The sequence below is a fragment of the Candidatus Hartigia pinicola genome (assembly GCA_020541205.1).
GTDB lineage: Bacteria > Pseudomonadota > Gammaproteobacteria > Enterobacterales > Enterobacteriaceae > Hartigia > Hartigia pinicola.
This window is the reverse complement of sequence record CP048208.1, coordinates 1,970,594-2,021,653: the sequence shown is the minus strand read 5'-3', so window position 1 is coordinate 2,021,653 and position 51,060 is coordinate 1,970,594. Positions and strand designations below refer to the sequence as shown.

15 protein-coding genes and 3 tRNA genes are annotated in these 51,060 nt (G+C 24.4%); 9 read left to right on the top strand and 9 right to left on the bottom strand.

Annotated elements, in window-relative coordinates; translation table 11 throughout:
- From GFV14_RS03675 to hemC, 3 genes are all read right to left on the bottom strand, one after another.
- Positions 1 to 802: outer membrane beta-barrel protein (locus GFV14_RS03675; protein WP_457914307.1), on the bottom strand; the 802-nt coding region annotated here is incomplete at its 3' end.
- A 3,794-nt stretch (positions 803 to 4,596) separates the two neighbouring features.
- Positions 4,597 to 5,349: a uroporphyrinogen-III synthase gene (locus GFV14_RS03670; protein ID WP_457914306.1), complete on the bottom strand. Its 753-nt coding sequence runs from the start codon at positions 5,347 to 5,349 to the stop codon at positions 4,597 to 4,599.
- Between the two features lie 2 nt (positions 5,350 to 5,351).
- Complete coding sequence (gene hemC, locus GFV14_RS03665; protein WP_457914305.1) at positions 5,352 to 6,290, bottom strand: hydroxymethylbilane synthase; 939 nt, start codon at positions 6,288 to 6,290, stop codon at positions 5,352 to 5,354.
- A 700-nt stretch (positions 6,291 to 6,990) separates the two neighbouring features.
- Here hemC and GFV14_RS03660 point away from each other — a divergent pair.
- The 5 genes from GFV14_RS03660 (at position 6,991) to uvrD (ending at position 17,731) form a co-directional block, all read left to right on the top strand.
- Positions 6,991 to 8,331: a class I adenylate cyclase gene (locus GFV14_RS03660; protein ID WP_457914304.1), complete on the top strand. Its 1,341-nt coding sequence runs from the start codon at positions 6,991 to 6,993 to the stop codon at positions 8,329 to 8,331.
- 776 nt (positions 8,332 to 9,107) lie between these two features.
- Positions 9,108 to 9,422, top strand: a complete 315-nt coding sequence (locus tag GFV14_RS03655) for a class I adenylate cyclase (RefSeq protein ID WP_457914303.1) — start codon at positions 9,108 to 9,110, stop codon at positions 9,420 to 9,422.
- Between the two features lie 2,986 nt (positions 9,423 to 12,408).
- A complete protein-coding gene (dapF, locus tag GFV14_RS03650; RefSeq protein ID WP_457914302.1) occupies positions 12,409 to 13,233 on the top strand; it encodes a diaminopimelate epimerase in 825 nt (274 codons plus the stop codon).
- Between the two features lie 1,430 nt (positions 13,234 to 14,663).
- On the top strand, positions 14,664 to 15,380 hold the full coding sequence (yigB, locus tag GFV14_RS03645) for a 5-amino-6-(5-phospho-D-ribitylamino)uracil phosphatase YigB (RefSeq protein ID WP_457914301.1): 717 nt from the start codon (positions 14,664 to 14,666) through the stop codon (positions 15,378 to 15,380).
- 191 nt (positions 15,381 to 15,571) lie between these two features.
- On the top strand, positions 15,572 to 17,731 hold the full coding sequence (gene uvrD / locus GFV14_RS03640) for a DNA helicase II (RefSeq protein WP_457914300.1): 2,160 nt from the start codon (positions 15,572 to 15,574) through the stop codon (positions 17,729 to 17,731).
- Between the two features lie 4,313 nt (positions 17,732 to 22,044).
- Here uvrD and GFV14_RS03635 read toward each other — a convergent pair.
- The 6 genes from GFV14_RS03635 to GFV14_RS03610 form a co-directional block, all read right to left on the bottom strand.
- A tRNA-Leu gene (locus tag GFV14_RS03635) sits at positions 22,045 to 22,128 on the bottom strand.
- Positions 22,129 to 22,141: 13 nt separating this feature from the next.
- A tRNA-His gene (locus tag GFV14_RS03630) sits at positions 22,142 to 22,217 on the bottom strand.
- 67 nt (positions 22,218 to 22,284) lie between these two features.
- Positions 22,285 to 22,361 (bottom strand) — tRNA-Arg (locus GFV14_RS03625).
- A gap of 3,058 nt (positions 22,362 to 25,419) precedes the next feature.
- A complete protein-coding gene (groL, locus tag GFV14_RS03620) occupies positions 25,420 to 27,060 on the bottom strand; it encodes a chaperonin GroEL (protein WP_457914299.1) in 1,641 nt (546 codons plus the stop codon).
- Positions 27,061 to 27,106: 46 nt separating this feature from the next.
- A complete protein-coding gene (locus tag GFV14_RS03615) occupies positions 27,107 to 27,400 on the bottom strand; it encodes a co-chaperone GroES (protein WP_457914298.1) in 294 nt (97 codons plus the stop codon).
- A 1,406-nt stretch (positions 27,401 to 28,806) separates the two neighbouring features.
- Positions 28,807 to 29,070 (bottom strand): DUF3811 domain-containing protein, encoded by a 264-nt coding sequence (locus tag GFV14_RS03610; protein WP_457914297.1) that lies wholly within the window; start codon positions 29,068 to 29,070, stop codon positions 28,807 to 28,809.
- A gap of 4,924 nt (positions 29,071 to 33,994) precedes the next feature.
- Between GFV14_RS03610 and rep the strand changes: the two genes are divergently transcribed.
- The 4 genes from rep to rffA all read left to right on the top strand — a co-directional run bounded on the left by rep (position 33,995) and on the right by rffA (position 49,608).
- Positions 33,995 to 36,010 (top strand): DNA helicase Rep, encoded by a 2,016-nt coding sequence (gene rep, locus GFV14_RS03605; protein ID WP_457914296.1) that lies wholly within the window; start codon positions 33,995 to 33,997, stop codon positions 36,008 to 36,010.
- A 2,659-nt stretch (positions 36,011 to 38,669) separates the two neighbouring features.
- Positions 38,670 to 38,996 carry a thioredoxin TrxA gene (gene trxA, locus GFV14_RS03600; RefSeq protein WP_457914295.1) on the top strand — a complete coding sequence of 109 codons (327 nt, stop codon included), beginning with the start codon at positions 38,670 to 38,672 and terminating at the stop codon, positions 38,994 to 38,996.
- A gap of 832 nt (positions 38,997 to 39,828) precedes the next feature.
- Positions 39,829 to 41,088 carry a transcription termination factor Rho gene (gene rho / locus GFV14_RS03595; protein ID WP_457914294.1) on the top strand — a complete coding sequence of 420 codons (1,260 nt, stop codon included), beginning with the start codon at positions 39,829 to 39,831 and terminating at the stop codon, positions 41,086 to 41,088.
- Positions 41,089 to 48,477: 7,389 nt separating this feature from the next.
- Positions 48,478 to 49,608: a dTDP-4-amino-4,6-dideoxygalactose transaminase gene (rffA, locus tag GFV14_RS03590; RefSeq protein ID WP_457914293.1), complete on the top strand. Its 1,131-nt coding sequence runs from the start codon at positions 48,478 to 48,480 to the stop codon at positions 49,606 to 49,608.
- Positions 49,609 to 51,060 lie beyond the last annotated feature (1,452 nt).

Genomic DNA, 51,060 nt, shown 5'->3' with positions numbered 1-51,060 from the left:
CTTGATCCGGTTCAACAGCTTGATCCGGTTCAACAGCTTGATCCGGTTCAACAGCTTGATCCGGTTCAACAGCTTGATCCGGTTCAACAGCTTGATCCGGTTCAACAGCTTGATCCGGTTCAACAGCTTGATCCGGTTCAACAGCTTGATCCGGTTCAACAGCTTGAGCAGGTTCAATAACGTGATTCATTTCTTGGTTAAAACGGTATGCAAGATTAATGCTTAGCATGTTGTTATCAGGATTTACGCCTAGTTTTTCTGTATTATCACCCATTTTTTTAACCCATTGATACTCTAAACGAGTTGCCCATCTTGGATTAATAGCATACTCTACACCTAGAGCATAAACAGGAGAAACACCTATATCGTTCTTTTTGTATTTTACTTGACCTGCTTGATTAGCTTCTACACTTGTATTCCATACCATACCGCCAAAACGAGTATAAACATCTACATTATTTATTACTGGATAACTTACTTTACCGGTTAGAGCAATACCCATAGAGGTCAGATGTCCATTATTGTTAGAACCGTTATATTTCATTTTACCAAACCAATCATAATTGAGTTCAAAACCCATATATTGATTGTATTGGTAACCTGCGTACGCACCAACGCCTACAGTATTACGTTTAGTGCTGTTACCTAAACATTGAGCGTTACGATCAAGTGGAATGAAGTGAGTGTTTTCATAATGAGCCCAACTCAACTTACCACCAGTATACCAAGTATTGTCTTTTGGAGCTGCCTGCGCAATAGCTGCGAAAGCTGTCACTACCACTGCGATAGCTGTCTTTTTCATTTTTTTTACGCCTCGTTATCATCCAATATAGGCATGGCTTCAATAAGCCTGATTATTAGCCATTGGTTTAAAATACTTGCTAGGTTTCGTTGACATTATTCTAAATAAATACATAAAAATAAAAATATGTCATTACCATAACAAGTCTAAGTCTACAACGAACTTAAAAAGATACAAGTAAAGTAAGTAAAAATCGTTATAAAAATATTTGTAGCAACAAAATTGGAAAGATAAATATAACGTATTTAGTATTCAATGATGATTTATATCATTGATATTAAATATTTTATTTATTTTTAATAACAAATATAACTGAATATAAAATTTTACAAAAAAAATAATATTCACTAATATATAGTAATTCATATTAATTAATAGATTATTTTTTGCTTGTTATTAAATTCTAAGAGTATATTTATGTTTTTTTTGAGTACTATAATCATTAAAATAATTATTTAGCAAAACTCCTCAGTGAATAAGAAATTAATAGTATCGTTGATATCTCAAAAAATAAGTAATTATCACATTGTACAAACTGATATTTACATTACAATATTATTCGTAAAGTATCAATAATATATCTTATATTAAATTTATGTAAATAAAAATATTATCATAATATGTAGTATTGTGACTAAATTTTCGGTGATTATGAAGAATTGATTTGATTAAAGGTAACAATTAGCAAATTAATTAATGATATCTTACTTAAGGTGTTTTTTTCAATGATATTATAAGTCTGGTTTTAAGTGTCCGATAATATAAAAAATCATATTTAAAATGTTGCTTCCATAATCGTTTGGTTAATTTTCTCTATTCATACCTAATAATTTTTAATTATTTTATAAAGTTTTAGTTTTAATTTTATTTTTTTAGGTTGGTTGTATTTAGTAAAATTCTAATAAAAATCTATTTATATTTTATTACGTTGTATATTATAAAATATTATAATTCAATTAGTTATTGAATAATTTAGACTTACTGATGGGATATAAAATAATGATACAGCAAGTTTCTGTGTATTATTTTACTCACTCTATTTTTGTATTTTTATAATAATTTTATTGTAAAAATAATAATTCTATTACTAAGTGGTATTTTATTTTATTTATTATGTTTTTAATTATTTATTTACGTATTAAAAATTATTGCTTATGTTATTATAAATTACTTCTATATTACTACATTTGATATATTCGCTTAATTACGAAATAGTGGTATTCAGATACTTTTATTCATCAGAATAGAAAATATTTTAGTTAAAATTTTTAGAAATTGTTTGCCGTTACAAATGAACTTAGTACTTATTTTTTTGTAAAGATCCGTATAGTTTAATCATGACACATATCGTTTATTATGATTATATATTGAACTATTTGTTCATTATCTTATTTTTATTAAGGTTGTAATGTGAGACTTAAACAATGTATGATTGTAAAAAATAAAAGTAAATGACTGAATAATATATTTTAAAATTTTATGTTAAAAATGTTAAAATAGTTTTTTTAATTTTTGAGTAGATCTGAGTTGTAAAGTATACAGAGAGGCGGTTAGATTATTTAATCTCTTGAAATATTTATTTTGATACTCAATGTTTTTTGAGTTTGGAAGCAATAATGAGATATACTGATATTTTAGTATTAAATCAAAAAATAAAATGAATTACGTGCTATGGTATTTTATTTAGAAGAAAAATATTATTATATTCTGCAGTTGTGTAGCGTAACTAGATTGATATGACTATCTATTTTTTAATTTCATATTAGCGCTTTAGTTATTGTAAAATCATTTTAAAATAAATAGTACAAATCAGTTTTCGTGATAAAATTATACACTATTTAGTTCTAAAAAAATATTTTTTCTTAATGATTCAGTGATAACAATATCTAATAGCGTTAGGATGTCACAATATATGCAATACAATTCTTAGTAGAGTTTAAGTTATTTAAAATGTTAGTAAATGCAATATTTAATGTAATATCTACTTGCATCTTGAAATGGGATTTGTGTTGTATAGAGATATTGATGTTAGAGAATAAAGTTAGTTAGTTGTATTGACTGAAATTATTTTTAATCTTGTTTGAGATTAGTATGGTATAAAGTGTTAATAAAATTATACATGTTAAATAATTAACAAATCAAGAAAAAACCTTATTAAAAATTAAAATATAAAATAATTTTAATAGCTATTAACTTTATTAAGTTTTGAAGTTAGGTAATAAAATAAATTTTTAAAAAATTTATTCAAAATACAACTGAATTATATAAACTAAAATTTTCTTTTTAAGAAAACGGCAAAATATCTTTTATAATCTAATACAAGAGAACTTGTGTTATTAGGTTATTAGAGAAAATCACTTAGTGTTGATATAAATTCATATATCACATTACTATCGTTAAACTGCTTTATTTATATTAATTAAAAATATGAATTAAAAATTGATGTTATCAGATAATACAATGTATTTAAATAAAAATAATATGATATACATTTAATGTACTTATTATCACTGAGGTTTATTAAACTATTACATGTAACTGATTTTTATAGAATTTATATCAAATGATTTAAATTGAATATATTAAGTTATTGGTAATAAAACGGAAATAATATAAGTTAATCTAGAAAGATAAACTACAATACAATAAAATACAGGGCTAATCTTTTATACTGAAAATATTATAATTATTTATTCCGAATAAAATTCTATCTTGGTTTCTGCTACTAAGCATTTTTTAAATTTTTTAATGATAACATAATGAAAACTTTAATATCATAATAAATTATATTTTTTCATACTGAAATTGATTTTAAATTTGTTTGCTTAATTCCGCTTTTTAGTTTTTTGGTTAATGAGATTTATATACATCATATAAGAACTTCAGTTATAATTAATTTTAGTAATTTATCTATAACTTTATTTAATACTAAGAGGTGGCTTACTCAAAACATTCAGAGATCTAAAAAAAGATATTTTCTGAATACATCTCTCTTAATTTGATGCAGTTAAATATAATTCAGCAGTATCAGAAGGATAGATAATGATTACAGTCCAGAATTGATGTTTTTAAATTCCACAATGAGCATTTCAAACAGAAGTACTCATTGTATAATTTATTATTGCAATTTTATGAGTATGATGATTAAGCATGAAATAGGTAATGATAACTTAATTGTTTATTTTATTGAAATAAATAACGATACTTAAATAGTTGATTTAATTAATATAAGATAAATTCTTTCTATTATTCTTAATAAATTTATAGATATTGAGTTAATTAAAGAGTTATTTATTCATAATAATAAAGAATATTTTTATGAAAATTATTATGCAGTAACTTAATTATAATCATTCAAATGTTTTCTTGTTACTTTCACCATACAGTGTGCTTATATTTAGCAGATTACTACTTAAGTAGAGCAATGATATAGAGTACACTGTCTTATTATTTTATATCTTAAATTTATTAAATGTGATATTAGTCATATATAATATAATTTATATTAATAGATTATTAATGTAAATGAATTTTGTTATTATGTTTTTCTATTGCATAAGTTAACTAGTTTATTTATAAACTCGCTATATTTATTTGATAAATATGTATTAAGTTTTTATATTAAATAGTAGATGTTATCAATTATAATAGTAATAATAGCAATTATGATGATATTTTTAATTTATAATAAAATTTTGTTTTGAAAATTATTGAGTTTGTAAATATTTAAGATATTATACCTATTTTTTATTATCACAATATTTTATAAGATAACTTTGGTGTATCATAAATTACTATTTCATTTCAGTAGACAGTAGCGCTTCTAATAAAGAATGATTATCTGCACTATTTGATACATAAACTCTTTGCCAGCCATTTTTGTAGGCTTGATTTGCAATTCTTTTACTAACAACAAGTAAGCGATGGTTAAACCACCATTCTTTTATGTTATCGTCGATCAGTTCGTTTAGTAAAGTTAATAGTTGACTGCTACTAATAACAATATCTGTAATATTACTATGCATCCACTGTTGGTTAAATGTTATTTTTTCATGGAAAACTGGATGTCTTGTATAACATTCACAATACTCAACGTATGCACCGCGTGACCTTAAAGTTGAAGCGAGTAACTCTCTTCCACCATTACCTCGTAACAAAAGTGCACGTTTACCTTTAACAAACTGTAGTTCAGGAAGGTTTAATAAGGTTTCGCTAGTTTCGCCATGCTCAGACCAACGCGCTACTTTTCCGGTGATTTCTTGAAAATATTTACTTGTCGAGCGACCTATACCATAATAGTAGAATTTGTCTGACCAGTTTAATCCTTCTTGTTGTAAGATTAAATTCGCATACCATACGGCGTTTTTTGATAATAAAAATATTAAATCATGTTCATTAAGCTGTTTTAGTTTTGAATTTAGAACATTTAATTCATTACTTCTTTCAATACGAATGAGAGGTAAAGCAAATGCTGTAAAACCTTTTGTGTGAAGAGCGGTTATTAGCTCTGACACTGCGGGTTCAGGTCGAACAACGAGTATTTTCATATTTATGGATTTTTTGTATAAACAATATCTAAAATTTCTCGACCACCCTTATTAAGCAACTCTTCTGCAAGAGAAATTCCTGCTTGATTAGCTTTTTCAGGATCTGAGAGACGTTCTCCGCGAATAACTTGACTACCATCCGGTGAAGAGAGTAGTGCACGTAGCCATATTTGTTTTTCATGCCACGTAGCATAACTTCCAACTGGGACTTGGCAGTTGCTTTCAAGTCGAGTATTTATAGCACGTTCAGCGAGAACACAAATAGAGGTTTTTTTGTCATTGAGCTGAGTAATAAAGTTTCTAGTATATTCATCATTTAAACGGCACTCTATTCCTATTGCACCTTGCCCTACGGAAGGTAATGAATGTTCCGGTGATAATATTGTGCAAATGCGCTGTTCTAACCCTAAACGTTTTAGCCCAGCAACAGCTAAAATAATTGCATCGAACTCACCATTGTCCAGTCTTAATAAGCGTGTACCGATATTGCCACGAAGATCGCGCATAATAAGATCTGGAAGTAATTCTCTAATTTGACATTGTCGACGTAAGCTAGATGTTCCAATAACACTACCAGAAGGAAGATCATTAACACTACTAAAATGGTTAGAAATAAACGCATCACGAGGATCTTCTCGTTCACAAATTGTCACTAATCCAAGGCCTTCTGGGAATTGCACTGGTATATCTTTGATTGAGTGCACCGCTATATCTGCTTGATTTTTAAGAAGAGCAAATTCAAGTTCTTTAACAAAGAGACCTTTGCCTCCCACTTTAGTTAGCGGAATATCAATGATTGTATCGCCTTTAGTGACCATTGGTATAAGCTCAATTTGCAAATTAGTATGTATTTTTTCTAACTTTTTTTTAATAAAATTAGCTTGCCACATAGCTAAAGGACTTTTACGTGTTGCGATTCGGATGATATTTTTTGATGTCATTTCTTTATTTCTCAGGCATACATTTCTAAAGATTAATGATAAATTATTTCTTATTTTTATACTTTAGAAGTATATTTTTCTATATTAACTTGTAATTTATATTTTATTTATTATTCCTCAAAAAGAAAATTTTTCTCAATTATTGGATGAAAGAATAAGTAATAAAATTTATTGAAACTAGTTCATTCTAAAATAAAGAATATTTATAATTTATAATTCTAAAAATAAAGGCTTCTTTTATTTCAGTGAAAATTATTATTGGTATTGTATCAGTTTTAAAATAATAAGAATATAATTCGAAACAAAAGAAAACAGTATGTTGTGAGAGAATTAGTATATTTTATATATCATTAACATTAAATCTATATATTTTAAATAATAAATTTTATATAATCAAATTTATTATGAATTTATATAAAATTATATAGAAAAGCATATTTTCTTTACCATTATTTGATAAAGTGTTAAACTTACTATTGTGTTTTTTAAGATGTTTAAAAAAAAATCACAGATAGTCTTAACGACATATATACATCACAAATAATAATATAAAAATATTTTGAGAATTAAATAAAATGTTCTGAATATTTTAAAAATCGTTTGTTATTTAAGTGAGTTAAAACTTAAAACATTATAGTGTGTTTTAATTTGTTACATTCTGAGCTTCTCAGATTTTTATATTCATTCATCTAGGAGTATTTTGTATCTCTATATTGAAACTATAAAACAAAGACTTGATGCGATAAATCAACTGAGGTTAGATCGCGGTATGTCATCTATGAGTGAAGCCTTTTGTAAGGTTTATAACTTACTACCTGTATTGTTACATTATCATCATCCAATGATGCCAGGCTATATTGAAGAAAATGTCCTTCATGGTGTTTGTTTTTTTACTCCTGATTGCATTCAAAAAAGTTGGTTAGCGCAATTTGAAAAATATCTCCCATACCAACCGAAATTTAATGGTGAATTGCCTATCACAGGAATTTACTCCATGGGTAGTACTTCATCGGTAGGGCAAAGCCAATCTTCTGATCTTGATATTTGGATATGTCACCCTCCCTGGCTAGATAATGAAGAAAAGCATCTTCTGAAACGCAAATGTACATTGCTTGAAATCTGGGCTACATCTTTTGGAATTGATATGAACATTTTTTTAATTGATGAAAACCGGTTTCGTCAAAAATCTAGTGGACATGTTAGTGAAAATGACTGCGGGTCAACACAACACATTTTATTATTAGATGAGTTCTATCGTACAGCAGTACGTATGGCGGGCAAAAGATTATTATGGACAATAGTTCCCGTAGAAGAGGAGCGGAATTATGATGAGTATGTTATAATGTTATACACACAAGGCGTATTAACACCAAATGAATGGCTTGACCTTGGTGGATTAGGTGAGTTATCAGCTGCTGAGTATTTTGGTGCTAGCTTGTGGCAATTATATAAAAGTGTTGATTCCCCTTATAAATCGGTCTTAAAAAGTCTCTTATTAGAATCTTATTCATGGCGTTATCCAGTAAAAAAAACTTTAGCTTTAGAGTTTAAACATTATCTCCATGCTGGTGAGAATGTGTGTTATGGCCTTGACTCTTATTGTTTGATGTTAGAATTCATTACTCGTTATCTTATAGAAATTAATGACACTACTCGGCTTGATTTGATTCGCCGTTGTTTTTATCTAAAAATCTGCGAAAAATCATCTCAGAATCTAAAAAAAGAGTGTCTATGTTGGCGTAAAAATATTCTTTATCAGTTTGTGGAATCATGGGGATGGGATTCTGAGCGTTTAGCTATTCTGAATGCACACAATCAGTGGAAGATCGAAGAAGTGCATACAGCTCATGATGAATTTCTTGATACAATGATGAGAAGCTATCATGATTTAATTCGTTTTACTCATCGTAATAATTTAAGTGTAAGTGCGAGCTCGCAAGATATTGGGGTTCTTACTGGTAAGTTATATGAAGCTTTTGAAGTTTTTCCCGATAAAATGATATTAGTTAACCCGAAAATGTCTCCAAATATTAGTGAATAATATTTCATACTTATTTATCTGTCGTCAAAGTAAGTTGATCGTAGTGTCTGAGGTTTTTATAATCAAGTAGTTAAAATTGACATTATTATTGATTATAAAGTGTTAAATATAATTATTATTTAAATAAATTAGTATGTTAGTTTTATTTTAACGGGCTGCTAACTAAAATATACAACTATACTCGTTAGTTTCGGTGTTACGAGAAACGCTATTTAATCTGATATAAAATATATTAAGACATTTTTTTTCAACTATGCACCTTCAGAAATAGAAAAGCTTCATCTAGTTTCTATGAAATTCATTACTTCGTTATTATACTGAATACAGTATAAGACCCAACTGATGTTGATTTTAAGAAAATAGTATATTTACTTTTCAAAAATTAAATGTTTTCAGTTTTGGTAAAGCAACTTTTTTAATCAGTACTGTTAATCTTCTGTATATTCATGTATGCATAAGGTAAGAGCGCTGCATTATTAGTAATAAATACTGTGTGTTAGAATCGTTGAAAACTATTCAGGTGGAATATATTAAGACGCTTTTCCCCTAAAAGTCTAGGTTGCTTGTTTTAGCGAACATTTACAAAAAATTTCTTTGTACACAAATATAAAACTTATTTTAATATGTATTAAGCAATATGTATCTAGTAATTAGTGCGCTTTAAGTGATTTGCAAGCTCTTTGGTTGCAAGACAAAAGATAGAACTTATTTTTTGAACATTTAAATATTTTTCTTAAAAAATTAGATACAAAATTGAATTTTATGGTGTGATTACTATGTTAATGAAAGTATTATATATATTTTTTAAAAATACAGCTAATAATGTAGGCATTGATATTTATACATTAAATAAAGCGCATCGTATTGAAATTGATCTACATTGCGGAGGTTTGCAAGAAGACCTCGTAGGCGATGTGAACTGTTTTTATTCTTCCGTGCATGATTATTTTGCACGCACCACTAATTTAATACATTTTTACTTTATCAAAATTTTATTAAATTGTGACCTAAAAGGTAAAAAGAAAATGATTTTATTTTTTGGGCTGAAGTATATGATTTTGGTTTTTAAAGCAATGAATCTTACAGTATAAATTATTGGAGTGCTATAAAAGGTTTTATAATTATTACGAACCTGCTCAAGGTTTTTAGTAACATTATTCTTTCTTGTCTTACTAAAATAATAAGAACTAGCTTTGTTGTATCACTGAAAGGTTTTAAAAATAACATTACTTATTATATACATTGACTCACCTCAAGTATTATGTATACTTCTTATACTTTAAGCATGGTTATTGTAAATAATTATTAGAGTTGGTTCTTAGTAAAACTATTATCATATATAATGATATTAAATTTTGAAAAATAAAATTATTAGACATCCAGTCTACTTTATTAAAGTAAGAGTTTTTAATAGTTGATTAAATAGAATATGTTAGCATTGTTCAATATGTTAACATTATTTTGTTCTTTTTTATTAAAATCACAGATTAAAGTATTAATATAAATTCTAAATAACGCAATAATATAGTAAAATTATATTAGCATCAAAAGATATATTATGTCAATACCTTTCAAGATATATTCTATAAAATTATAGTAACAATAAAATATTATCAATACACAGATGATCTATCACTGTTAGTGTACGCATGTTATATTTATGTAAATAGAGTCTTGATAAATAAATTTTTATTGATAAATTTATTTACATTCTGTATATTTCGATTAAATATAATTAGCGCAGAATACAAAACGTCCTAATAAAATTTATATTTTAAGATGATAAAATCATTTTTTACTGTTAATTTTTATAAAATTTGTTATAGTACCTAAAATAATATTACTAAAATATAGAAAAATTGTTAAAATATGTAAATATTTTGTGTAGTGTATAATACTAGAATTTGGCGTTGTTGTATATATCACACATATTTAATAAGATTTAATTTTTCGTGTATAATCTATTAATTTTACTGAAATGAAATAAAGTAATATCATAATTTTTCTTAAATTTTTAATTCAATATAAGATAACAAAATTGTGTATGTTTTTTGTGATCTTCTTTAAATTAAAATTAAGATAGATGCTTTTGTATGTATTTTACTTTCATTTTACAATCATGCATTGTTTAATGTGATGTAAAAATTTCGGAAATATCACATCCTATTTTAGATTTTATTGCTACATCATGAAAATTATATTTTACTGCGACTGTTGATAATAAAGGATTAATAGTAAAATAATTATAAAAAATTAATTCAGTGTAATTTCATAAGTTTAGTTTGCGTAATAATTTTTAAGTATAATAACAAAATACATGGATTTTTTATTCTATTATTTAATTTAGACACTGCATATTATAATATTAAAATCAGGGTTAGTTTATCATCTAATTTTTTAAAATAAATATATAAAAATAAGAATTTTTATAAAAAATGTAATATCAGTTATGAAGGTATTCCTTGTAATCCATGACAATTACTACATTACATATTTTAAATAAAACTTATTAAAAATTTAGAACATAAGTTTGTATAGCACCATATTATCGTGATGAGTTTAATATGAATGATATAATTTTTAATTATCTACTTAGTTGAGCATGTATGCTTCACTAATTGATTTTAATGTCATTATTATTTTAAAACAGCTACGTTCGTTACGATATTTAGTTTTATAAAATTAGTAAGATTTTTAGATACCTATGTTAGAATTTTATAGATAATTAACTAAATAATAAAAAATGATGTGTGGTGAGTAGGAAGCTTTTCAAGATATTATAGCGATACTATAATATTAACGTAGAAATTGTAATATAAATATGAAATATTAATAAATTATAATAATAAACACTCAGTAGTGTATTGTGTAACTTTTATTAATATTTATTTGTAATAATTTGTTAGTATTACTACAGCGTTTTTAGTTAATTGATTTATTATCTTTTATTAATAGGACAATTTTTATATTAACTATATAAATGAATAAGAAGTAATAATATTATTAATGTAATGTTTTATCATAAATTAAAGAAAAATGTTTTCATAATCTTTAAAAAAGAATATTAAATATTAATTTTTACAAATTACGATATGTCTCTATCAGAATGACGTTAAATCATATGAGAATTTTTGGTATTTTTAAAAACTGTTGAATAGAATTAAGTAATAATTTAAAGATCTATTATAAAATATATAATTAAATTTAATTTAACAGGATATTAATAAATGATTTAGTTCCTAAAATTATTAATATATTACTTAAATTAAGTATGAAAAGATTCAGATAAAATACAAATTATTAAATATAGATTTTTATATATGTAGAACATATTAATAATAAATAATTTTTAAAACGTTTCATACATTACATGTTATTTATTTGAAAATATTTGTATTATTATAATAATTATATTAAGTTTTTAATGAAAATATAATTAATGTAGCTAATTAATTATATTTTCATTTTAGAGTAAATTAATATTTTAATATTTTCATTGAAATTATATGTTATAATATTATTCATTTTAATTTATGAAATTAACGAAACAGGTCAAACACTATTTATATGAATATATTTTTAGTAAATTCATTGGTGATAATTATACTATTTATTAATATCGAATAAGATTATAATTAAGTTAATATATAATATTGATTTTTAAAGTATATATACAGGTAACTTTTTATTGAATTCATTGTATTCATATTTATTATATTATAAGGTATTGTTATATTAATTAAGATATAATAGTTAGAGTGTTTATAGCGATACTAAATTTTTTCATATGAGTAAATTATTTTTTGATATCTGTATGTTACTTATGTGACGTTAAATGTAATATCTTTTATTATACGTGAGGTGCAATGTATGAAAAAAAAATAGTTATATTATTTTTTCTGATGTTATCGTTGTCTCTTTCTAACTGTGGGTTAAAAGGCCCTCTTTACTATATTCCTGGAGATAAAACAATATCATTTAAATGTTAAATTGAGATATTAAGCTATAAAAATATGATCAAAGATTCATGTACATCACTCTTAAACGAAAAGGTTATACGTTACTATGGAACGGAATATGCAATTTTCTAAAATGCATAGCTTAGGTAATGATTTTATGGTAGTGGACGGTGTGACACAGCATGTTTATTTTTCACCTGAATTAATTAGTCATCTTGCCGATCGACATGAAGGTGTTGGTTTTGATCAACTATTATTAGTTGAGGCACCTTATGATCCTGATGTAGACTTTCATTATCGTATTTTTAATTCAGATGGTAGTGAAGTTTCTCAATGTGGTAATGGTGCCCGATGTTTTGCACATTTTGTTCGTGTTAAAGGGCTAACAAATAAACAAAGCATTAAAGTTAGCACTCAGTCAGGGCAACTGGTATTAACAGTTAATAAAAATAATAACATATGTGTAAAAATGGGGATACCTGAATTTAATCCGAAAAAAGTTCCATTTCAGGCAGTGAAAATTGAAAAAAACTATATTATTCAATTAAAAGAACGTAAAATATTGTGCGGTGTTGTATCACTTGGTAATCCTCATTGTGTGCTACAAGTTAAAAATATACAAACAGCAGAAGTCAAAAAATTAGGTCCTATACTTGAAATGCATGAATGTTTTCCTGAACGTGCAAACATCGGTTTTATGGAAATTGTTAGTATAAACTATATCCGATTGCGTGTTTTTGAGCGTGGAGTAGGTGAGACTAAGAGTTGTGGAAGCGGGGCTTGTGCAGCAGTTGCCATTGGTATTCATCAAGGATTATTATCGAGTCGTGTTAAAGTTGACTTACCTGGTGGATCAATTGATGTTAGTTGGAATGGTCCAGGTAAATCTTTATATATGACTGGACCGACAATTCATGTTTATGACGGGGTACTTCAATTGTAATCTTTTATAATTATTAAGAGGGTAAAAATAAATAAAGTAGAGAGAAATACAGACATGATTTATACAATGAATAAAAATCAAGTAGTCAAGTGATTGAATCAATAATCTGATTTTTGTGTTTGTTATTTATATGTATTACGTTCATTTTTAGTTTTTTATATTATGCAGAGAGCTACGTGCTTCCTGAAGTTATGATGTATTGTTAATATTAGCAAATTAAAAAAATTTAAGAAGAATGTTTGTTTTATAGTAAAATAGTTGAATAAGAATATTATATTAATTGATAATTCAATTGTATTTAATAATGAGTATTTTATAGTGGATGGTTTGTAAAATATGTTATTTTATTTTGATTTTTTTTAGGAAAATAGTTTGATAAAATATTTTAATCTGTTTGTTTGAATAATTTAAATGTTTAAAGGATTCAGAAACATGCATTTTATCTTATAAAATAAATATGAGTATAATTTTTATGTGTATATTTAATTGTAATACAAAGTCTGGAATAACAATTTTATTAATTTTGTGACGGTAAACATGATTAAAAAAAGAAGAGAATAATTACAAGTTATGAGATTATGCTGTTATTTATAAATTTTATGTAGGTTTAGATCTACCTTTGTCATCAACTATAATAGATAATTTATTGTTATTAAAATTCTAAATGAAATACAATAGAGAATTATAGTCAGACTAATACTGATAAATACAGAATTTAATACTATTGTATAGTTTTGTAGAATTATAAAATGTAATTATATTTCCATTACATCAGTCTCAAGAAACGTTTTTGATAAAATAGATTAGTCAAGTTATTTTTTTTAAAATGAGTAGTATACATTGCTATAAATTGACACATTCACTTACAATAAATTTTTCAAATTGTAAATGCTAATACAATATTATAGTTAATGTTATAATTATTAAATATATCAACAATTATATTATACTAATAATATTATAAAAAAATAGTATTATAATTAATTATTATTAGATGATTGATATCATTTAGAATTTAAAATCTATGCAGTAAAGTTTATAGTAAAAATATAAATAATGAAAATATACTCAGTATAATTAAGGGAAATTTACTAAAATACCAATATCATATGTGATCACTTGAAAAGTTTACAATATATAGTTTTTATTTAATTCACTTTAATAAACAAATGCTACATTCACACTATAACATGCATAAGTAGTTTAAGAATAAACAATTCGAACAAGGTTTAATCATAATATAAAACTACATAAATAAAGTTATTTATTTGTAGTATATATTTTAAAATAAAAAAAGTGATTTTTGATATAAAAAAGACGTTTAAGTGACTAAAATTTATCGTAAACATAAATTTATACATTTTTAATTTTAGCATCTGAAAAATGTTTATAATATAGATGAGACCAGAAGTAAAAGGAAAAAAACTTTAATGCATTTTTACCGTCCTTTATCTCCCATTAAAGCTGTTACATTTGATTTAGATGATACATTATATGATAATCATTCTATTATTAATAAAACAGAAAAAGAAGTACTACGATTTATTCGTGAATATGATCCACAGTTTAGTAATTTTACTACTGAAACACTAAGCATGTTTCGAAATATTATCAAGAAAAAACAGCCTTGTATATATCATAATATTACTCTTTGGCGTTGGTTATCATCAAAAACGATGTTTGGCCATTATGGGTACAGTTCTAAAAATGCTAAAAAAGGTGCAGATGATATTATGGTGCATTTTACATATTGGCGTAATCAAATTAACATTCCTTTGTCAACGCACGAAATTCTTAAGAAACTTGTAGGTAAAGTACCTTTAGTTGCTATCACTAATGGAAATGCTCAGCCTGAAGTTTTTGGTTTGGCTCGTTATTTTCAATTCGTATTGAAAGCAGGTATTGATGGTCGTTCAAAACCTTATTGTGATATGTACCAATTAGCTGCAAAAAAGTTAGATATTGAACCTCAAGCTATTTTACACGTTGGTGATAATTTAGTAACAGATGTTAAAGGTGCAATTAATAGTGGTATGCAAGCCTGCTGGTTTAATCTTAATAATAAAACATTAATTCAAAAAACAAATACTTATTTATTACCACATGTTGAAATTTCTCAATTATCTTCTTTATTATTATTAATATAAAATAAATAATTCGTATCACCTTAAGCTGATAAGTGAATTCATTTTATATAAATTTCGGAAATCATAATCAACTATGTTATTTTAGTTCATTGTATATGTTCAATGCTTATATCATTTATAGTATGATTAAAGTATAATTATACATTTATATAAAATATAGTACTTATAATATAATAACTTTTATGGTAAAAATGAACGTCTCTGATCTAATTGAAGGACTCAATAGTAAACAGTATGAAGCAGTTTCTGCTCCATTAAGTAATTTATTAGTATTAGCAGGTGCAGGAAGTGGCAAAACTCGTGTTTTAGTTCACAGAATTGCTTGGTTGATGTCAGTTGAATATGTCTCTCCATTTTCAATTATGGCTGTTACTTTTACTAATAAAGCAGCAGAAAAAATGCGTAATCGTATCAAGAAATTGATTGGTTCGAGACAAGATGATATGTGGATCGGTACATTTCACAGTTTAGCTTATCGTTTATTACGTCAACATTATATTGATGCTAATTTGCCAAAATATTTCCAAATCCTTGATAGTGATGATCAATATCAATTAATTCGTCGTTTATTAAAAATGATGAATTTAAAAGAAAAGCAATGGTCACCTCGTCAAGGAATGTGGTACATAAATAATAAAAAAGATAAAGGTTTGCGTCCTCAGAATGTTGAGTCTAATAATCATCCTATTAATATTACATGGTTAAAATTGTATGAAGTTTATCAAGAATCCTGCGATCGATCTGGATTAGTTGATTTTTCTGAAATTTTATTGCGCGCTCATGAGTTGTGGTTAAATAAACCAGATATATTGCAACATTACCGTGAACGTTTTACTAATATTTTAGTGGATGAATTTCAAGATACTAATAGAATCCAGTATACATGGATACGAATGTTAGCAGGTGAAACAGGAAAAGTAATGATTGTGGGTGATGATGATCAGTCAATTTACAGTTGGCGTGGTGCTCAAATTGAAAATATTCAACGTTTTTTAAATGATTTCCCTGGTGCGAAAACTATTCGTCTTGAACAGAATTACCGCTCAACTAATAATATTTTAAAAGCTGCAAATGAATTAATTGCTAATAATAGTGACAGATTAGGAAAGGAGTTATGGACGGAAGACAGTGATGGTGAACTTATTTCACTTCACTGTGCTATTAATGAGTTAGATGAAGCACATTATATTGTGAGTTGCATACAAAAGTGGAAAAAAAATGGTGGAATGCTTCAAGATTGCGCTATGTTATACCGTAGTAATGCTCAATCACGTATATTAGAAGAAGTACTTATTCAAAGTGCGCTGCCATACCATATTTACGGAGGACAGAGATTTTTTGAACGTCAAGAGATTAAAGATACATTATCTTATTTAAAATTAATTATTAATCGTGATGATGACGCTTCTTTTGAACGAATTATTAATAGACCACCACGTGGAATTGGTGATCGTACTTTAGATATTGTACGTCAAACAGCCCGTGACCATGAGTTGACATTATGGGAAAGTTGCAAATATTTACTTAGAAAACACATCCTGAAAGGTCGAACGGAGGCAATTCAACATTTCTTACAGCTTATTGATAAATTATCTAGAGAAACACGGGCGATGCCATTATATATACAAACCAATGAAATTATTAATAAATCTGGTTTGCGAACTATGTATGAACAGGAAAAAAATAAAAAATCCCAGGGACGTATTGAAAATTTAGAAGAATTAGTTAATGCAACTCGTGATTTTAGTTATCCAAATAAAGATCAGAATTTTATGGCATTACAGGCGTTTTTATCTCATATAGTATTAGAAGATAATGTAAATAATATTAATATCAATCAAGATGCTGTTCAACTTATGACACTGCATTCAGCGAAAGGTCTTGAATTTCAAAGTGTATTTATCATCGGAATGGAAGAGGGTTTGTTTCCCAGTCATCTGTCGATAAATGAAAGCGGTTTTTTAGAAGAAGAGCGTCGTTTAGCTTATGTTGGAATTACTCGAGCAATACAAAAATTAACCATTACTTACACAGAAAGTCGTCGACTGTATGGTAAAGAAGTTTATAACCATCCGTCTCGTTTTATTGCTGAACTTCCAAATGAGTGCATTAAAAAAACTCACCTGCGTGAGATAGTTTTAAGTAGCTATAAGGATCGCGGAACTACAAAGACAATGAAACACAATTATCCTACTTATGTTCTAGGGCAACGTGTACGTCATTTTAAATTTGGCGAAGGTACTATTATTGATTTAGAAGGAAGCGGGGAAAAACATCGTTTAAAAATTATGTTCCAAAAGGAAGGTGTGAGATGGCTAGTAGCCTCTTATGCACGTTTACAAGATATTTAACTATGAATTTTAAAATTATTAGAACATTCATTCTATAGTAACATACCTAATTTTTATTTTATTTACAATTTAATTTTAATATTGTTATAACGTAAAATATTTATTAATAATAATTACTTTACATTGTAATTCGTAGTAGATGACTTAATCTATTCATTTATAATGATGGATTAAAGAAGATAAATTGATGTTTAATTATGTAGATTAAGCATGTAAATTTATTAATTATTTTTAATAATATTGTATAAGTGAAGAATTTATAAAATTTATTTTAATATAATGATTTTATCTGTTCTTTTTAGAATAAACACTTAATTATATTAGTGAATAAATATTTTAACACATTAACGTTAGTGACTAATGGATTAAAATAAAATATTTTAGAAAATTTAACGTATCTCAGGTATTTTATATACTATTATATAGTATAAAAATTGCTTTTCATTAAAAATGCACATCTTCTTAATTTTTACAAGAATATCGTTGTATGTTTTATGAAATACTATAATAAAACTGCGTTTTTCTGAATATTTATTCACATATGTTAAGAAAAGAAATATGTATATTTAAAGACTATGATTTGAATTAAAACTGTAATCATTACAGAATGTATCAAATTAGACATTTAAAATACGCTTATTATAGCTTTAGTAAGTATAAGAAAAAATTACTTACAAGTAATAATAGGAATTTATTAGTTTATATTAATCATTTTATATATAACAGATCTTCATTGCAATGAGTAATATTGTAAATGTTATAAATATATTAATTCATATCTCATTGTTAGATTTTTAAGGTAAAATTTTTATTTGAAAGTATTATTGATTTTTTTTATTAAGAGATAGTGGTTAGCGCATATTGTTTTTAAAATAAAAAAACAGATTGATGTTAATTTTTATATTAATATAGTATATTTATTAATTTTATTCACTAGAAATAAAAAATAAATAATATTAAATAGCATCAAAGAATACTTGACTCCATTGTATCATACTATACCTGACATTTATATAGTTAAATTTTTTATATCAGATTGCTGATCTCAAGTATCTGCTCTATTTTTTACATTTTAACAGAAAAACCATAAATATTTAAAAATTTTTATGTTAATGCATCATTTTTTTATTATATATTTTAATTATGGTTATATAAAAGTTTATTAATTATATTATCACTGATTGATTTATACATGATAATAATAAACTGATTTTGTAAAGTTTAATTTATATTTTATAATTATTTTAGAATATAATTAAAAATATTTTTTTTGATATTTATGATCTTTAGTGAAACTATTTTCTATTTTAAAAAAATTCTATCTATTAATTTAGATAGAATGTATTACTTATATAACACATCATTAAATGTATTTCTTTCTTGTGATTTGTAAATTTTTTAGTTTAAAATCTTTCAATTATTAAAAAAGTAGGAAATATTTTTTAATTTTTACTTAACTATTTTTATTAAGACAACATAGCTAAAATATAAGTGATACAAATAGATAATGATGATTATCTCATAATTTAAATAAATTTGTATTGTACTATTTCACATTTTTTAGGTAGTATATTTTATAGAAATTTTTTTCGATGAAAGTGAAAATAATAAAATATTTGTAGTTAATTTGAAGAGTAAATTTCTATTAAAATTTTTTTATTTATTAAAATAGATAAATAATTTTAAATGATTATTATTTTAATTCAATATTAAATACATAATATCTTAAATATATTTAATTACAATTCTTTTAAATATCAATTAAATTAATATATTAAAAATATTTTAAAATAATTAAAAGTAGTGAGTTAAAAATTAATATTGTAAACTATGTACTTTATACAATATATTATTATAATTGTTATGCTAAATATTTAAAATAAATTTTTAATAATATAAAAAATCATCTGTGTGCTTAGATATAATTTTTTAAAAAATTAAACTATATTATCTATAAAATATATACAAAAACCAATTACTGTATTTTATAAGTTTATACGGTTAAAAGTAAAATATAAAATTTAGATGTGTTAATTTTAGTATTTTATAATATTTATATAAACAAAAAATATTATCATAATTAAAATTAAACAAATTAATTTAGTATGAAATTTTTATATTTATAGATAAATGAAAAATAAAAGTTTTTAAATTTATAGAATACTATTCTATAATTTTACATTCTATATCAATTATATTGATGAATTGAATATTGTATATTATTATATATAATTTTTTGAATAAAAATAATTATCGGTGTTTATTTTATTTTTTATCATTACATGTTAGTGTAATATCTTAACGTCTATTATCTATCTAAGATAATGATAATATTTACATTAAAATTTTTTAATTCAATATAATATTATTGATAAATAATATAATATAAAGAACACTAAATTAGTTATATTAATAATATTATAAGAAATTTTACGAAATATCCGTTACGAAATATCCGGTAATAATATTTTCATATCGAAAAATTTTAAAAATAAATTTCTTCTATTATTATATATAGCATCTAATTATTGATAAAATATCAATAATTAGGAAATTTTTAATAAAAGTATAATAATAGATTTTTTAGTTTGTGTAAAGAGATCTTATCGTGATGAATAATTTTAATAGTTTATTTAGGTATATTTTAGCATGATATCAATCTGTACTATTAATTTTTTATTTTTAGTAAATTTCTTTCGAGAATCTAAATTACATTTTGTTTATTTATTATAATTCAATAATTAAAATAATATATATTCTATATATAAAAAATAAATTCTTACCTGATTTTTAAGAAATATTTTCTATTTAATAATATATTTATATAGTATGTATAATTATGCCTATCATTTAAAAATATTTAGAATTTTAATATAAGTTTTGTTAATACTATTTATTTTAGATTGTTTTAATAATATATATTGTAATTTTAATTATAAATTATTAAAATAATTATTTTAAATTTCATATTAATAATTTAAAGAAAATATATTAAAATTAAATTTTATATTTATATAAAAATAATTCACATACTCATTTGATATAATAATTTTATAAAATAAAAATATTAATGTTATATAGTATGTGACGTATAAATTGATAAACGCATAATTTAAAATAAAAATTTACTTGATTGAAAGATAATTTTACAGTTGTTATCATTATAAATCATTTTTTAGTATTAACTACGTTAATTTTGACTATTTTATAAATATATGTGTTTTATAAAAAAATTATAGAAGTTTGATTATATTGAATACACTTTATTATAAAGTTTAATGAAAATAGATTTTAATTATTATCATAAATAAACAGTTTTATAAAATTAAAATTTTGCAGAAAAAATCTATAATAATTTTATGTTTAAATATATAATTAACTTTATATAACAAAAAGTAATGAATTTAATATAGTATATAATCATATTAACGATTCCTTGTTTAATATTTTTTTATTTATTCAAAATAAATATATTTATAATAACATATTCTAAATTAAAATTATTTTTTAGAATTTAAATAATTTGTATATATTATTTATTAGATATTTTATCACAAAAAATAATAAAAATACTTATTTATAAATAATAAAATATTATTTAATATCAGTATTACGATAAATATAATTTTTTAAAAATATTATTTTACTTAATATTATATTAGTTTAATTTCTATTAAAACATTAATTTTTTTAGTATTATTTACTTTATAATATGATAATTTTATGAATTTATTAATAATAAAGTATATATGATTATTTTATTTCTTTAGTTAAGAAATAAAATAATACGGAATCTACAGTTAGATCTAGTTATTATAGATTTTTAGTCTATCTAGTCATTTTAAAAATAAAATATTTATTAAAATTAATTATATAAACTAAAACATACTTAAAGATTTACTAGACTCTAGTAAAAAAATATTTTATTTTTAAATATATTAAATTATAAATTAATAATTTATGAATATAAAATTTTTCTTTTATATAAAATATTTTATTAAATTTACACTGAGATCGGTTAAGATCGGTTAGTTAAAGTTATATTAAAAATTTATAAAATTAAATTAGATATTTGTAAAATATAAAATGATTATAGATCTATTTTACAATTATTGATATCATTTTAATAAAGATTCTTAAATATCTCGCTTTAATAAATAAAAAAATGAATACAAAATTAAATGATTCACTCAATAGAAAAATCAATTATTAATGTTAAAAATAAATTACTGAACAGTTGCATAACAAGAATTGAAATCTTATAAACAAGTAACTTGAATCGCTGATTTATAATATTGTAAAATTTTCTTTAATGCGAAAAGGGGGAATTGAACCCCCACATCCTTAAGGATACTAACACCTGAAGCTAGCGCGTCTACCAATTCCGCCACAATCGCGACATCACAAAACTGGGGTGGCTAATGGGGTTCGAACCCACGACAACTGGAATCACAATCCAGGACTCTACCAACTGAGCTATAGCCACCATAAAACTACTTTCAGAAGTAATTTATATTATTATATGAATTTATATAATTAAACATACCGTTTAATGGTGCGCCCGACAGGATTTGAACCTGAGACTTCTGCCTTCGGAGGGCAACGCTCTATCCGACTGAGCTACGGGCGCGTAGCGCCTGTGAGTATAGATATTACTGATTTAATTACCTTCTGTCTAGTTTTTCATTAATATATTAATTACGTATTTTTTTTAACTTTCCTGATGCAGGGAGTAGGTATTTTTTATAACTACATTATTAAAGAAAATATATATAATGTAGCTATACAGTCTTTTGTATTAAAAACAAAAAAAGAAATTTTAGATTTAAAATTAAATTGTAATGTTTAACTATTCTTCTAATTGTTTTAGATTAAGAATATTTTAACTGATTTAAAATAGTTAACCTAAAATTAGGATATTACATATAGGATATTTATGTAATTGTTTTCTAATTAAAAAATTATTGAGTATATAAGATTTTAAAACTTTTGCTTATATACAAGATTATTGTCTAATCAATTTTTAAGTATGTTAGTGATTTTTTTTGTGTAGGATACATATGATTAAAGTATTTTTATATGCAATATCGTTTTTTTATAAAATTATATCAGTGTATTTAAATATTAACTGTTAGATATTGTTGCTTAAGTTTAAAATTTTTTCCATTAAATTTATAATACTTTCTCAATCTACATGTTGAGTTGTGAGTATTTTTTGTATTAATAATTATAAAATTAGCTCTATATTTATATGACTACTTCTCACATGAGTTTTATTGATTACATTTTAATAATTTTCTAGTAAATTTTTTATTTTTGAGATTTTTTAAAATTTTAAAAGATTAATGTGAAACTCATTTTTTCTGAAATTGATAGAACCTTTGGAAGGATATATTAAATGAGATACTTTTCATACAAATAAAATAATAATACACGCAATACCTTCGATAAATAAGTGTCCGGGAGAATTATATTTTAATGCTAAATAAGAAGATTTAATTTATTAAAATCATTTCTTAATTTATTTCATATTACAATAGAAAATTGTTATTTGGATGAGATAGATTAAATGTAGTTTTAAAATTCTGAACAATCTATAAAGCTTATTCTGTGTACTTTTGATGTATGTAATTCAGCAATTATACAATAATTTTATTTTGTACAAAGAGAGGCTTGAATAGTAATATTATTTTATGAATATTAAAGTAGTGTTTACTTTGTTACTGATCTTTGCATTGTATCACTTTTATACATCGTTTAGCAATAAAGAAATACTAAATATTTGCATTATATTATAATATAAATGTTAAATTTTAGACTTTTAAAGTGGTTTAAGTAAACTTAATAGTTTTCTGTTATGAGGTTTTTTAAAATTTATATGTTAATAATGATGATAAAATATTTGTATGAATTGAATGCATGAAACTAATTTAGAAATGTTCTTTCATTTTTAATATTATTTACGTGAAATTAAAAAAAATCTCACTCGTTTGTATAAATAGGTAACATGGTATAAAATGTTGATGCATTTATTTTTTTTTGATTTGTCATGACTAAAGTTTAATTGTAATACAATTAAACTTTAGTCAATCTTATCAAGATTAGTTTTAATATTGTATATATTCTCTTACAATATTCGATGTTATATATAAATATATTATCTTTTATAAAGATGCGGAAGTATTTCTTTTTAGTTAATAAATATTATCAAACAATATATCATTATATTATCTTGTTTACGTTCTAAAAATATCGTAACAGCGGTAAGTGTAAGCAAAAATTAAAAGATCAACATAAACTTCAATATTTTTTATTGTGAATATTTAGTTTAAAAATATCGAAAAAAAACCAAAATTCAGTGATAAAAATATTTTAATTTTACATAAATTTAAATTATGTTTATGATTTTTTTTACTTAACTATAAGTACGTAAAATTTATATATAATCTTAAATAGAGTGTATATTTTATTGTATCTTTATTTTTTTAGAATATGCACTAGTTTTGTGTAATTAAAGTTATTTTAAAGAAATTTAAGATAATTAGGAAGAATTATGAATAGATTTTTTTATTCTAAGTAAAACTTAAAATATAGTAAATTACTATATAGGTGTTAATGTAGAAACACATTGACTAGTTTTATTTATTATAATTACAAGAAACCTTTGATTGTTTACAGATTTTAGAGGATAAAATTAATCTATTATTTTTTTCATAAAGAAAGATTGTTTTGTTTAAGAATATTATTACGCGTTTTGTTAGTAGTGGGATTTTTTGATAATGATATTATTTCGAACATAAAACAGATGATATTCAAGTGATTTATTAGTGTTTATAAAACATAAAATTCATATTCTTAATATTATAATCAAAGATTATTATACTCTGAGTACAAGAATAATTGTGTGTTAAGTATAGCTTAATTATTAAAATAGTAGATTGATTTTATGTTTAATGATCATCTATCTACAAGTTTTTTGTAAGTTTTTTTATGTGATGTCTATATATTAGACATTATTGACTTTAAATGTAATTGACTTTTAGTAATTTTAGTAAATATTTCCTGTATTCTTACTTTATAAAATTTTAAAATAAGTAATACTTGTAAATAGAGCATTTTTGTTGAGAGGGTATTCAAATATAATCTACTATCAGTTAAGATCTTTAGTTTTAAGAATCTTTAATATCATTTTTATTACTGGTAAGTAAAAAGTATTCGAAAATTAGTTAATATTTATAAATAATATTTTTCATATAAGAAAAATTTTTAAATATTAAATAATATATTGTAGTAGATGTTTAAGGTTTATTTATATATTGTATATATTGTAGAGATGATAACAATATAATAAACATAGAAAATGTTTAATAAATTTTAGTTTTTATAAAATTATTACAACGAATAATGTTGTATTATATACTGCTTTTGATAATGAAAATAGAAAATATAATCCATTACATTTTTAATATGAATGTAAAAAGTATGTGACAGATTTAAATTTCATTTTTTTGTTTTATTAATACATCTTTTAGATGAATAATATTGATTAGGTTTTGTGAAAAAACCATTTATCATGGTGTATTGCAATCAGTATTCAAATTTTATAAAAATCGAGATTATCGGTACTATACCGACAATCTCGATTTTTTATATTTTATAACTTTATGCACTTAATTTTGGTAAATAATTTACATCATACCACCCATTCCATCCATATTAGAAGCACCTAAATTATTAGGAACATTATTTTGAGTAGGTGTATCAGTAATCATCCCTTCTGTCGTAATCATTAAGGCAGAAATTGACGCTGCAAATTGCAGTGCTGAACGCGTTACTTTAGTTGGATCTAAAATTCCCATTTTTATCATATCACCGTAAGAATTTGTTGCCGCGTTATAACCTTCATTACCTTTAGCTACTTTAACATTATTAATAACAACAGAAGCTTCTTCGCCTGCGTTTTCGATAATTTGACGCATTGGCGCTTCCATAGCACGTAATGCAACACGAATACCCATATTTTGATCTTCGTTATCACCTGTTAACGTTTCTAGTCTAGCAGCAACACGCACTAACGCGGTACCGCCACCAGCTACAACTCCTTCTTCAACAGCAGCGCGAGTTGCGTGTAAAGCATCATTAACACGCGCACGTTTTTCTTTCATTTCTACTTCAGTTGCTGCGCCGACTTTAATAACAGCAACACCACCAGCTAATTTAGCGACACGCTCTTGTTGTTTTTCACGGTCATAATCTGAAGTACATGATTGTATTTGTTGACGAATTTGAGTAATATGATTAGCGATTTTTCTTTCCTCACCAACGCCATCAATGATAATAGTTGCATCTTTGCTAATTATAATACGTTTTGCTTGGCCCAAATCTTCCAATGTTACTTTTTCAAGTTCCATACCAATTTCTTCAGAGACAATAGTTGCATTAGTTAAAATAGCGATATCGTGCAGCATTGCTTTACGATGATCACCAAAACCAGGTGCTTTAACAGCCACTGCTTTCACTATACCACGTATGGTATTTATAACTAAAGTAGCTAATGCTTCTCCCTCGACATCCTCAGCAATGATAAGTAAAGGTTTGCTTGCTTTTGCAACACTTTCTAATACTGGTAGTAATTCACGGATATTAGAAATTTTTTTATCAACTAATAGAATAAAAGGGTTTTCAAGTTCAACAGAACCTGTTTCAGGTTTATTAATAAAATAAGGAGATAAATAGCCACGGTCGAATTGCATACCTTCAACAACATCTAATTCGTCTTCAAGACCGTTACCTTCTTCAACAGTAATGACACCTTCTTTACCAGCTTTATCCATTGCTTTTGCTATTAAATTTCCAACGTTTTCATCTGCATTTGCAGAAATGGTACCGACTTGAGCAATAGCTTTACTGTTTGAGCAAGGCTCAGATAGTGCTTTTAGTTCTTCCACTGCTGCAGAAACTGCTTTATCAATACCACGTTTTAAATCCATTGGATTCATGCCTGCAGCAACCGCTTTCAAACCTTTAGCTACAATAGCTTGTGCTAAAACTGTTGCAGTTGTTGTGCCATCACCAGCGACATCATTAGTTTTTGAAGCAACTTCTTTTACCATTTGTGCACCCATGTTTTCGAATTTATCTTCTAATTCGATTTCACGTGCAACAGAAACACCATCTTTAGTAATAACTGGTGAACCAAATGACTTATCTAGAACTACATGACGTCCCTTGGGACCTAAAGTTACTTTAACTGCATTTGCTAGAGTATTTACGCCACAAAGCATTTTTAGACGTGCTTCACTACCAAATTTAATATCTTTAGTTGCCATTATTTTTCCCTTAATTTTTTGTTAGTTGAGAAGTTTTCAGTGAATACTAAACTTCAACAATTGCTAGAACATCACTTTCTGACATAATTAATACAGTTTCATTATCAATTTTTTCAGATTTAACAGTATAACCGTCGTTAAAAATCACAATGTCACCAATCTTCACATCTAAAGCTTTAATCATACCATTTTCTAAAATACGACCATTACCAATAGCTAACACTTCACCACGTGTAGACTTACCTGCTGCTGAGCCAGTTAGAACAATACCACCAGCAGATTTAGACTCAACTTCTGTACGTTTAACAATAATACGATCATGTAATGGACGAATTTTCATTAACATCTCTCCTATAACTACAATTTATAATAAGTATAAAATGATATCAAAATACATAAGTAAACTAGTATCTCAATGTGAGAAATTGGGGCTGTTTAGAACAACTTCAAGGGGTATATTTTTTATTTTACTTTTATTTTATTTTTTTCTTGTATTTTGAATATGCTCGGATCAGTGTATATAAAAGTAATCATCAATTAGGATCCATGACATAATAAGCTATTGACTAACTGCTGATGTTACAATTAAATGTGTTTTTTAATAAATGATAATGCTTATGCATACGCTATTGCTGATCTGACTAATGGCGAATATATAAGCTATGTACATGATAAGTAGTTTTTTGTGTGGAAAAATCAAAATAACATCTTGAGCTAAGAATCGAAAATAATAATGAAACAAAGAAGGACAGTAATTGTTTGGTATAATATTTCAATATTTTAATACAGTTCATAGAAAAAATTTTACTTCTGTTTATATTATATAGTTTTAATAAATTATTCCTATTTTTTAATTAAAAATACGCATAAGATAAGACTATGCTCTTAAAACTTTAAATTGTTAGGTAAAATTAACAGTTATTACGTATCTATTGTAATACGAAAATAAGTGCCAATATTAAATAAAACTATTGATAATAAATTGTTTTTTAATCTTAGTAAGAAGTGTGACTATATATTTTATGACTATGTAAACATGATTCATGCTTACTAATTTATAATTAAGCAGTGTATTTGTGCTTTACCTATTATTTATAAGAATAGATTCTTATATATAACTCGTATTATATTATTAATCAATTGTTTTTTCTTAATTTAAAAGACTTGCGTGAATGATATTTAAAAATAACTAGTAATATTAGTTGTTTATTTAGTATCGATAAAATGATTTAATTTTAATATATATCGTAAAATGAATTATAGTGTAATGTTAGTTTCACTATAAGTGTTGATAAATTACATGATTTATTGATATATAAATAGATTATTGATAATTATCAAGAACACGTTGATTAACACCTTAAATACTTTTAAATGTTGTAAAATATTTATTAGAGCATCATGATACAAATATATTGAAATTTAAAATATTTTAACATTTATATTATAATATTAAACTATTATTTTTATAAACAACATTAATATGTTACTTAATTTGTTACTATTACAGTTAATAAAACGATACTACAGTAAGTAAAGTAAGAGTAGGAATAATTAAAATTATTTTTACTATTATTGAATACAAAACATTATATTATTAATGTAACTATGTAATTACAATAAAATTACCGTTCTTAAGCTGTAGTTATATATTTTAAAATATATCTGTCTAAAAACAGATAGATATATTTTTATGACAAAGAGTTTATGAAATGTCACGTATTAACCCGAATTGATTATACGCTTTTAGCGAAGTCCTTTGCTATGATTATTAAATGACCAGCTATAAGTGCTATTATCTAATGTAATCTTATTTTTCTTTTTCTGAGCATAATTTTTTTTTACTGTTAATTGAACTTCATTAGAAATTTTGGCAATAATTTCTGATTTAACTCGACCATATTCTGCATTAGTTAATGCGCGCCCCCATTTTTTTCTTTCTTGATTTAACTTTGTTTTTACTCGAGTTTTTTGCGCTTCTGTCATTTCTTGTAGCGTTAATATTTTCATTTTTATAACCTTAGTTGTTATATAGGGGTTTATAATGTACCATTTTATTTATAATGTTCAATATGAAAATATCAAGTTTTTTACTAAGGTAATTTATTATTGCGTAATTACAAAGATATCAAGATTTAAGAAAGATAAAATAGTAAATATCAAAATAAACCACAATAGTTAGATATAAAAATATCATTTTTTCATTAGAAAATTGTATTTATTATTTTTCTAAATAAAAAATTGAAATAATTTTTAATCTGTTAAAATATTCTTATGTTATGTATGTTATTAAAGTAAAATTAGCCAATACAAAAACGTATCAGTTTAAAAAATTTACAGAAATTGAATTTTTTAGGTGATAATGAATTAATTTAATATATTCATAAATTTAGATAAAGTATAGTATTTTTATTGAAATATTTAATGATTTTAAACGAAAGAAATCGATATTGATATTATTTTTTTAAGAAAGTTAATAACAGTATTTTTACATATTAAATAATAAAATAATTGATAATTTTAATTAATAGTAATAAAATGTTAGCGATATTTTATCAATTTAAAGATATTTTTTCATTTTCAAGATGGCAATCCATCTTTAAAAAGATAAAGTGAATAATATTATATTGATATATTTAAGTATATGTTAGTTTTTACAAATTTATTTCATTTATAACTAATGACACTAAAATTTATTTTCATAGATTTTGATAAGAATTCACAAGTTATTAATTTTGCTTGTGTAAGTTATACTAAAATATATAAATCATTTTATGTTTTTTATTAATTATTTTAAATACACTGCAAATTAATCTAATTAGTAAAACTTCGTATATTTTGCTTCAATTAGGTTTGCTATAGAATCAATATTCTCTTGAAGTATTAATATGATGTTATGTAATTGTTATTGATTTCAAAAGCTGCGTAAGTAATTTAAATTCACCAAAACAATGCTATTTATATTATTATATTTTAGAGATACTACCTGTCATTAGGACTTGATGTTGATATAAATAACTTAATATATTTATTTAGAATTTTTTAATGTAATTATTTTACATACTCTGTGGACAGAATTTCAAGGATGCTGTTTTTTTTGATGTGTATGACAATGGTGTATTATATAGATACAGTAATTTTCTAGTAAGATGATATTGGTTATAGATTACTCTTTTAAACTTTTGATAAATGTAACATTATGACCTTTAAACTATTAAAGCAGGCATTAAAATAACTATTAGGTTTGTATAAACTACATCTGTAATGTCAGAATAACTTTTGTGAGTTTTGATAAGGTTTTAAGCAAAAAGAATTCGACTTGTATAAAAATAATGATATAGAAATCTTTCAGATATTAAATAATCCATTAAAGTAGATACTCGAGTTTTATTGTATGTCATTATCATAATGCATAACATTACAAATAAATTTTTAATGATAATTAGTTTAAATTTCTTTTGTGTGAGTACAAAACATGTTAATGAAGAATAGATTATATAAGCTAGAAATTTTAAGATAATATTTATTCTATACTGTGAAAAATTTTGAGTATAAAAATACAATTAATTTAATACTTTCAATCTAACATTAAAATGTGCTATTATTTAAGTGTATACTAGATTAGTAAATTTTGATATAGAAAAAATAATAAGACGTATATAAATGTCAAGCTCGATTCTATCGTTCTAGAATTTATTGTTAATGTTTTTTAAAAAAACATTGAGTACAGTATTTGATAGTATTGTATTTAAGGATAATTTCGGTAAAATTCATTTATAGAATAAAACAGTAAAATATAGTGATTAAATGAATTTGAAGAGAAAATTATTCATTCGTTATTTATGTAGTTTAATCAATGATGAAGCTAATAATTTTAGATTATTTCTAATCATTGAGAAAGTTTTTTAGTTTGATAATCTTGAATAAGATAAATGTATTTTTTGTATTATATTATTGATTTTTAAGGATAAAAAACAAAAAAAATCAGACCATTAATAATATCTAAAAAATTGTGGTAAAAAAATAAAACCAGCTGATCATTTATGTATTATTTTAATCATTTTATTTTATTAAGAAAGTAAAATGCAATTAAAATAGAGATAAATTTAGCTATATTATATGATAATAGATAATATCTTTTATTTATAATATGTAGATTTTAGTATTCTAGTATAGTTTTTACTAAAAGAAATACATTTAATTTAATTATACAACATTAGCTATAATGATCAATAAAATAGTATTTGATTAGACATCAATTACTTGCTTAATACAGATTCATAACGTGATAATGCATTCACTGAATAATCAATCACACTGAATTAGCATGCTATATTTTAATATTACATTTTTTATTTTTCACATAATTATTATATCTTTATAATTGCTGATTATACATGCATATTTACATTAAAAGTTGAGTGAATAGTTAGTATTTGTATGTTTAAAATTATATTTTATTGATAATTTTCTATGTGTATCGCTAAAAGCTTAATAATATTACATTTAATTAAATGATATTGTTGTGATGTTTAAAAACAAGAGTTAATTTTTAGACTAGTAGTTTATTATATTAGATTCACTTACTGCATTATTTTTTAAATTGTTTAATAAGTTACCATCTTACAAGTAAAATATATAAATATATTCTGATATTGATTTTAGTTATAGTAATTGATTGGATCTTTATTCGTAATAATAGGTGTACGTCTATTAATAATAGTTTAATGATGATTTGAACTGTACTTAAATATATGTAGTTAGTTAATTATGATAAGTTTCTATAATTATGTTTTCTCAATAATGAAAGTTATCTTATAAAGATATAAAATAATTTATACATTCATTGTGATGAATTAAGAAAGATAGTTTTAATAAATCAAAAACTATTAAAATGCTTTATTTATATTACTTAATTGTAGTGTGATTAGCTATGATCAGGATTTTATGTTAAATATTAAGATATTGCAGCATGTTTTTAAAAGTAGTAAATTTTTTAGTGAGTAAAATTATCTAATGTGTGTTTATTTATAACAATCTTTTTTTCCATTTAAATGATCTTGAGCATCACAATTGCTAGTTAAAGAATTTCACTTATTATATCTTAGTGTGTTTTGTGAAAAAGAAGCGCGTTTAGGAAAACTTTTTCATCTTTTTAAAGTAATAAAATAGTTTTCTTACATTCCCTACTTAGCATAATATAAAACTAATAACTCTCTCTAATATTTTAAAAATAAAGTAAATTGAGAGTTAAATATATTTTACTTTTACTATTCAATTTATTAATCATATTTATCTGTCTAGAAATTTTAGAGGAATTTTAAATTACTCCAAAATAATAGTATCATAAGTAATCAGCTTGCAACATATATGGATGTACAGTTTTTTCATTGTTTTATGCATTTTAATGTATAACAACATTAAGCTGATTGTCGGTAAGTTAGGTAACAAGTAGTACAGGGTTAAATAGAAAGTATTCAATTTTAGATAAGAACATGATATACAATGTTTATGTATACTGTATATAAACATTGGTAAAATTTTAAATAAATTATATGACATAATATAAATTAGTTTGATTTTTTGAGTGTGTTTTAATGGTGATGATATAGTTGATTACATCTTTTTCTGAATAACGATCCACTAATGATATAGGGTTGCGTATTTATTAATTTTGATTTTTTTCACGGTTGTTTAGTTATTAATAATCGTATAAGTTATTATATCCTAAATATTTATTACTCAAGCAATGTACTGAGCATACATATATTAGAAATTTATTGAGGTTTAAATAAAACACACTTTATAATTAATGTAAAACAAATCATGCGATTATTGATATTAAAAATCAAATAAATCTCTATGAATAGTTACTTATTACGAGTTCCGAATATTATTAAAATACTGTATGTATATTTATTAATGATTTATTTAACTGTACTTAAAATTACTAATTTGCATTAGTTGTGGTTGTTGAACTATAGAAAATATTGTTGGAATAGCTATATTATCTATTTATGTAAGTTTAAAATTCGATGTTTTACTAGTTAAGTTGTTGAATTATTAAAATTGTCAATTTTTAAAATTGAGTCATTAATTATTTCTCGAAAAGATAGTAATTTTTTTATTATATTGATATATGTTTATTAAATGACTTAAGAAATTTACCCTATCTAAAAGATAAATAGAAATCTAGTGAAGTGAGATTTAAATTAATAATTAATTGAATCAGAAAGCAATAATTACACAGGTGTTACATTAGTATTTTATACTATTCTAAAGCTAAGTTGATTGAGTGATTGTTTTTACTATAAGTCTCTGTATAAATTGCACTTCATAGTAATATAATTTCATATAATTATTAATATAAATAATATTACTATTTCAGATGAAGTGCAGTATTGAAGTTCTTTAATTTTTTTTTAAAGTAGCACTCATATAAAAAATTTTTATAATTAAGATATAATCAGGTGATATGTTTAAGTTAGTTGCAGAGAATAACATTTACAATATTTTTCATGTTATATCAATAATTAATTGATGCTTGTTTTATTAAATTTATTGATAATAACATAAATATTAATGTAAATTATAGTAACTAGTGATTCGTAATTAATTACTTTTCGTTATATTTTAGTATAGGAATATTATTTATATGTAGGTACTAAATTAATAGACATATTTACGTTTTTTTTGAAAATTTTTATTATTTCTTGACTATAATGTAAATAGTTATAGGAAAGCTAATATCATAAAAGTAATAGTGATTGAAATAAGTATACGACTTGATATTATCTTACTTATTATAAGTGGAATGTTTTTCAGTTTTATCGGTGATATAATTCATTGGAAAGATTCACTAATTTTATATGAAGAGCATTTTCTGTTATTATTTTATTATTAGTCTATTTAAATCACGTCATTTAGAGATATCATGTTATTAAATTTAAACCAGCAACTAGCTGTTGAGTTTATAAATGGTCCATGTCTTGTCTTAGCGGGTGCTGGTTCAGGAAAAACAAGAGTCATTACGAATAAAATTATTTATTTGATTCGTGAGTGCGCTTATAACCCGAGACAAATTGCGGCGCTTACTTTTACCAACAAAGCAGCAAGTGAAATGAAAGAGCGTTTAGCTCAAACTTTGGGTAAAAAAGCAGCTAAGGGTCTTATCATCTCCACATTTCATTCTTTAGGTTTAGAAATTATAAAAAGAGAATATCAAGCACTTAAAATGAATGCTAATTTTTCTTTGATTGATAATCAAGATCAAATAGCACTATTAAAAGAACTTACAAGCGACTTGTTAAAAAAAGATAAAGATTTATTACAACAATTAATTTCATCAATTTCAAATTGGAAAAATGATCTTGTATCACCTAATCAAGTCTTAGAACTAGAAAAAAGTGAAAAAAGAAAATATTTTCTAGAATGTTATCATCGTTATGATTTATACTTAAAAAGCTGTAATATACTTGATTTTGATGATCTTATTAGTTATCCGACTTTGCTTTTATTACATAACAAAGACGTGCGTGAGCGCTGGCAGAAAAAAATTCAGTATTTACTAGTGGATGAATATCAAGATACTAACACAAGCCAATATCAATTAATTAAATTGCTTGTTGGACCAACTTCTCGTTTTACTGTTGTAGGGGATGATAATCAATCCATCTACTCTTGGCGTGGTGCACGCCCTAAAAATTTAATTTTGCTTAGTCAAGATTTCCCGACGCTACATGTACTTAAATTAGAGGAAAATTATCGCTCATCAGGACGAATATTGAAAGCAGCTAATATTTTAATTTCCAACAATCCTCACTTATTTAAAAAAAAGTTATTTTCAAAACTTAATTATGGTCCTACTTTAAAAGTATTAACAGCTTACAATGAAGAACATGAAGGAGAAAAAGTAATCAGTGAATTGATTACGCATCACTTTATTAATAAAACTCAATACAAGGATTACGCTATTTTATATCGGAGTAATCATCAAGCTCGTATTTTTGAAAAAATTTTGATAAAAAATCGCATTCCTTATCGCATCTCAGGGAGTACTGATTTTTTTTCTCTCCCAGAAATTAAAGATTTAATTGCTTACTTTCGAGTCATTACTAACCCTGATGACAATAGTGCATTCTTACGTATAATTAACACACCTCGTCGAGAAATTGGACCGAAAACAATTCAAAAGTTAGGTGCATGGGCTAATCAACGTGGAAAAAGTCTTTATCAATCGAGCTTTGATTTAGGGTTAGAGCAAACTTTAACAGGTAAAGGTTTAGTTGCCCTCAAGCAGTTTGTGTATTGGATCGATAAGATTATTCAACAATCTAAATATGAACCTTTATTAGTTATACGGAATTTATTATGTGAAATAAATTATGAAAGTTGGTTATATGAAGTTTCAACTAACACTAAAGTAGTAGAAATGCGAATGAAAAATATTAAACAACTATTTTCTTGGATAAGTGACATGGTAAAAGGAAATGATTTAGTAGATCCTATGTCATTGAATCAAGTAGTAACACGGTTTACTCTTCGTTATATACTAGAACGTAGTGAATGTGATGAACAATTAAATCAGGTCCATTTAATGACATTACATGCTTCAAAAGGACTTGAATTCCCATATGTTTTTCTTGTTGGTATGGATGAAGGATTATTACCTCATCAAATTAGTATTGATCAAGAGAACATTAATGAAGAACGACGATTAGTTTATGTTGGAATAACTCGCGCACAAAAAGAATTGTTTTTTACTCATTGCAGTGAACGTCGACAGCATGGTGAGTGTGTATTTCCTGATCTGAGCCGTTTTTTATTAGAATTGCCACAAGATGATTTGGAATGGGAAGAACAACATATAGTTGTTAGTGTTAAAGAAAAGATGCAAAAAGGACAGTCCGCGCTTGCGGATATTAAAGCACGTTTAGGATTAAATAAATAAAAGTAAGATCAGTACTTAAAATGCATTACATAAACTTGTGATATTATATAATATAAAAATATAATAATTTTTAAGGTTATATATATTTTAAAATTGAAAAGTCTTATTAGATTTTTATATTATTTCACTTCTGTTTTAAGATTGTTGTATATATAGAGTTATTCATTCATAATGAAATTATATAATGGTAAGAATACATAAAATTATATTAATCTTAAGTGTAACATGAGTATTATTTTAGCAACAAAATAATAAAAATAATTTTACATGCAATAATCAACACAATAAATTAGTTAATTTTATTGGGAATTTGTTTTATTTTTGTTCAGTTTTGTAAGATTAATAGGATATGTGGATATTTAATAATGCAGAAAGAAGATGTTTATATATGTATAAAAAGTAAAAATAAATTAAAATTAGTTATACGTATGTTAGTATGTTTAGGATTCTTTTTGAGGGTATGATGTTAAGTATAATATATAGAATTAATAATACATCAGATATTTTAAATTTTTTTCTAATTTAAAGACTTTTAAGTAATGATTTTCTAATTAACAAAGATTAGTTATTTATTTAATATTATTTTAAAACTCAGTTAAATGTAATGTAGAGTACAAGAAAAACATTTCACGTAATGAGGAATTTATGTATGCTGTAAATACTCTTGAAATTAAATATTCACTCAATAATATCATAGGATTAATTTTTTAATTTTCAAAAAGTATAATCAAAATTAAATCAATTAGTAGGGAAGCATTCAGTACAACAAATGTTAAGTGCTTAATTTTAAAAATTTTAGCTAATAATATTAAATCGCTAATTTAAATGCTTGTAGATTCATTAGAATAATAAGTTTATTTCAATTTTAAAATGAGTTATGTAATTAAATTACTGTCAACATGTTAAACATAAGTTTTTATCTATGAGGTTTAAAATATTAGAAATAAATAAAATTACGATACATAAAATTACTTTAGACTAGCTTGCTGATTACACTCAAAAATAGGAACATAAAGCACTGTTCTAATTCCTGGATTGTTTATCCAAATTTTCATAAATTACGTATATTTTTTATTGGAGAAAAGATTTAAATATACTTAATGTCTTAGTTATTTTGTTTTATTAAGCGTGTTATCATTTTCCTAATTAAAAATTATAATTCTGACTACCTCTGATGTAAGAGATAAGAATATTTTATAGATTTTTAAAACAATACATCACTTTTTTTTCATAAAGTTTTTTGTTTGTTTGGACAATAGTTATTAGTTATATAAACTCACAGAAAAGATATTAGACACTTAACTACAGAAAAAAAATTTTGATCTTCCTTTTCCCAAGAAAATTATTAATAATTAAACATTATCTTTGTTCAAGATACATATTCGCTGAGGTTGTGATTTTATAGTCAATATCATGGATTATCATGGTAATGTATAAATTAAAATTTTGAGTTTCTATTGTAAAATATCAATCATAAGCCATTCTTAAAGAAGATAAAGTTGTTAATAATAGCTTTAATATAGCATTGTCTAATAAGTAAAAACGTTAAATATTTTAAATTCTAAGGAAATTAAATTAATTAGTTTTTGAAAGTTAAACTGATACAGTGATTATTTTTATCATTACATTATTTAAAATAATAAAATATAGACAATGGCTATACTCCTTTACTCAATCATAATGAGAGATATGCATTACTGAAGACATATGCATTATATATAGACATATTAATTATCAGTAAGATATTGATGTTACCTTGGTGGCATTTTTAAAGTTCGTAAACATTTTTATATGATATATTATGAGTTAATAAGTTCACATCTTTATTCATCTCAGGATAGTTTTAAAAAATAAATCATAATCAATAGATTGTTTAATGTTAAAAAATAAAATAGTGCTTTTAAAACATACAACTATCTTTGATCATACTTTCAGTATTCAAGATTTTAGATGATGCCTTTATTGTACAAGCTCATTATATGTATAATTTAAAATCATGAACGAGTATAATAAATTTTATTTTAGTCAATGTTAAAATAAGTGAAAAATTTATAAAATATTTTTAATAAATATAATATGTTCAATATGATTAACTTTATCAAAGTTGAACATTTTTATTACTCTAAAATTAATATAGTATTTTATTGCATTAATTAATTATTGTATTTCATTTAGAAAATCAATATTATATTTAGTATTTGTTGTTATTAATTGAATTTTTCAATACTATAAGAAGAATCTATACTTATAAAATATATACTAATTATTTTTTAAAAACTCATTAGCTTTATAAAGCTAATTCAGAATGCAGTGTGATTTATTAGAAATTAATTTTTGTTAATTCAATAGATGTATAAATTAGTAATGAAGATAAATATTAAAGATATAATATTTATTAGTAATTAGTCTATACTTGCTTATAATAATTTTGTCTTTTATAGTACGATATAAAAGTAAAAAACTGTACATATTTCTAATAATTTTTGTTAACGTTTTAGTCATTTTTTAATATAGAATAAAAAAATTTGTAAAAGTGATTTGCTTATTCTGTGATAGAATATGTATTTAATAGTGAGTGTATAATAGCATATTATTTAATATAAAGTATTTTTTTAAAATATTACATTAATTCCAAAAAAATAGTTCTATGGAGCATGATATGAGTGATAATATTATTAATATAACTGATGCAAATTTTAAGAGTGAAGTATTACAAGCAAACTCACCTATTTTAGTTGATTTTTGGGCTTCTTGGTGTGGTCCTTGTAAAATTTTATTACCTATGCTTTATGAAGTTTCTAAAGAATACATAGGAAAGTTAGTAATTTCAAAACTAAATATTGATACAAACCCACTTACTGTTAAAGCGTATAATATTCGCAGTATACCAACTCTCTTATTAATCAAAAAGGGTGTAGTAGTTGCAACAAAAGTTGGTATGTTGTCTAAGACACAATTAAGAGCACTTATAGATGAGCATTTATAAGTTGTATATGCTATTTTCAACTAATATGTTTAGTAGTGTCTATTTTTTGTAGATCATGTTTTAAATTTTATGTTTCAATATGAAAAAATGATCTAAAATTATTAGATATTCCTTTAGTATAACTATTTTATAAGTTATTATATTTTTCTTAAGTGTATAATTTTTTTAACTTAGTGTCAGTTTTGTATTCAAACAAAATAATAATGTTGATTTTTTTAAATTATCATATAAACATAGACTATATATGAGCTATAGTATTCAGAAATTTTATTTCTAGGATATTGATAATATAACCTAAGGATAGATTTATTTTAAGAATAGTTAAAATTATATAATTGTCTAACAATGTGCATTTAGTTAACAAAATAACTTTTTTAACAAAGGCTTAATGTTTTAAAAAAAAATCAACAAATAGTGACTAATATTCAAATTATTTAATATACATCTAAATATCACGCAACAACGATATTACTATAAGAATAGTGTAATGATGTAATTAGTTGAAATGATTAATGTTAATACTAGTGTTCTTGAATAATTAAATATGTTTACGTTATAATAATATATAGTCCTATATGTATAGAAATTATTACTAGTATTTTTCTTATTTTTCATAATAAATTGTATTGACGCTCAGATATTTCAATGTAATGCTATTGGTGTAATCTTAAATAGTGCAGATTTAAAAAAAATCTATACGTTTTTGTTGTCGGAGTTTATAAATACTAATAAAGCATTATACAGTTAAACTGGCATTTATATCTTATCATATATCTGTCCTCAATGTACGTTCATAGTTTAAGAATTACTCCGAGTTAAAGAACCCACCATTATGAATCTTACCGAATTAAAAAATACGCCAGTATCAGAACTGATTACGTTAGGCGAAAATATAGAACTAGAAAATTTAGCTCGTCTGAGAAAGCAAGATATTATTTTTTCAATCTTAAAGCAGCACGCAAAAAGTGGAGAAGACATATTCGGCGATGGTGTACTAGAAATATTGCAAGATGGATTTGGTTTTCTTCGCTCAGCAGATAGTTCTTATCTTGCAGGTCCTGATGATATTTATGTCTCTCCCAGTCAAATTCGTCGTTTTAATCTTCGCACGGGAGATACTATTTCAGGAAAAATTCGTCCACCTAAAGAAGGTGAGCGTTATTTTGCCTTATTAAAAGTTAACGAAGTTAATTTTGATAAACCTGAAAATGCCCGCAATAAAATTCTTTTTGAAAACTTAACGCCATTACATGCTAATAGTCGTCTTCGTATGGAGCGTGGAAACGGTTCAACTGAAGACTTAATGGCTCGTATATTAGATTTATCTGCTCCAATCGGTCGTGGTCAACGTGGTCTTATTGGTGCTCCGCCAAAAGCAGGAAAAACAATGTTGCTGCAAAATATTGCAGCAAATATTGCTTACAATTATCCTGATTGTGTTTTGATGGTATTGCTTATTGATGAGCGTCCAGAAGAAGTAACAGAAATGCAACGTTTAGTAAAAGGGGAAGTTATTGCCTCTACTTTTGATGAACCAGCAACACGTCATGTGCAAGTTTCAGAAATGGTTATTGAAAAAGCAAAACGCTTGGTCGAGCATAAAAAAGATGTAATTATTTTACTTGATTCTATTACTCGTCTTGCACGTGCATATAATACTGTAGTTCCTTCTTCAGGTAAAGTATTAACAGGGGGTGTTGATGCGAATGCATTACATCGACCTAAACGTTTTTTTGGCGCGGCTCGTAATGTTGAAGAAGGTGGTAGCTTAACAATTATTGCAACAGCTCTTGTCGATACAGGTTCTAAGATGGACGAAGTTATATATGAAGAATTTAAAGGTACCGGTAATATGGAACTACATTTGTCTCGTAAGATCGCAGAAAAACGTGTTTTTCCTGCGATTGATTACAATCGTTCAGGTACACGAAAAGAAGAACTATTAACAGCGCAAGAAGAGCTACAAAAAATGTGGATATTGCGTAAGATTATTCATCCATTAGGTGAAATTGATGCGATGGAGTTTCTTATTAATAAATTGGCTATGACAAAAACTAATGAAGAATTTTTTGATTTTATGAAGCGAGCATAAACATTAATATTTTAAAGTGCATAAATAAAAAGCGTTTTTATGTTTAGCGCTTTTTATTTTTTTTATTTCAACATTTTCATGCTGACAATTTTTATTGAATTGAATAATTATATAATTTTATATCTATTAATTATAAATACAAATCTTTATTTTAACATAGTGAGATGATAATTATATTATGATATTAAATATGAAATATTTAATGATTTTATTTTTAATGCTAAATTATATGATTGAAAATAAAAGTTATGTATTTGATATTTTAGATATTAAATATCATATATCAATTTCACTGAATAAAATAACTCCTTGATTATAGATAATAAGTTTAGTTCATTAAAAATATTATATTTTTAATTATATGTACATATTTATTTAATACTTACTTTATTTCGGGTATAAGTCTTTTGTGCATTTACTAGTAATAAATTTACTCATACAATTAAAAACAAAATTGTAACTATAAATAATGAATACTTTTTTGATGGCATGCATATTACTTGCATTCAATATGAAATTAATATATATGATATAAAATACTTAAATATCTTCAAAAAATATTCCGATAGTTTTATTTTACTTACTTTCTCACCGCAACTAAACACTTGTCTGATGGTAGTTGTATTTTTATGATATATAATACGTGATCTTAAACTTTAGTTTAAGCTTGGTGAATAACCATAAGAAAGTGAATTCATAGATATTAAACAATTTATTACTAATATTTTATATGTTTTTTTTATTTATATTAATATGTATTTTTTATTGTTAGAATACTGAAAAATAGATTGGTAGATCAATCTAATTGTAGAAACACATGCAAACTTCATTCCTTTGGTAGGAATGAGTTACTATATTTTTTGGTATTGTGCACGTTTTATAGCTGATTAATATATTTTTAATAAAACAGTTGTTTCTAGTGTATTTGAGATTTTTAGTATTAATAGATTCTCTTGATTACTGTTTTGATATTAGCAAAAACTTAAGAGTGTGTGTTTAGACTATAGTTGTAGTAGCATGTTTAACAATTGCTAATCTGAAACTTAAATCATTAGGATATATTTTAGGTTTTTAGGTATTGCTCTAAGTTTATTTAGTTATGTTATTATATTTTTATTAAAAATAATTAATGTGTTTAACATAGTAGATAATATTGATAGATTATTAGGTAGCTTATCTTATGTATTTTTTGGTTCATTAAGTTTGTTGTTTTATTAATATAAAACTTATGCACTTTTATTTTTGTGTTTTGTTGTTATTGAAGCGATCTTTCCTTATCTTTTCTGAAATCTTAGCGTGTTAGGTTAGAAATTTAAAGTTTTTATGGGTGGTACAAAACAGTATTTTGATTGGATTTGCAATTATTTGGATGTTTCTTACATCTAATCAGAAAAATATACATCTAATGAATTTTGTCATTGTACTATATAATTATGAAAGTTTTCTTAATAAATCTAGTGGTTATTATGTATAGACGTGTTTGTAAAAATGAATTCATTTTCTTCTGATCGTAAACATCTTCACTATTGAATAATAAGTTTAGGATTGACCAATAGAGAAACTTGTATTTGAATCACTTTATTGTCTATTTTTTGGCGTGTGTAGGTATTATAGGTGAAGTCTTAACATTTGTTCCTAAATAGGAACATTAGCGCTACTCTTTCTGAGTTTGGGGTTTATAGTTATTGTATCAAACGAGCTTGGAAGGTGTCTAATTTTAGTAAATGCGTAAAACGTCCTGTACGCGTCGGATCTGTATGTTAATGATAAACAGAAAATACAGGATCTATATAATTACACACTGAAAAATATAATTTAATGAGTATCACTAACAATAGCAATAAAATTTAATACCTATACTCTATAAAGTTTTTTGTGGTAAAGAAAATTGTTAAACAAGTTACTTTAATGATGAGGTGTCAATGTTACTTAAAAACTGATTATTACAAATTAATGATACATAATAAACTGAATAAAAAATATGGGATTATTAGATTAATCGAGTAGTAAGATTATACTTGTATCTATAGATTAATTTACAATATAACTGATACTATTAATTGTATTGTAGATATAGTCATAGATTAAATAAAATATTTTATTAACATCTTCTTTCAAATACAAGTGGGACTAAAACCTGTATAATTAATTTTAGGAACCTTAATTAATAAAAATATCATTCATGATAATATTAATTAAATGAAAATATAGCGTTAAAATTTATTTATGTAAGATATATTAATTTATTTAAACATATATTCAAGTTTTAAAATAAGGTAGTGCTTATAATTAAAATATCATGTCTATTAATAAAGCTTTTGGACTTCAAAATATTTATTGTAAGGTTTTATGATAAGAGGTTGAATTGTGAAAAATTACACACTGTAACTCTGAAGAGTATACATATTAAAATCAAAAATTACAATGTTATCTATATTGAGTATGATGACAATTTTAAAATAATTTTCACGCTTATCGTTCTTTTAAATAACTAAAATTTTTTTAAATGCGGTAGTTCATAGATGGTATAATAATTCTCTTAATTCTATTAATGGGTGATCTTATATTAGTCTGGAATTTTCTCTCCGCTATTCATTCTTATTTTTAATATTTAATTGGCTTAAATGTTATTTATTTATAACAGTGGTATTTTGAAATAAAAGTAACTGCTTACATTAAATAAACATAAGAAAATTATGGTGCATGTATTAATTATACGAGGTATTCAATTAGAGGTTATTAAATTAAACCATTGGTTCACGGATTGAACAATCATGTATCTTTTTAATTAGACTGCGTGTTACGATCTAGTATTAAGACATACTCAATGGTAGTGCTAGAACTATTTAAAATTTTCTCTGTTTACGATTTTAATACCATTAATTAATTTAAGATTTAATAAAATGAACGTATTATATTTTGAATAAATTAAATATGTTTTAAATTTTGACTTGATTTTGTTCTGATTCAGAATAATATAATCATAATGGAAATCAGTTTTTTTGTATTCTATCATCGTATTTCAGTTTAAAATGCATAGGTAAAACTACGACGTGGAATATTTACTTACTATGGCTGGAAGAAAATATTCAGAAATAATAAGGAATGTGTAATATTTTGTTTCATAGAATTAGAAATTACATACTTAAATTTATTGAAAGTATTGATTTTAGATACACATAATTTTTACAAATTATAGTGTTTTTGATGTGTGGTTATAAGCTGTAAAATTGAATGATGAATCATGAAAATTTTGGTATTGGTTTTTAGCATATTTATCGTGTATTCACAAAAATTGCGTAAAATCATTTTTTATGCTCAGTATGTGTATTGTGTATATTAAAATTCGAATTTTGCTAAACTTGTGTAGCGTATCTTTCGTAAATTTAATAATATCATTTTTATCAATCCCATAAAGTTATTTGCTATTTATTTACTGTTATTTATTTAATTGATGAACGCCTTTTATTTAATTCTAATAGATTTTGGTAGAATTTTGGAGAAAATTCTATTTTAGGTAAATTAATTTGAGTTGTGAAAGACGTAACTGAGTATCGTAAAGATGTAGATTGAAACATAATATATCTTGTTAGTATCACTTCAAAAAAAATTGTAGAAAAAATTTACCAATTACTAATAAATATAGCGAAATATTATTTAATGAGACGTATTTATAACCTTTGTAATGATGACCATGTCTGTAAATGGGTTCTTGAGATACTAAACAATCAGATAAAACGATGAGTTTGAGCTGTTTTTGTTTTTCGTATTAACTGTATCATTTTACCAATATCAATAACCTTGGCATTATACAAATAAGTTATTAGTGTAACAGCAATCAGCATGTTATGGATGCTATCAATAAGGGGAAGTTCATATTTTTGAGTCTGATTAAATTTAGTTAGTTCAGGCGATGATTTCAGTAGATTAGCTTAAAATATTCATAAAATTTGAGACCAACTATGCGTATATAGTTTCGGTTCAATATTATTTACAGGAAAATATACATTTAATGTAGTATGTTCGACAATATCTGAAGAATCTATTTTTCGTTGAAGCTACTGAGAAGGTATCTTAATGGATAGTACCAACATGTTTAGACTTAACAGACTTAATATTTTTTATAAAATAGCTAAAATATTAAATGTTAATTTAATTCATTGCCATGAACATATTTACCAGGACAAATTATAATAAAGTGAACTCAACAATCGTATTGAAAAATGGGGATACAGAGATTATCTATTAAAACCGGAGAATTCTATAAAATTTTTTTAATATATTAGTTTAAAAAAAATCAGCACTTCATGATGACTATTTTACATCTGGACTCAGGGGGGTTATGATACTGTATTGGAGTGGATAGATATTTATAATGTCATAACATTTACAATAATCACGCTGAATTTATATAATGCGTTCAATAAGTGATATTCAACCAATATAGATAGTGTTACAGGTTTAAAACTACTCTCGATGATTACTGAGCTAAACAGGAAACAATTGATTGAATATTCTTATCTTCTTTTAATCTTATCTTTAAATAAAATATTAATAATTTATGTGAAAGCCAAAAAAATTGATATTTCTAATTATTTATATTACTAAAATGATCGCACACTGGAATAAAGATAAAATTTATGTAGTGGAACCATATGTACATAAACTGCAATTGTATTAGAATTGTGTTGTATAATGAAGTTAGATTACAGATCTAATAATAAATTTTGATGTAATTGTGACGCTACTTAATCATAATCAACTTAATATTATTTAACAAGTTATTAATAATTTAATAACAGGTTATAAACAGAAAAGAAATTTTGAATTTAAGCGCATTATAAATTACAACTAGAACTAGTTTTATTGATTCTTCAGTTGTTTTTTATCATTGAGAATATTAACGACCACGAAACTGTTTGAGATTATGTAACTTACACAGCAAGCTGAAAATTTTTTAAAACAATTGATGGTAGCAATTGTTATATTTTTGAGAAACAGCACATCTACAACTGAGAAGCTTTTGATCAAGTTTTTTCGAATCATCGTCTGAATATAATTAAGAATTTATCAGTAGAAGGCATATTAATTATTTTATTGATCAAATGCAGAATTTATTAAAATTTATATTATTAATACTTATACTTTATTAGAATTTTCTCATCATTATTAGATTTGTTTAAAATATATGACAAATAAATTTTTTATTATATTTCAATAGATGCAGTTTATAACAATTTGGAAAGTTTTAGGAGATTTTTAGAGATGCTATTCTTCATGCTTTAAGCAGTCCTAATTCTAGATCTAAAACATCCAGTGATTCAACTAGTATATGTATCACAAAAAGCTTATGGGTTTCCTTACTGCAATTACTTACTCTGTGAATAATTACGGTTAAGATTATTTCTAAGACAAACTAATGCACTAATTCAATTTGTTATTGTTAATTCTTTTAAAAGGGTTCTCATTTTATCTATAGCACAAATTAATAGATTTGTGGTTATTTATTTATAAAAAATTATATATAAGAAATATATTTAGTGTTAACAATGGCAATATCAAAAAACGATTTTATAATATTGTGGAATATAATCACGTTGTATGTTGAGATAATTCGCAAGATACTTAAGGGATTTTATCCGAACAAAATATAAGGCGTGAAGCATGATCATGATTTCGTTACTTATGTAAAAATAGATGTGATTACAGCATGGATTATCCTGCTTATACAAATAAAGTTTCATGTAAATGAGGGTAGATAATACAAGAGATTTTTTAAGTTTAGCATGTGTAAAATCATAATATGCTATACAGATAAAAACCCGTGGATTTAAGTATAAGATTTTGTCTATGTAAAATAAATTAGAGTTAGGTAGTTTACGAAGAAGAATTTAAATGCATTATATTATCTTGTAGTCTGGCTATATGTTGACACTCTGATTACATCAGAGATTTTCAAGAATCTATGATCTATTTATGATAAGCTGATAACTGACTATCCGTTTTAGTTATAAAGTTAGACAAAACTTTGTGAAATTTTAATTATTGTTACACTTAAAAATTTATCAGCGTTTAACTAGCATTAGGTAATCGTAATCACGAATGTAATATTTCACGTGGTGAAACTGTACAGTTATCATAAGGTAAGATTGTATAGGTGCTTATGATTAATGAAAATTTATTAATAGTAATGTATGTTCTTTAGTATTAAATAAGAATATTGGTTTTAGTTGTTTATTTAATTCAAAATTAAAATTTTTGCATTAAGAACGTAGTAAACATTGTGTGAGATTGTTAAGTACTGCATATAAAACATTTTAGTTTTAGTTTAGTTTGATAATGTTTTAAGATATGTGAAATTGAAAAATAAGTAAACTATTATCTAAATAAGTTATGATGAGGCTGAAGTTTTTATAATTTTCTAGTTGTTTAATTTGCGAAACAACTTTAATTATAAAAGTGAAGTGAACTTTAAATCACTTCTATTAATTAAATATATTGAAAACAATAATAGTTTGATATAGAGCTGTTAAAATGAGGTTTTTCTTGATTAGAGAAAGGTAATTACTACAGTTTTATTGTAATAGTACTTTTATCCAGATAATTGAAAAGCGTTAAAGATTAAAATAGTTTATTCAGAAAAATGTTGTGTGAAATCGTTAGTTGAGTGATGAAATTATATGCTTTTAAGCAATTAAAGAAAATAGATTATAGCTAGTATGTAAAGTATCTTGTTCGTATAAGGTTTGAATTAATATTAATAGTTTATAGTTAAAGTGAAATTTTTAGTCTCTCTGTTATGAAATTAGATTTCACATTTTAGATAGAAAGATTTTTATAAATAATTAGATAAATATAATATTATTAAATCTGAAATACAAATTACCGCAACATATAACTTAGATGAATAATTTGTATTAGTTCATTCTTTTGACAAAGGCAAAGTAATTTTTTCGTTAATTTTTAATGTAGAAAATTTTTATTTAATCAATACTTTCATTTCAGAAAGACAAGGTTAAATAATCAGTTGATGCAATATTTCTTCGTTGCTTACATTAGTAAGCACGTATTTAGTTACAGCCGGTTTTTAGTGTTTATATATAAAAAATAATAATGATTATTTTCATTATAGATAAAAAATTAGTGTTAGGTTTTTTTTGATTATTTTTTTGATTAATGAAATAATCTTTAGGTGCTATTTTAGGGTTTGTAAGTTAATGTTATATTAATACAAACGCCGAAATGAATATTAGAATTATTCATTTAGTGTAAGAAATATACAACAGTTCAATCCAGCTATTTAATATAATAATCTTCCTAAATTGAATTTTTATGCACGTAGTGGTGCTTTATTGAAAATACTAAAATATTAATTATATAGAGGAAAAGATGATTCCAGTCAATAAACCACCTATTATAGGCACGGAATTAGCGTATATAAAGCGAGCGATAAAAAATGGAAAATTGTGCAGTAATAGTAATTTTGTAAAACTTTGTGAAGAGTGGATGGAAAAACGTTTTAATTGTCTAAAAGTCCAATTAACACCTTCTTGCACTGCATCATTAGAAATGGCGGCAATCTTAATTAATGCTAAATCAGGTGATGAAGTAATCATGCCAAGTTTTACTTTTGTGTCAACATCGAATGCATTTGTTCTTAGAGGAACAAATGTCGTTTTTGTGGATATTCGTCCAGACACAATGAATTTAGATGAAACTAAAATTGAGGCTGCAATTACTGAACGTACTCGTGCAATTATCCCGGTACATTATGCGGGTGTTGCTTGTGATATGGATGCCATTATGGCAATTGCTAAAAAACATAATTTGTTTGTGATTGAAGATGCAGCACAAGGAGTAATGTCAACTTATAAGGGACGTGCACTCGGAACTATTGGTCATATTGGTTGTTATAGTTTTCATAAAACTAAGAACTATTCTTCAGGTGGTGAAGGCGGCGCAACGCTCATTAATGATAAGTCACTCATAATCCGTGCAGAAATAATTCGTGAAAAAGGAACTAACCGTAGTCAGTTTTTGCGTGGTCAGGTTGACAAGTATACTTGGTGCGATATTGGTTCTAGTTATTTGCTATCTGATTTACAAGCGGCATATTTGTGGGCGCAATTTGAACATGCTGAAAAAATTAATGATCGTCGCTTATTATTATGGCAGCGTTATTATGATACTTTATCTCCTTTAGAAGAAGAAGGAAAATTAATTCTGCCTATTATAGTTGATAGTGTGCAACATAATGCTCATATATTTTATATTAAACTTAAAAATATGGAACAGGGTATTGTGTTTAACAACTATATGAAGTCTCACAATATTTTGACCGTATTTCATTATGTTGCCTTGCATTCTAGTCCAGCTGGGAAAAAGTTTACCCGATTCCATGGTGAAGACCATTATACAACCCGTGAAAGTAATCGCTTAATACGCTTACCTATATTTTACAACATGTCAGACGAAGAACAAAAAACTATTATTATACGAATTAAAGCATTTTTTTCTTAATATTTTTAGAAAAAGTATTAATTTAGATGATGTAATCCATTCTAATAAAAATTATTTTAGGTCTTCTGAGTTTAAAACTATTAGTAGTTGCATTTGGATTGCGTTAGGTTATCTATCTATAAATTTCATCAGTTAATAATTATGTGAAATTTTTTATTTAATTGAAAGATTATAAATAATGTTATGAAATATGTTTTAAAGCACTATTAGAATTTTGAGAAACATAGTATGGAATTATAAATATCTTCAACATTTCTCTTCATTTTCAATATTGTTTAATTTATTTTTAGTTATTTAATAAGTGGGAAAAATAGTTTATAGAAAAGAATATCAATTAATTATTTAATCAGTTATTTATATTTAAATAGAGAATGCGTATGAAACTATTTTTTAAAAATTCTGCAAGATTATCGAAATACTTCTGGTTCATAGATAAGCGATTACTTAGATGATTAAATAAGTCTTATTATATGTTACTTATTTTACAAGTTAAAAGTTATAAGTACACATTAGTAGGCGCAGTATTAGCGCCTATATTGTTAATTTATCTACTATCTTAATTATTTGTTGTTATAATAATGTTTCTTTATCTTTATGATATCTATTATAAATCAGTTAGTCACGATAAACTTAAATAAACTTTTTGTTATATTTCTAATCGTGTTAGTAATTTTCTCCAGTTTTATGTTATTATGGAAGAATTCTAGAAGAATATTATGACTAATTTAAAAATTAACTTATTAATTAAATTGAGTATTATGTCTAATGCTTATTAAAAGTTTATCACTGCATGATTTGCGGTTGATCTATTTTTAATACTTATATATTTACAGCATAAGAACGAAATTTTCACTGATATTGTTAAAGTATTATAGTTTGTTTACTTATCGTGTTGTTTAGTTTTGTTAGTATAATGATGATACAATTTTGCTATTTGGTGAGTATTCTCCAAGAGAGTCGATTAAAATTCTGGTGTTATTTTCCTAAAAGTGGTAATAAAATACTAAAAAATTGGTGGTATTTTTGTCTGGATTCTATTTGACACAGCTAAATTATTTTTTATATTTTTTTTGATAAAAGCAGTTCAGTCTACACTATTAACAATTTTCTATTAGTTTATTCTGGAGCGTGGTGTTATAAATGGAATAAATACTTGTGTGTCAACATGTATCGTGTATTTTTCTCTATGATTTTTGTATATTTTATTGACGATACACGAGTATCAACACCTCAATAAATATACTGAGGTCTTAGAGATTTATCATCATCAAAACGGTGTTAACTTTGTGAGATATTATATGTAAAAATGTAAATGTCTATATAAGTTTCATTTTATCATAATTAATCTAGATCTTTATTTAGTACATGCTTATTCTGAGGTAAAATGTAAAATATTCAATAGAATAACAGTGATTGCTAATATCGTCATTAAATCGTGATAACACCTGGTGA

Coding starts and splice junctions, on each gene's coding strand:
- GFV14_RS03670 (WP_457914306.1), bottom strand. CDS start 5,349: ATGAAAATACTCGTTGTTCGACCTGAACCCGCAGTGTCAGAGCTAATA.
- hemC (WP_457914305.1), bottom strand. CDS start 6,290: ATGACATCAAAAAATATCATCCGAATCGCAACACGTAAAAGTCCTTTA.
- GFV14_RS03655 (WP_457914303.1), top strand. CDS start 9,108: ATGTTAATGAAAGTATTATATATATTTTTTAAAAATACAGCTAATAAT.
- dapF (WP_457914302.1), top strand. CDS start 12,409: ATGCAATTTTCTAAAATGCATAGCTTAGGTAATGATTTTATGGTAGTG.
- yigB (WP_457914301.1), top strand. CDS start 14,664: ATGCATTTTTACCGTCCTTTATCTCCCATTAAAGCTGTTACATTTGAT.
- uvrD (WP_457914300.1), top strand. CDS start 15,572: ATGAACGTCTCTGATCTAATTGAAGGACTCAATAGTAAACAGTATGAA.
- groL (WP_457914299.1), bottom strand. CDS start 27,060: ATGGCAACTAAAGATATTAAATTTGGTAGTGAAGCACGTCTAAAAATG.
- GFV14_RS03615 (WP_457914298.1), bottom strand. CDS start 27,400: ATGAAAATTCGTCCATTACATGATCGTATTATTGTTAAACGTACAGAA.
- GFV14_RS03610 (WP_457914297.1), bottom strand. CDS start 29,070: ATGAAAATATTAACGCTACAAGAAATGACAGAAGCGCAAAAAACTCGA.
- rep (WP_457914296.1), top strand. CDS start 33,995: ATGTTATTAAATTTAAACCAGCAACTAGCTGTTGAGTTTATAAATGGT.
- trxA (WP_457914295.1), top strand. CDS start 38,670: ATGAGTGATAATATTATTAATATAACTGATGCAAATTTTAAGAGTGAA.
- rho (WP_457914294.1), top strand. CDS start 39,829: ATGAATCTTACCGAATTAAAAAATACGCCAGTATCAGAACTGATTACG.
- rffA (WP_457914293.1), top strand. CDS start 48,478: ATGATTCCAGTCAATAAACCACCTATTATAGGCACGGAATTAGCGTAT.